We start from the raw sequence: 50,123 nt of genomic DNA, 5'->3' as shown, positions 1-50,123 counted from the left end.
GGGTGTCCGGACGTAAAGCGAAGCAGTCCGGACACCCACCCGCGCAGGCCCGTCACCGGCACCCGACAGCCCCGCGCAGCGGACCCGCCCGCCGCAGGCGCAACGGCGGGACAGCCGAAAACGGGGGCGGAGGCCAAGCGCAGCGGCCCCGCCGCGGGCGGCAACCGGCGAGCAACCCCCACGGCGGGTCAGCCGACAACGTGGGGCGCCCGCGCAAGCCGATGTGGCGCCGCCCCGAACCACACGCACGTCACCGCGAACCCGAAGGACAGGCACAGCACGCCCCCCAGCGCGTCGAGCCAGAAGTGGTTGGCCGTGGAGACGATGACCAGGAGGGTCGTCGCGGGGTAGAGCAGGCCGAGGGTCTTGGCCCAGCGGTGCCGGGCGAGGAGCGCGATGGTGATGCCGCACCACAGTGACCAGCCGATGTGCATGGACGGCATCGCGGCGTACTGGTTGGACATGGAGGCGAGGTTGCCGGAGGCGATGGAGCCCCAGGTGCCGTGGTCGATCAGGGTGTCGACGAAGCCGCCGCCGGTCATCAGCCGGGGCGGGGCCAGGGGGTAGAAGTAGTAGCCGATGAGGGCGACGCCGGTGGTGGCGAAGAGCGCCGTGCGGGCGGCGGCGTAGCGGCCGGGGTGCCAGCGGTAGAGCCAGACCAGCACGCCGATCGTGACGATGAAGTGCAGTGTGGCGTAGTAGTAGTTCATCGTGACGATCAGCCATGTCACGGAGTCCACCGCGTGGTTGACGGTCCGCTCGACGGCGATGCCGAGCGAGTGCTCGGCCTGCCAGATCCAGTCGGCGTTCCGGAGGGCCTCGGCCTTCTGTTCGGGCACCGCGTTGCGGATCATCGAGTACGTCCAGTAGCTGACGGCGATCAGCAGGACCTCGAACCAGAGGCGGGGGGTGCGGGGAGCACGCAGGCGGGCCATCCGCCTCTGGGCCGCCGGGTGGTCCGCGCGTTCCCCCTTGGGTGGCGGGGTGGTCGGCGGGCCGTCCAACGTCCTCGTTTTCGCATCACCCATAGGCAGACAGTCTGCCAGAAAGGGGCGTACCGGCGATCATCCTTCGGTCGGGTATTCGACGCCGCAAATCGGTCTTACGGGGGATGGCCGATCCCCGTACTTCTGGGGGACGGCGGCAGTCAGGGGGTCCGCAGCGGCTTCGGGATCCGGGCCGGTTTGGGGGCCGAGGCGGTCGAGCCGCGCACCACCAGCTCGGGGTGGAAGACGAACTCGCTGTGCGGAGCGGGGGTGCCGCCGATCTCCTCCAGCAGCGCGCGCACGGCCGCCTGTCCCATGGCCGTGACGGGCTGCCGGATGGTGGTCAGCGGCGGGTCGGTGAAGGCGATGAGCGGGGAGTCGTCGAAGCCGACCACGGAGATGTCGCGGGGGACGTCGAGGCCGCGCTGCCGGGCCGCGCGGATCGCGCCGAGCGCCATCATGTCGCTGGCGCAGACGAGGGCCGTGGCGCCCCGCTCGATGAGTGCGCCCGCCGCGGCCTGGCCGCCCTCCAGTGTGTAGAGGGAGTGCTGGATGAACGGCTCCGCCTCGGCCGGGCCGGTCTGCAGCCGCTCCTGCATGGCGCGCACGAAGCCCTCGATCTTGCGCTGTACGGGCACGAAGCGCTTGGGGCCGAGGGCCAGCCCGATCCGCCGGTGGCCGAGCGCGCCGAGGTGGGTGACCGCGAGGTCCACCGCGGCGCGGTCGTCGGGGGAGACGAAGGGCGCCTGGACCTTGTCGGAGAAGCCGTTGATGAGGACGAACGGCACGCCCTGGCCGCGCAGCTGCTCGTAGCGCTGCATGTCGGCGGAGGTGTCGGCGTGCAGTCCGGAGACGAAGATGATGCCGGCCACCCCGCGGTCGACCAGCATCTCGGTCAGCTCGTCCTCGGTGGAGCCGCCCGGCGTCTGGGTCGCGAGGACCGGGGTGTAGCCCTGGCGGGTCAGTGCCTGCCCGATGACCTGCGCGAAGGCCGGGAAGATCGGGTTGTCCAGCTCCGGTGTGATCAGCCCGACCAGCCCCGCGCTGCGCTGCCGCAGCCGCACCGGGCGCTCGTAGCCCAGTACGTCGAGGGCGGCGAGCACGGACTGGCGGGTGGTGGCGGAGACGCCGGGCTTACCGTTGAGAACCCGGCTGACGGTGGCCTCGCTGACACCCGCCTGTGCTGCGATATCGGAGAGCCGGGCGGTCATGGGTGGGACTGTACCGGTCTGCTGTCAGATTGCCCACCAGGTACAGCTGTCACCGGGGAGCCGGGCGGCGCTGTCCTGGACGGTCACCGGGGCGCTGGACAGCAGTGGTGTCCCGGGCGCGGGCAGTTCGACGTCGTGCCCCAGGGTGTTGACGGTGCACAGCACGCCGGGGCGGGTGAAGGCGAGCACCCCGTCGGGGGCGGGCGCCCAGCTCATCGGGCCGTCGCCCAGTCCCGGCAGCCGGCGCCGCAGCTCCAGGGCGGCGCGGTAGAGCTCCAGGGTGGAGGCGGGGTCGCCGGTCTGGGCCGCGACGGTGAGCGGTGCCCAGTCGGCGGGCTGCGGCAGCCAGCTGCCGCCGGGCCCGAAGCCGTAGGGCGGTGCCTCGCCGGACCAGGGGAGCGGCACCCGGCAGCCGTCGCGGAAGCCGTCCTGGCCGCTGGCGGCGGCGACGCCGTCGGGGGCGGCCTCGGTGTCGGTGCCGGGGCCCGCCGCGCCGGTCGCCCGGCCGCCGCGGAAGAACGCCGGGTCCTGGCGGACCTCGTCGGGCAGGTCGGTGACCTCGGGCAGGCCCAGTTCCTCGCCCTGGTAGAGGTAGGCGGAGCCGGGCAGCGCCAGCATCAGCAGGCTCGCGGCGCGGGCACGGGCCAGGCTGCCGCCGAGGCGGGTGGTGTGGCGGACGACGTCGTGGTTGGACAGCACCCAGGTGGTGGGGGCGCCGACGGAGGCGGTGGCGGCGAGCGAGGCCTCGATCACCGTGCGCAGGGCGTCGGCCTGCCACGGGGCGTTCAGGAACTGGAAGTTGAAGGCCTGGTGGAGTTCGTCGGGGCGCACGTAGAGGGCGAGGCGCTCCGGGGTGGGGGCCCAGGCCTCGGCGACGCCGATCACCTGCCGGCCGCTGCCGTCGCCGTAGCCGTCCAGCAGCCGGCGCCAGGCGCGGTGGATGGCGTGCACGCCGTCCTGGTCGAAGAACGGCAGCACCTGGGAGCCGATCAGCTGGGCCTGGGCGCCGTGGCCGATGTCCGGCAGGCCGGGCGCCTTGATCATGCCGTGGGCGACGTCGACGCGGAAGCCGTCCACCCCGAGGTCGAGCCAGAAGCGCAGGATGGCCTCGAATTCGGCGTGCACCTCCGGGTTCTCCCAGTTCAGGTCGGGCTGCTGGGGGGCGAAGAGGTGGAGGTACCAGTCGCCGCGGTCGGTGCGGGTCCAGGCCGGGCCGCCGAAGATCGACTCCCAGTCGTTGGGCGGGAGTTCGCCGTTCTCGCCCTTGCCGGGGCGGAAGAGGTAGCGCTGCCGGGCGAGCTCCGGGTCCGTGAACCACGGGTGCCGGTCGGAGGTGTGGTTGGGGACGATGTCGACGATCACCCGCAGGCCCAGGTCGTGGGCGGTGCGCAGCAGGTCGTCGGCGTCCTGGAGGGTGCCGAAGAGCGGGTCGACGGCGCGGTAGTCGGCGACGTCGTAGCCGCCGTCGGCCTGCGGCGAGGCGTAGAACGGGGTGAGCCAGACGGCGTCCACGCCCAGGTCCTTGAGGTGGGGCAGCCGTTCGCGGACGCCGCGCAGATCGCCGATGCCGTCGCCGTCGCTGTCGGCGAAGGAGCGGACGTACACCTGGTAGATGACGGCGTCGCGCCACCATCCGGGACCTCGGCCCGATCCGGGGGCCTGGGGGGCGGGGCTGGGGGAAGTGAGCTCCTGGGTCATCTGCCGTCCCTGTTGAGGTCAAGAGGCGTCGGTGCCTTCACCAAATCAACGCTCGGAGGGGCGTGGGGTGACGGTGCCGGGCGCGCCCGGAGGGTCCCGTTCCAGCCATCTCGTTGCAATTCGTTCCCATGGTCTTGCAGAAATTTGCCGCAAGGTCTTTCGGTTTGTTTTCCGCGCTGTTACGTTCCTGACCGCCATCTGAGGCATTTCCCTAAGGAGTTCACATGCGGCGTGGCATACGGGGCGCAACGGCCACCGCGCTGGTAGCGGGCCTGGCACTGGCGGCGACGGCGTGCGGCGGAGGTGACGGCGGCAGTGGCGGCGACAGCGGGGGCGAACTGTCCGGAACCGTTACCTTCTGGGACACCTCCAACGACGCCGAGAAGGCGACGTACCGCAAACTTGCCGAAGGTTTCCAGAAGGAGCACCCGAAGGTCCACGTCAAATATGTGAACGTGCCGTTCGGCGATGCCAACGCCAAGTTCAAGAACGCCGCCGGCGGCAACTCCGGCGCCCCCGACGTGATGCGCACCGAGGTCGCCTGGGTCGCCGACTTCGCCAACCTCGGCTACCTCGCGCCCCTCGACGGCACCCCCGCCCTCGACAAGACCGACGACTACCTCCCGCAGGCCGTCGGCTCCACGAAGTTCAAGGGCAAGACCTACGCCGCGCCGCAGGTCATCGACACCCTGGGCCTCTTCTACAACAAGAAGCTCCTCAAGGACGCCGGCGTCGAGGTGCCCAAGTCCTTCGCCGAGCTGGCCACCGCCGCCAAGAAGATCAAGGCGAAGACCGGCGCCACCGCCCTCTACCTGCGCGGCGACGACCCCTACTGGTTCCTGCCCTACCTCTACGGCGAGGGCGGCGACATGGTCGACGCCCGCGACAAGGTCGTGGAGATCGACGACGGCGCGGGCGTCAAGGCGTTCAAGACCATCAAGAGCCTGGTCGACTCCAAGGCCGCGGTCACCGACGCCACCGACGGCCAGGAGAACCAGCTCAAGGCCCTCAAGGACGGCACCGTCGCGATGGCCGTCGACGGCCCCTGGGACATCGAGGGCGCCCGCGCCGGCAAGGCCTTCAAGGACAAGGAGAACCTCGGCGTCGCCCCCGTGCCCGCCGGCTCCAAGGGCCAGGGCTCCCCGCAGGGCGGCTGGAACCTCTCCGTCTACGCCGGCAGCAAGAACCTCCGGGCCTCCTACGCCTTCGTCAAGTACATGAGCTCGGCCAAGGTCCAGCAGCAGACCAACGAGAAGCTCAGCCTGCTGCCCACCCGCAAGTCCGTGTACGAGGTGCCGGCCGTCAAGGACAACGAGATGGTCAAGTTCTTCAAGCCCGCCGTCGACGGCGCCGTCCAGCGCCCCTGGATCGCCGAGGGCAACTCGCTCTTCGAGCCGGTCAAGGTCCAGATGAACAAGGTGCTCACCGGCGCCTCCTCGCCCGAGCAGGCCGCCAAGGCGACCGGCGACGCCTACCGGAAGCTGCTCAAGGACTACAAGTGACCGTTGCTGTACGGGTGCGCCGGGCGCTGGGCACCCACTGGTACGCATGGACGATGGTCGCCCCGGTGGTACTCGTCATCGGGGTGATCATCGGCTATCCGCTGGTGCGCGGCGTCTTCCTCTCGCTCACGGACGCCAACGAGGCCAACGTCGAGCGGAACATCGGCGTCAACCACCTCCCCGCCACCTACAAGTTCACCGGCCTGGACAACTACCGGGCCGTGCTGTCCGACGGCGTCTTCTGGGACCGCCTGGGCTGGACCGTCGTCTGGACCGTCGGCTGCGTCTCGCTGACCTTCCTGATCGGCCTCGCCCTGGCGAACATGCTCAACCGCACGCTGCGCGGCCGCACCGTCTACCGCCTGGCGCTGATCCTGCCGTGGGCCATCCCCGCCTTCATCTCGGTCTTCACCTGGCGGATGCTCTACAACGAGAAGAACGGCATCCTCAACAAGCTGCTGGCCGGCGGCGGCATCGACGCCGTGCCCTGGCTCAACGACCCGACCTGGGCCAAGCTCTCGGTCATCGCCGTCAACGTCTGGCTGGGCGTGCCCTTCATGCTCGTCGCGCTGCTCGGCGGCCTGCAGTCCATACCCGGCGAGCTCTACGAGGCCGCCGAGATGGACGGGGCGGGCCCCTGGCAGCGGTTCCGCAACATCACCGTCCCCGGCCTGCGGGCCGTGAGCAGCACGGTGATCCTGCTCTCCACGATCTGGACCTTCAACATGTTCCCGGTGATCTTCCTGCTGACCCGGGGCGGCCCCGGCGACGCCACCGAGATCCTGGTGACCTACGCCTACCGGCTCTCCTTCATCGACAGCCCCCGCAACTTCTCCGAGTCGGCGGCCTGGGGCGTGTTGATCCTGGTCCTGCTCTCGGTCGTCGCGGTCGTCTACCGGCGGGCGCTGCGCAAGCAGGGAGAGGTGTGGTGACCATGACCCGCAAGCGCAACCAGCGTTCCCGTCCGGCCTCGGTCGCCCTGCACGCGGCCCTGCTCGTCGCCGCGGCGGTGGCCGTCTTCCCGCCGCTCTGGCTGCTGGTGACCTCCTTCAAGCCCAGGAACGACGCCTTCTCCACCAGCCTCGTCACCCACTTCACCGTCGCCAACTACACCCACGTACTGGCCGACACCGAGTTCCTGACCTGGTTCAAGAACTCCGTGATCATCGTCGGGCTGACCACCGTCCTCGGTGTCTTCATCGCCGCCACCACCGGCTACGCCGTCAGCCGGTTCCGCTTCCCCGGGATGCGGCCGCTGATGTGGCTGCTGCTGATCACCCAGATGTTCCCGGTCGCGGTGCTGATCGTGCCGCTGTACAACCTGCTGGCGAGCCTGGGCCTGCTCAACCAGCCGGCCGGCCTGGTCGTCACCTACCTGACCATCGCCGTCCCCTTCTGCGCCTGGATGATGAAGGGCTTCTTCGACACCATCCCGGTGGAGATCGACGAGTCCGGACGGGTCGACGGCCTCAACCCGTTCGGCACCTTCTGGCGCCTGGTCCTGCCGCTCGCCCGACCGGGCCTGGCCGTCACCGGCTTCTACACCTTCGTCACCGCCTGGGCCGAGGTCGCCTACGCCTCCGCCTTCATGACCGGCGAGGAGAACCTGACGCTCGCCGGCGGCCTGCAGACCTTCGTCAACCAGTACACCAACGACTGGGGTTCGATGACCGCCGCCGCCGTGATCATCGCCGTGCCGGCCGCGCTCGTCTTCGCCTTCGCCCAGCGCCACCTCGTCGCCGGACTGACCGCCGGCACCACCAAGGGTTGACATGACTTCACAGCACACCACCACTCCGGCCACCGACTGGTGGCGCCACGCGGTGATCTACCAGGTCTATCCGCGCAGCTTCGCCGACGGCAACGGCGACGGCATGGGGGACCTGGCGGGCATCCGCAGCCGGCTGCCGTACCTGCGCGACCTCGGTGTCGACGCCGTCTGGCTCAGCCCCTTCTACGCCTCGCCGCAGGCCGACGCCGGCTACGACGTCGCCGACTACCGCACCATCGACCCGATGTTCGGCACCCTGGCCGACGCCGAGGCGGTCATCGCCGACGCCCATGAGCTGGGCCTGCGCATCATCGTCGACCTGGTCCCCAACCACTGCTCCGACCAGCACGCATGGTTCCGCCGCGGACTGGCCGAGGGCCCCGGCTCGGTGCTGCGCGAGCGCTTCCACTTCCGCAAGGGACGGGGCGAGAACGGCGAGGAGCCGCCCAACGACTGGGAGTCCCTCTTCGGCGGCCCGGCCTGGACCCGGGTCCCCGACGGCGAGTGGTACCTCCACCTCTTCGCCCCCGAACAGCCCGACTTCAACTGGGACCACCCCGCCGTCCAGGACGAGTTCCGCTCCATCCTCCGCTTCTGGCTCGACCTGGGCGTGGACGGCTTCCGGGTCGATGTGGCCCACGGCCTGGTCAAGGCCCCCGGCCTGCCCGACATGGGCCACGGCGAACAGCTGAAGCTGCTCGGCAACCAGGTCCTGCCGTTCTTCGACCAGGACGGCGTCCACGACATCTACCGCTCCTGGCGCACCGTCCTCGACGAGTACCCCGGCGAGCGGATCGCGGTCGCCGAGGCCTGGACCCCCACCGCCGACCGCACCGCCCGCTACCTCCGCCCCGACGAGCTCCACCAGGCCTTCAACTTCCATTACCTGAACACGGGATGGGACGCGGCAGCCCTGCGCGAGGCGATCGACTCCTCCCTCGACGCCATGCGCCCGGTGGCGGCTCCCACCACCTGGGTGCTGTCCAACCACGACGTCGTCCGCCACACCACCCGCCTCGGCGGCAGCCTGGCCCGTGCCCGCGCCGCGAGCCTGCTGATGCTGGCGCTGCCCGGCTCCGCCTACCTCTACCAGGGCGAGGAACTGGGCCTGCCCGAGGTCACCGACCTGCCCGACGAGGTCCGCCAGGACCCCTCCTTCTTCCGGGACACCGGACAGGAGGGCCTGCGCGACGGCTGCCGGGTCCCGATCCCGTGGCGCGGCGACCGTGCCCCCTACGGCTTCGGCGACGGCGGCAGTTGGCTGCCGCAGCCCGCCGACTGGGCACCGCTCACCGTCGAGGCCCAGACCGGCGACCCCGCCTCCACCCTGGAGCTCTACCGCACCGCGCTTGCCCTGCGCCGCGCCCACCCCGGCCTCGGCGCGGGGGACGCGGTCGAGTGGCTGGCCGCCCCCGACGGCGTCCTGGTCTTCCGCCGCCCCGGCGGCCTCGTCTGCACCGTCAACACCACCGGGGCCCCCGCCCGGCTGCCCGCCCCCGGCCGGCTGCTGCTCGCCTCCCGCCCCCTGGACGACGCACAGGGGGACGTCGAGCTGCCCGCCGACACCGCCGCCTGGTGGGAGGAGTGACCCTGCCGGACCTCCATGCCACCCCCCGGCTGTCCGACATCGCCGCCCAGGCGCAGGTCAGCGAGGCGACCGTCAGCCGGGTCCTGAACGCCAGGGCGGGCGTGGCGGCGAGCACCCGGCAGCGGGTGCTCGCCGCGCTCGACGTCCTCGGCTACGAGCGCCCGGTACGGCTGCGGCGGCGCAGTGCCGGGCTCGTCGGCCTGGTCATCCCGGAACTGACCAACCCGATCTTCCCGGCCTTCGCCCAGATCATCGAACAGTCGCTGGCCGGCCACGGCTACACCCCGGTGCTGTGCACCCAGATGCCGGGCGGAGCCACCGAGGACGAACTCGTCGAGCAATTGGAGGAGCGCGACGTCACCGGCATCGTCTTCCTGTCCGGCCTGCACGCGGACACCGGCGCCGACCCGTCCCGCTACGCCCGTCTGGCGGCCCGGGGCGTCCCGTACGTCCTCATCAACGGCTGCAACGAGCGCATCGACGCGCCGTTCGTCTCGCCCGACGACGGCGCGGCGGCCCGGATGGCCGTGCGCCACCTGGCCCAGCTCGGACACGAGCGGATCGGGCTGGCCGTCGGCCCGGCCCGCTATGTGCCCTCCCGCCGCAAGGCCGAGGGCTTCGCGGCGGCGCTGGGGGAGTCGTTCGGCCTGTCGAGGGGGCAGGCCGAACGACGCGTCCGGCACACCCTGTTCAGCGTGGAGGGCGGGCATGCGGCGGCCGCCACCCTGCTCGACGACGGCTGCACCGGCATCGTCTGCGGCAGCGACCTGATGGCGCTCGGCGTGGTCCGTGCGGCCCGCCAGCGCGGCCTGGCCGTCCCGGCGGACCTCTCGGTCGTCGGCTTCGACGACTCCCAGCTCATCGCCTTCACCGACCCGCCGCTGACCACCGTCCGCCAGCCGGTCCAGGCCATGGCGACGGCGGCGGTCGGAGCCCTGATCGAGGAGATCCACGAACGGGCGGCGGGCCGCCGGGAACCGCCCCGCCGCACCGAGTTCGTCTTCCAGCCGGAACTGGTCGTACGGGGGTCGACGGGCTCGGTCCGGCCCTGACCGTGCGCCCCGGGGGCGGGGCGCACGCGGGCCCGTCGCATTGTCAGTGGGGGGTGCCATGCTGCACCCATGACCAACACCACGCAGGGACCCGCGAGTTACTTCCCGTCGATCGAGAAGAAGTACGGCCGCCCGATAGCCGAGTGGCAGAGCCTGATCACCGCCTCGCCGCTGACCCGGCACATGGAGCTGGTGTCCTGGCTCAAGGCCGAACACGGCCTGGGCCACGGCCACGCCAACGCCCTGGTCGCCCACACCCTCGCCCAGGCCGCGGGCCGGTAGTCCGCGGGGCGGGGCAGCGGCGGCGGGGCGCCCCTCCGGGCCGGGCGGCGCGGAGGGGGCTCAGAGCTTGTGGACGTCCAGGTTGGCGATCGCGATCCGGGCGACGTCACGGCCGCGGGCCGTGACGTCCCCTTTGCCCGGGTAGTCCACCCACAACCGGTACATGTCACCGGCGCGGGTCCGGTAGTAGAACGCCTTGGCCTCGCGCGGGACGTCCCCGTCGATGTCCACGCCGGACCCGCTCGTGCCGTAGGTGACGGTGTTCAGGGCCGCGTCGCGCTCCTGGTACGTGACGTTGGCGTCCGTGCTGCTGCCGGTCTTCGTGTCGGAGGACATCGACAGGCCCGCCCCGGAGAAGGAGCCGCCCTTGATCGCGTCCGAGTCCTTGAACGCCTGGGCGTCGGCGGTCCCCGAGATGTCGCTCTTCTGCCGCACGTGGTCCCACCGGGCCAGCTCGATCGTGACCGCCCCGCTGGGATCCTTGTACGTGATCACGGACGGGTCCGCGTCGTCCGGGATGCGGAGGTAGCCGGCGGGCACCGCGACGTCCGCGTCGAGCGGCCCCGCCTCCGGGTGCGTCCTCCATCCCTCGGGCAACGGCCCGGCGAACGGATCCGCGAGGACCAGATAGGCGCCCGCGGCCAGTGCCACGACTGCGGCGGCGCCCCCGGCGAGAGCCTTGCGGCCGAGGCGGACGCCCTTACCGGCCCCGGAGCCACCGGCCCGTACGACCGGGGGCGGCGGCTGCACGGCCCGTTCGAGCAGTTCGCGCACCCGCGCCGCGTTCGGCCGGTGCGCCGGATCCTTCTGCAGCAGACCCTGGACGGCCTCGGCCAGCGGACCGCCACCGGCCGCGCTCGGGGCGGCCGGCGTCGCGTTCAGCACGGCCTGCAGCGTGGCGGGGGTGTTGGTGCGGCGGAACGGCGAGACGCCTTCCGTCGCGGCGTACAGCACGACGCCGAGCGACCACAGGTCGGAGGCGCTGCCGGGCTGCTGCCCCAGCACGCGTTCGGGCGCGATGAATTCGGGGGAGCCGACGAACCCGCCGGTCTCGGTCAGCTTGGTCTCGCCCTCGATCTGCGCGATGCCGAAGTCGGTGAGGATGACGCGGTCGTGGCGGCCGAGCATGACGTTGTCCGGCTTCACGTCGCGGTGCAGGATCCCGGCGGCGTGCGCGGCCTCCAGCGCGCCCAGCACCTCCAGCCCGATCCGCGCGGCCTCGCGCGCGCCGAGCGTGCCCTCCTGGAGCGCGTCGCCGAGGGAGCGCCCCTGGACGAACTCCATGACGATCCACGGCTGTCCCTCCTCGACGGCGACGTCATGGACGTTCACCACCGCGGGATGGTCGAGGCGGGCCGCGGCCCGTGCCTCGCGCCGCATCCGTTCGAAGAGGCCGGCCCGCTCCCGCTCCGGCAGGTGGTCGGGGATCCGGGACTCCTTGACGGCGACCTCGCGGTCCATGACCTCGTCCCGGGCACGCCACACGGTGCCCATGCCGCCGTGCCCGAGCCTGCTCAGCAGCCGGTAGCGGCCCGCCACGAGCCGTCCCGCGCCCGGATCGGACGACGGCGGTGCGGCCTGTGCGGCTGCCGGAGCCTGCGGGTGCTCCGTGAGCGGAGCCCGGGTGGGCTGCGGCGGTTGCAGCCGGAAGCTCGTGGGTTCGTGCGGACGCGGTGCGGGGCCCCCGTTGTCATTCATGCGCACATCTTTATCCTCAGCGGCGTCCGGCGTGCCACCGGGGGGCAGGGACAGGTGAGCGCCGCGACAGGTCAGCCCCGCTCAGCCCGCCCGGTGGCTCCGCCGCACCGCGTACGCCACGAACTCCGCCCAGGCCGGAGCGGGCACGGCGAGCTGCGGCCCGCCCTTGTCCTTGGAGTCGCGGACGTGGACGGTGGTGGGGCAGGCGGCGATCTCGACGCAGTCGTCGCCGGAGCTGCCGCTGTAGCTGGACTTCCGCCAGGAGAGGGCGATCTCCACGCAGCTGTCGCCGGAGCTGCCGCTGTAGCTGCTCTTGAACCACGCCAGTTCGCCGCCGGTCGTCATAGCGCTCCTCGCATCCTCGTCAACAAGCCCCGGGAGTCGTCGGGGGTGAGGGCCTGTGACCGCAGTTTCGCATAGCGCATATGGAGCGTGGTGACGGTCTTCGGGTCGGCGATGAACTGGCCGCTCTCCTGCCCCTCGCAGTAGCAGAACCGCTGGTTCTCCTCGGTCTCCAGCAGTTGCATCGGTCCGTCCATGCCCGCGTGCACCTCCCGCTCCAGCGGCATCACCTGTAGCTCGACGTTCCGCAGCGCGGTCCGTTCCAGCACGTGGTCGATCAGCCCCCGAGCGGCCTCCGTGCCGCCGGTCCGGCGCTGGAAGACGTGCTCGTCGATGATGAAGCTGAAGGCGGTGTTCTGCCGCTCGGCCAGCAGCCGCTGCCGGTCCAGCCGGGCCGTGACCTGGACCTCGACCTGTTCATCGGTCAGCAGGGGCAAGCGCTGCTCGAACAGCGTCCGCGCGTACGCCTCGGTCTGTAACAGGCCGGGGACCAGGCGGCATTCGTAGGTGCTGAGACTCACCGCCTCCTTCTCCAGCTCGGCCCACATCCGGAACCAGGACGCCAGCCCGCGCTGCCGTGACAGCCGCTTGGCGGCCTTCCGCAGCACCCCGCCCGCGTCCAACGCCTCCTCCGAACGCTCGACGAACGTCTTCGACGGCAGCCGCCGGCCCTGCTCCACCGAGGCGATGTAGTGCGACGAGTACTGGATCTCCGGCGCCAGGGACTCCTGGGTGAACCCGGCCTTCTCCCGCAGTGCCTGGTACACGGCCCCGAAGATGCGCAGGCTGTCGGACGGTTCGGGTTCGCCGCCGCCGTCGTAGCGGTCGGTGAGGGTGGTGGTGATGGTGTCTTCCATGTCGGTGCTCCGCAGTCACTGGTCCGACCCCGCAAGTCACCCATCGTTACGCCCCGTTACTCGTCCCGTCCACACTCCGGACTCGTACAGTTCCCGGTGTACGAGTCGGGTACCTGGCCTGCGAGCGGGCCGACCAGCAGCGTTGCCCGCATGCACAGTCAGCTCACCCCCGGCGGCGGCGCCCGCCTCCCGGTCACCGTACGTACGTTCACCCAGCGCTTCAGCTCCACCCGGCGGGGCGCCCGTCTCGCCCGCTGCCTCGCGCTCCAGCAGCTCGACGTCTGGGGCTTCCCGTACGGCGGCGAGGTCTCCGACGCCGCCGCCCTGATCGTCGGCGAACTCGCCGCCAACGCGGCGACCCACGGCCGGGTGCCCGGCCGGGACTTCGAGCTGCGCCTGACGAGGATGCCGGGCTCGGCGCGCCCCGGCACCCTGCGGATCGAGGTCGCCGACACCCGCACCGAGAAGCGCCCGCCCGGCCCCGGCACGATCGCGCCCCCGCCACCCGACTCCGAAGCCGGCCGCGGCCTGCTCCTCGTGGCCGCGCTCGCCACCCGCTGGGAGGTCGTCGACCGGGTACCGGTGGGCAAGGTGGTCCGGGCCGAACTCGACCTGTAGCGGAGGATTCCGAGGGGATTGGTGGTGATGGGCGGTCAGTGCCCGCATCGCGCCGCTAAAGTCCTCCGTGACCGACCGGTTACCGGTGGTGGGCTCGGGGCGAAGGGGCGTGGAGTGATCGAGCTGGCCAGTGTGATCAGGGATCTGCGGGAGGAGCTGGAGCAGGCGGTTGCCGCGGCCGAGGGTGCGGAGCTGCGCTTCGAGTTGGGGACGATCGAGCTGGAGGTGTCGGTCGCTCTGGAGCGATCCGGCCACGCGGGCGCGAAGGTGCGGTTCTGGGTGGTGGAGTCCGGTGCGGACGCGACGGCCGGCGCCACCTCGACCCAGCGCATCACCCTGGCCCTGCAGCCGACCCTCACCCGGTCCGGCAACCCCCCGTTCGTCTCCGGAATCACCGGCACCAACGAGCAATGAACCCCGCGGACAGCAGGGCGTCCGAGCCGGACGGGCTCGACGCGGGGCGTGTGGTCCAGGTCCTCACCACCTGCCGGGCGGGCCCGGGGCGACGCGGGTCGGGCTACCGGGTGAACGGGCATGCGGTGCTCACGGCCGCGCATGTGGTGAGCGACGCGGTGTCGGTGCGGCTGCGGTTCTTCACCGAGGACGGCGGCACGACGGAGGTGCCCGGCGAGCCGGTCTGGGCGGACGCGGCCACGGATGTCGCGGTGCTCAGGATCGCGGGGGACGCGCGCACCGGCGGACCGGGCCCCGCCGAGATCCCGCCCGTGCGGTTCGCCGGGATCACGCAGCCCGTGGAGTGCGAAGCGCTGGGGTTCCCGAGGTTCAGGCTGCGCCCCGACACTGCGTCGACGGACCGTGACGACCCCACGTGGTACCGGGACTCCCACCATGCCCGCGGCACGACCACACCGCTGTCGTACCTGCGCGCGGGCAGCCTGGAGATCACCGTGGAGCCTCCCGAGTACGACCCCGAGCCGGGTCGTTCCCCTTGGGAGGGGATGTCGGGAGCCGCGGTGTGGAGCGGCGGGTACGTGATCGGGGTGGTCAGCGAGCATCACCGCTTCGACGGGCTCGGCAGGTTCGCGGCGAGCCAGGTCAAGCGCTGGTACCGCCTCGCCCCCGACCGGCTCGACGCACTCGGCGCTCTGATCGGCCTGCCGGCCGGTGCTGACCGCCTCACCCGGCTCCCGCTCCCGGCGCCCCCGCGGCCGCCGGACATGCCGGAGCCGGACGACGCGCCGCAGGTGCGGGAGGCGGCCGGGAAGCTCGCCCACGACGTCGACGAGCAATGGCGTCGCGAGGGGCAGCGGCGGCGGGTCGGGGAGCCGTTCCCGCTCGCCGTGCGCTTCGGGTGCACCGACCGGAACGTCTTCGATCACTGGGCCAACATCCGCCGGGCCCCGTCCGGGACGCACGCGGAGCCGCTGCCCCTGGACGGCCGGCTCGACCGGATCGTGGACGTGTACGAGTCGGTTCCGTCCCGTCGGCTGGTGGTGCTGGGGGAGGCCGGTTCCGGCAAGACGATCCTGACGCTGCGCTTCGTTCTCGACCGGCTGAGGGCCCGCGCCGCCGGCGACCGGGTACCGGTGATCTTCGGTCTGGGGTCCTGGGATCCGGTCACCACCTCACTGGACGACTGGCTGTGCGCCCAACTGGTGCGCGACCACCCGTTCCTGGCGGCTCCCGCGGACAGCGGAGGGAACCTCGCCGGTCTCCTGCTCGACGAGGACAAGATCCTTCCGGTGCTCGACGGCTTCGACGAGATCGCCGGCGGCCTGCACGCCGCGGCGCTCCGGGCGCTCCACCGCACCACCACGCCGCTGCTGCTCACCAGCCGCCCGGAGGAATTCAGCGGGGCCGTGAAGAAGAACGGCGTGCTGGGCGAAGCCGCCGTCATCGAGCTGGCGGACCTGACCGTGGACGACTACGCCGCCTACCTGCACCGGGGCAGCCGACCGGTCAGAGACGGCGGCAAGGACAGTTCCGTGTGGGAACCCGTCCTGGCCGCGCTGCGCGAGGAGCCGCGCAGCCCGGGCGCGGCGAACGTCGCCAAGGCGCTCGCGACCCCGCTGATGGTCGGCCTGGCCCGCACGGTCTACCGGGACGCCACCGAGCACGAGCCCTCGAAGCTGCTGGACACCGAGGAGTTCGCCACCCCCGAAGACGTGCAGGACCATCTCCTGTCGGCCTTCCTCCCGGCCGTCTACGACCCCACGCCGACCGGCCGCGGCACCCGTCCCCGCCGTCGCCGGTACCACCCCGAACGTGCCCGGCGCTGGCTCGGCCACCTCGCCACGCACCTGCACGACCTCGACACCCGCGACCTCGCCTGGTGGGAAATGGGCACCACCATGCGCCTTTCGTCGCGCATGCTCGCGGTCGGGTTCCTGGCCGCACTGGCCTTCGGGGTGACGACCGCGATCGGGAACGTGCCCGTGGACCTGGTGGCGACCGAGCGCGGCATCGGGTTCGCACTCGGCCGGGGACTCGTGGTCGGGCTCCTGCACGGGCTCCTCGCCGGGCTGGTCTTCGGGTTCGTGTACGGGTTGGTGTCCGGGGGCGCGCCGCGCGAGCCGTCGCGGGTCCGCATACAGATCTTCGGCGGGACCCGGCAGACGCGTGCCAAGGTCGTCCCCAGGGTCCTGCTGGGGCTCGGGTTCGGGGTCCCGGTGGCGCTCGTGCTGGTGCTCGTGGACCGGTGCGTGGTCGCTCCGCTGGGGTTCGACGACGGACTCGACGGAGGGCTCGTGGGTGCCCTCCTCTTCCCGGTCGAGGTCGGGCTCGGGGCCGGACTCGTGCTCGGCCTCATGGCCTGGCTGGAAGCTCCCGTCGAGATCGGATCCGCGGTCAGCGCCGCCGACCTGCTGAGCACGAACCGCAAGAACGTGGTCTTCCACATGCTCGTGTGGATGCTCGTGATGGGAGTCCCCGCAGGGCTCGGCTTCGGGCTCGTGCCCGGGCCCGTCGGCGGGCTCATGCCCGGCCCGGTCCGCGGGCTCCTGGCCGGGCTCGTGTTCGGGATCGAGGCGGCGTTCGGGGCCGGGCTCGGATACGGGCTGAGTTTCACCGCCTGGGGGCAGTGGGTGGCCCTGGCGCGCATGTGGCTGCCGCTGACGGGCCGGCTGCCCTGGGCGGTGATCGCGTTCCTGGACGACGCCCACCGGCGAGGCGTGTTGCGTCAGGCCGGCGCGGTCTACCAGTTCCGCCACGCCCGGCTCCAGGACCACCTGGCCCAGGTGTCCCGGGCGCACCATCACTCCCACCGAGCGGGTGCACCGGGCACGGCGGACGCGGAAGGCACCGGGAACTGCCCGCGGCCGGAAGAGCGTCCTGATTCCGGTAACACCCGCCGGACCCATACCGATGGGCCACACAGCGGAACAATTCACGGGGGTGCCACATGACAGCCAGGCGCGGGGCGGGAAAGCCGAAGGTGAGGATCGCCCTGGGGGCGGTGACGGCGTTAGGCGCCGCCGTCGCGGTCGTCGGAGTTTCCGGAGCCGGAACCGCGGCCGCACAACCGGTTTCTCGCACACTGAAATACACCTGCAAAGTCCCGGTGATCAAACACCTGCCCTTCACGGTGAAGATCGACGCGGATATCCCGCGGTCGGTCGCGGTCGGCGAAGCCAGCCGGAAATTCCCCATCGGTGCACGGACGACGGTGGACGCCGACCTCACGGCGAAACTTCGCTTCCTCGGCGTGAAGACCGTCACGGGCCGGGTGGTGGCGAAGATCGGTGTGTCCGCGCCGCACGGCGACCGGCGCATCAGGGTCCCCCTCGGCATCACCAGGACCCGCATCCCGGCGTCCGGTTCCTTCGAGGTCGCCGCGACCGGCGCCGCGCCCGCTCTCACGTTCAGCCGCCCGGGCAAGGCTCGGATCACCGTCGGCGACATCGCCCTGCACGTCGTCGGGAAGAAGGCGAGCGGCGCCGTGCTGGGGGAGGCCGACGCGGGGTGCAGGCTGAACGCCGGACAGCAGGACGTCGTGGGGTCGTTCGAGATCACGGGGGCGGCGAAGTCCACCGGCTCGACCCGGTCCGGGGCCTCGACGACGTCCGGGGCTCCGGGCGGGTCCGGCACCTCGGCCCCGTCCGGCACCTCGGGCACGAGCGCCAAGGGCCCGGCGGCCTCGGGCGCCACGCCTGAGCGGACCTCCGTCGCGACCCACGAGGCGGCGACGGGTACCACCGCGACCACCGGCCAGGCGACCAGAAACCTGGTTCTGCCGATCATCGGCACTCTTGTCGTGGCCGCCCTCGCCTTCTGCTTCGGCGCGTGGCGGAAGAACCGGCGCCGCGCCGCCGACAGCGGTTGAGGCGACCGCATCGCGGATCCCGGCACCGGGATCCTGCCTGTCCCCGGGGCGCACACGAAGCCCCCTGGCGCACCGTCACCTTCGAGGCAGCACGCGGTATCCGCGGTGCCCGCGCCCGTCCGGCGGCATGCGTTCCTCTCCCCGCCCGCTCCGCCCGAGCGGGCGGGCCGCCGCAAGCGGCCGCTGCCGCCGACCCGCAAGGTCCGTCTGCCGGGCGCCGGTCCGGCCGTCCGGGCGCGTGGACCCGCAGGGCGGGTCTCCGGTCGGCCGGACCGGCTGCCAAGGGAACGTAACACCCTTGCAATGTCTTGCGTAAGGTCTTGCAACAACCGGTTCCGGCAGCTAGAACCGTCGGCAACACCGGTGCCGCCGCCCCTCGGCGCCGTTCAACGGCCTTACGGGCACGGCGCGTTGCCGAGCAAGGTCACTCCACCCCTTCAGGAGGAACCGTGCTCCACCGGATCAGCAGCGCCGCCCGCAGACCCGCGGTTGCCGCACTCGCCCTCCTGGCGGGCGCCGCGGCCTTCCTGGCGCCACCGCCGGCCACCGCCGCCCCGCCGCCCGGCCCGGCCGAAGCCCTGGCCCAGTGGATCGACCGCGACACCGTCGTCTGGAAGGGCGCGGAACACACCGCCGCCCAGCTGGAGTCCGGGACGCACGGCACGCGCATCCGGCTCGTGCCCGGCACCCTCAGCCCGTCCGAACGACTCGCCCACCCGCACCTGGCGGGCTACCCGGCCTTCACCGTCGACCCCCGCGACCGCGGCCTCGCCCCGGCCGCCCTGCGCGGCCGACTCCTCGCCGCCCAGCGCACGGCCGACGGCCGGCGCACCACCACCGGCGTCCAGACACCCGGCGTCCTCGACGACCTCTACGGCGCCCGCGCCCGACACGCCACCCTGGGGCCGGACTTCCACCACGGCCGTCCCACCCTCGCCGTCTGGGCCCCCACCGCCCGCACCGTCGCCCTCGAACTCGACGGCCGCAGGGTCCCGATGCGGCGCGACGACACCACCGGCGTCTGGCGCGTCACCGGCCCCCGCGACTGGGCCGGGAAGCCCTACCGCTACCTCGTCACGGTCTGGGCGCCCACCGTCGGCAAGACCGTCACCAACAAGGTCACCGACCCCTACTCCACCGCCCTGACCGCCGACTCGGCCCGCAGTCTCGTCACCGACCTCGACGCCCCGGAGCTCGCCCCGTCCGGGTGGTCACGGCTCACCAAGCCCGCCGCGGTGCCGCTGCGCCGCGCCCGCATCCAGGAACTGCAGATCCGCGACTTCTCCGCCGAGGACCGCACCTCCCGCCACCCGGGCCAGTACCTCGCCTTCACCGACCGCCGCTCCGACGGAATGCGCCACCTGGCCTCCCTCGCCCGGTCCGGCACCTCCTACGTCCACCTCCTGCCGGCCTTCGACTTCGCCACCACGCCCGAGCGGCCCGCCGACCGGTCCCGCCCCGGCTGCGACCTGGCCTCGTACGCCCCCGACTCCGACCGCCAGCAGGACTGCGTCGCCAAGACGGCTGCCCGCGACGCCTACAACTGGGGCTACGACCCGCTCCACTACACCGTCCCGGAAGGGTCCTACGCCTCCGACCCGGGCGGCCCGGCCCGCACCGTCGAGTTCCGCCGCATGGTCCAGGCACTCAACGGCGCCGGACTGCGCACCGTCATGGACGTCGTCTACAACCACACCGCCGCGAGCGGCCAGGACCCGCACTCCGTCCTGGACCGCATCGTCCCCGGCTACTACCAGCGGCTCCTGGACGACGGCGGCGTCGCCACCTCCACCTGCTGCTCGGGCACGGCTCCCGAACACACCATGATGGGCAAGCTCGTCGTCGACTCCGTCGTCACCTGGGCCAAGGAGTACAAGGTCGACGGCTTCCGCTTCGACCTCATGGGCCACCACCCCAAGGCCAACATCCTGGCCGTCAGGAAGGCCCTCGACGCACTGACCCCCGCAAGGGACGGCGTCGACGGCAAGAAGATCATTCTCTACGGCGAGGGCTGGAACTTCGGCGAGGCCGCCGACGACGCCCGCTTCGTCCAGGCCACCCAGCGGAACATGGCCGGAACGGGCATCGCGACCTTCAGCGACCGGGCCCGCGACGCGGTCCGCGGCGGCAGCCCCTTCGACGCCGACCCCCGCGTCCAGGGCTTCGCCTCGGGCCTGTACACCGACCCCAACTCCTCGAAGGAGAACGGGAGCCCGGCCGAGCAGCGCGCCCGGCTCCTCCACTACCAGGACCTCATCAAGGTCGGCCTCACCGGCAACCTCGCCGACTACACCTTCACCGACAGCACCGGCCACCGCGTCAACGGCTCCGGCATCGACTACAACGGCACCCCGGCCGGCTACGCCGCCGCCCCCGGCGACGCCCTCGCCTACGCCGACGCCCACGACAACGAGACCCTCTACGACGCCCTCGCCTACAAGCTCCCGCCGCGCACCGGGGCCGCCGACCGCTCCCGCATGCAGGTGCTCGCCCTGGCCACCGCCGCCCTCTCACAGGGCCCGGCTCTCTCCCAGGCGGGCTCCGACCTGCTGCGCTCCAAGTCCCTGGACCGCAACTCCTTCGACAGCGGCGACTGGTTCAACGCCCTGCACTGGAACTGCGCCGACGGCAACGGCTTCGGCCGCGGACTGCCCCCGGCCGCCGACAACAAGGACAAGTGGCCCTACGCCCGGCCCCTCCTGGCCGACCCGGCACTCCGCCCCGGCTGCGCCGCGATCCGGCACACCGCCGCCGCCTACCGCGACCTGCTCCGCATCCACGCCACCGAACCGGCCTTCGGCCTGTCCACCGCCGCCGCGGTACAAAAGGCGCTCTCCTTCCCCCTGTCCGGGAAGGACGAGACGCCGGGCGTGATCACCATGCGCCTCGACAACCTCGTCATCGTCTTCAACGCCACGCCGCAGCGCGCGCACCAGAGCGTCCGGCCCCTCGCGGGCGAGCCCTACACCCTGCACCCCGTCCAGGCCCACGGCACCGACCGCACCACGGCCACCGCGACCTACGCCCGCTCCTCGGGCACCTTCAGCGTCCCGGCCCGCACGGTGGCGGTCTTCCGCCGCGGCTGAGGCCCGGCTCAGGCCCCCAGCGGCTTTTCGAGGAGGGTGACGGCGTACCGGTCGCCGTCGTCGCCCTCCTTGGAGCGCTGCTCCCCGACGACGGTGTAGCCGGCGCCCTCGTAATACGTGCGCAGCCGCGGATTGGACGAGACGCAGTCCAGCCGCGACCACGCCCGCCCCGCCCCCGCTATCCGCCGCTCGGCATGCGCCAGCATCGCCCGCCCGGTCCCGGCCGGGGCCCGGCCGCGGTCCACCATCAGCCGGTGCACATAGCCCGCCACGGGCGGCTGCGGCCCCCACGCGGGCTCGTCGCACCACCACAGTTCGAACGCGCCCACCGGCCGCCCGGCGGCCTCCGCCAGCCACACCTCCCCGTCCTTGCGCCGCAGCCGGAAGTGCTCCTCGTCCTTCCCGCCGGGCTTCCACTGGTCGATGCCGTTCGCCTGCATCCAACGGGCGGCGGCGTCATACAGGTCCACCAGTCGCCGCAGGTCGGCGCCGTCCCCGGCGAGGCGGAAGGTGATCTCGTCCATGACGCGATGATGGCGCACGACGCGCTGCCGCGTACGGCCGGGCCAGGTACGGGCGCGACTGGTGATCGCTCCAGGGCAGACTGACCACACGCGGACCGCGCGACGGGCGCGGTGCTCGCCGGCTCCGAGGGCCGGCGAGCGGCGGGAAGTCGACTCGGAGGGCGAGGACATGGGCACGGTGCTCGGCACGATCGAACGGATCTGGCGGTACCCCATCAAGTCCACCGGCGGCGAACTGCTGGACGAGGCCGCCGTGGACGCCCGTGGCCTGGCCGGCGACCGGCTCTACGCGGTGCGCGACGCCGCGGGCAAATTCGGCTCGGGCAAGAACACCCACCGGTTCCGGCGCATGCCGGGACTGCTGCAGCTGCGCTCCCGCTACCCCGGCGGCGCCGTCACAAAGGCACCCGAACTGCTGGCCCCGGACGGCGAGCCGGTGGCGGACCCCACTTCCTACGTGCGGCGCTACCTGGACCGGAACGACGTCGAAGTGGCCCGCGAGGGCGCCGTCTCGCACTTCGACCAGCTCCCCCTCAGCGTCCTGACCACCGCCACCCTCGACTGGGTCCGCGCGGCCGTCCCCGGCGTCCCGGTCGACGAGCGCCGCTTCCGCCCCAACCTGCTGCTGCGGACACCACCGGGCACGCCCCCCTTCGTGGAGGACGCATGGTTCGGCAGCAGCGCCCGCGTCGGCCACACCCTGCGGCTGCGTTTCGAGCGCTCCAGCGAGCGGTGCGTGATGACCAACGACGCCCAACAGGACCTCCCGCACTCCCCACGCATCCTGCGCGCCATCGCCCAGGCCCACGACATGCGCCTGGACGCGTTGGCCACGATCACCCACCCCGGCCGCGTACGCCTGGGGGACACCGTCCAACTGACGTGAGACGCCACCCGCCGGCCCGTCACCGCACCCACAGCCCCGCGCAGCGGACCCGGCCCGCCGCTGGGGGTACCTCCCACGCCCTTTAGACAGGGGGAGCGACGGCGGGCGCACCGCACAGCGGGCGAAGAACGGCGAGCAACCCCCAAGGCGGGAAGGCCAAAGACGCGGGCCGAAACCTAGGCGCAGCGAACCGGTTCGGGAAGCGACACCAACCGCCCCACCAGATCCGCGAACATCCCGTCCGCCGGCTCGTCGGCGAGGATCTGCCGCACCACCCGCGCCATCCGTTCGTCGTACGCCGCGCTCACCGCCGCCAGCGCCGCGAAGTCGTGCACCAGCTGCCGTTCCAGCTCGGCACGGGGAATCGGGCGTCCGTCCAGCCACAGCAGGGCGGTGGTCTCGGCGAGCGAGATCCAGGAGCGGACCACCAACTCCAGCCGGGGGGCGGGGTCGGGGATGCCGAGATGGGCGAGGATCTGCACGTAGGCGGCCTGCCGGACGCCGTCGATCATGGCGCTGGTGCGGGTCGAACCGATGGCGGGGCCGCCGCGCATCAGGGCCGAGAAGCCGGGGCCGTGCTCCTCGACGAAGTCGAAGAAGCGCTCCATGACCCGCAACAGCCGGGCGCCGAGCGGGCCTTCGTGGGGCTCCACGAACCGGGCCGTGAGTTCCTCGGCGGCGCGTCGCAGCGCGGCCTCGTACAGCTGCTGCTTGCCGGGGAAGTAGTGGTAGACCAGCGGGCGGGAGATGCCGGCCGCCTCGGCGATCTCGTCGATCGACACGTCCTCGGGGGAACGGTGGCTGAAGAGGTCGAGTGCGACGGCGATCAGCTGCTCACGCCGCTCCTCGACGCCCATCCTGCGGCGCGCCCCGGTGGTCATGCCGACCAGCGTAACCACCCGGGGCGCGGCACGGAATCACAGGTCAAATCACAGATCGAGCACAAGACGGCCGCCGTGTGCCCGCGAGACGCAGATCAGCAGCGAGTCGGCGCGCTCGGCGTCCGTCAGCAGGTCGTCGCGGTGGTCCACGGCCCCGGCCAGCACCCGCTGTTGGCAGGTGCCGCAGAACCCCCGCTCGCAGGAGTACGGCAGATCGGGCAGCGCCTGCGCGCGAAGGGCCCGCAGCACACTGGTGTCCGCGGGGACCGGCACCGTACGGCCGGTGCGCCGCAGCTCCACCTCGAAGGGGGCGTCGTGGCCCGCCGGCGCGGGGGCGGCCGGCGCGAACCGCTCGGTGTGCAGGGTCAGGGGCGGTTCCCCGGCCGCGGCCGGCAGCAGTGCGGCGACCGCGTCCATCAGCGGCCCGGGACCGCAGCAGTAGACGGCCGCGCCCGGCGGGGCCGCGGCGAGCACCGCCGCCAGGTCGGGCCGCCCGTCCTCGTCCTCGGCCACCACCGTCACCCGGCCGGTGCCGCTCCCCGCCAGCGCCTCGACCTCCGCCAGGAACGGCATCGAGGCCCGCGACCGCCCGCCGTACACCAGCCGCCACGGCACGCCCGCCCGCTCGGCCTGCCGCACCATCGGCAGGATCGGGGTGATGCCGATGCCGCCCGCGAGGAAGACGTAGGCGGGGGCGTCCCGGAGGGGGAAGCGGTTGCGCGGCCCGCGGACCTCCACGACCGTGCCCTCGTGCAGGTGCTCGTGCACCTCGCGCGAACCGCCCCGGCCGTCCTCGATCAGGCGGGTGGCGAGGGTGTACGAGCCGGACGCCGCGGGGTCGCCGCACAGCGAGTACTGGCGGACGGCCCCCGACGGCAGCACCAGGTCGAGGTGCGCCCCCGGCTCCCAGCCCGGAAGGTCGTCCCCCTCCAGACGCAGCCGGACCACGCCCTCGGCCTCCTCGGTGCGCTCCGCCACCCGCAGCCACCGGGCGCCGGTGCCGTCGCGGCCGCGCCCCGAGACCGGGGGGTCCAGCGCGGGCAGGGGCCACAGCGGGGACGCCTGGACGCGGCGGCGCAGTGCCCGCCGGGCGAGCAGCGCCGCCGCGGCGGCCACCAACGCGGCACGGGCACCTGGGATCCGGGCCATCTCAGGCACCTCCGGAGGTGCGGGCCCCGGCCGCGGTCGCGGCGGGGGACGCGGCGAGGTAGGCGAGGGCCTGCGCGGTGCTGCCGTGGTGGGAGGGGTGGTAGCCGCGGGAGAGGTACTGCGGAACGGACCGGGCCATGGCCCCGACGGTCGGCAGCACGCCCTCCCTCCCGCCGCGGAGGAACTCCCCGAGGCCGGCCCTGCCGTCGTCGAGCGAGGGGTCGTGGGCCAGGAAGAAGCGGACGCCGCGCTGCCACAGGAACACCAGCGCGGCGAACGCCGTGGCCCAGGTGCGGACCCGCCGCCGGTAGCCGCCGTCCAGATGCAGGAAGAGGTCGAACGCCACCGACCGGTGCTCGACCTCCTCCGCGCCGTGCCAGCGCAGCAGATCCAGCATCGTCGGATCGGCTCCCTTGGCGTCCAGCGCCGCGGCGTTGAGCACCCAGTCCCCCAGGAACGCGGTGTAGTGCTCGATGGCGGCGATCGTCGCGACCCGCTCCAGCAGCCACCAGCGGCGGGCCCTTCCCGGCGGCAGGGTGCGGTCCCCGAGCAGCTTCTCGAAGAGCCAGTCGACCTGCGCGGTGTACGGGGTCGGGTCCAGGCCCTGCGCCGTGAGGTGCGGCAGGACGCCGTCGTGCGCCTGCGAGTGCATCGCCTCCTGGCCGATGAACCCGATGACGTCCTCCCGCAGCCGGGGGTCGCGGATGTACGGCAGCACCTGCTTGTAGACGTGCACGAACCAGCGCTCGCCGGCCGGCAGCAGCAGATGCAGCACGTTGATGGTGTGGGTGCTGGACGGATCGCCGGGGATCCAGTGCAGCGGGGTGCCGCTCCAGTCGAAGGCGACGTTGCGGGCCTTCAGCGGGGTGTGCTCGGACGCGGCCGGCTGGGGCCGCAACGAGGCCGTATTAGACATGGCGTCAATGTACTGGCGGGTAAGGAGTTGTCGATACCCCTCGGGCGGCAGAAGCATCCGCGGACGCAGCGCGCCGACGCCCCGGCATGCCACGCGGCGCGGCCGAACGACCGGTGGGCCGGCCAGTCCCCGCAGCGGGTGCGGACGAAGCAGTCGAGACGGGCGTCGAGTCCGGCGGACAGCCGCGTGTGCAGGGGGCGGGCCGGGTCGAACTCCGTGTGAGACAGTCATCCTCAGGCGGAGAGAGGTGGCCGGATGATGGCCGGAGTTCTCAAGTGGCTGGTGCTGGCAATGGGGGCCGCCTGCGTGGCGATCGGGGCCTTCCACTTCGCGCTCGGCATCGGATCGGTACCGGGCGAGGGCGCGGCCGGCGCGACCGTCGACAGCCGGGAGCGGTTCTACGGGGCGGTCTTCCTCGGCTACGGCCTCGCCTGGCTCTGGGCGGCGCGGCGGTCGCCGATCCCGTCCGCCGCGGTGCGCCTGCTCGCCGGCATCTTCCTGCTCGGCGGCGTCGGCCGGCTCCTGTCGATGGCCGTCCACGGCCCGCCCCAGGGCTTCCAGACCGTCCTCGCGGTCCTCGAACTCGCCCTGCCTCCCGTGTACTTCTGGCTGGCGGCCGCCGATGAGCGGCAGGCGGCCCGGCCCGCGGGCCCCGCGGGCGCCGTACGGGCGGAGCGCGACGAGGCGCTCTAGCCCACCGCCCCGATCCCCTTGCCGTTCGCCAGCCGCCCCGTGAGCTCCGCGCGGTCGCCCGACTTCGCCGGGAGGGTCAGCAGGCGTCCGGCGGCCCGGCCGTGCACGCCGCCGGTGGTGGTGATCGAGGCGACCTGACGGCTGCCCGCCGCCAGCAGCCACCACTGCCCGGAGGAGGACTTCCACAGCACCCCGGCCAGGGCCCGCGGCGACCGGGGCCCGCAGGCCGTACCGCCCTCGGCGCGCGCCGTCACGGAGCCCGCCGCGTAGGGCCGACCGCCCGGCGCCGGGGTCTGGATCTGGGCCATCGTCCGGCTGCCCGGCCCGCGCCAGGTCTCGGCGCGGGTGCACAGCCAGGCCGCGGTGCCCGCACCCCCGGGCAGCGGCTGGCGGGCGAACTCCCAGGAGTTCACCGTGCGGACGCCCTGGCCGCGCACCGCGGCCAGCTGGCAGGCCGTGCGCGCCCAGGCCGTCCTGGCCCGCGGCCCGGTCGCCTCGCCCGGCCTGCGGGGGGTGCCGTACGTCAGCCGGGCCGGGGTCAGCTCACCGAGATCGGTGAGCAGCCGGCCGCCCATCCGCAGCGCGGGCCAGGCGGAGCACGTCCGCGCGGGCCGCGGGGTGGGCACCGGATCGGTCATGCCGCCCGCCCCGATCCGCACCCGGCTGCCCGCCGCGTCCGGCTTCACCAGATCGACCAGCCGCGCCGACTTCACCCACGGGGCGGTCAGATACCGGACGTTGCCCTGCGTTCGGCTCACGACCAGCGCGCTCGCCGACGCCGCCGCCGCGCCGTCGGTCCGTGCGAAGTCCACCGCCGCGCCCGTGCCGTCGCTCTGCCCCTCGCCGTCGGCGGCCTCCGCGTAGCGCACCACCCGCAGCCCGTCGTGGAAGAGCACCACCACGACGTGGTCCACCACGCCCGCGAACAGCAGTTGGGCCGGGCCCGACGCCGGTCCGGTCGGGGTGCCGGGCGTCGCCGAGACCGGCACCCCGGCGCCGGGCCTGGCCCACACGGCCAGCGCCCGCCGCAGCAGCGCCTTGTCGTGGATCCGGTCGCCGCGGGCGGGCCAGGCCGAGAAGTCCTGGCGGGCGGCGTTCTTCCAGGCGGTCGCGGAGGTCACCGTGAGCTTTCCGGGGTCCAGGGCCGCTTCGGCCGCCGCGTTGCGTGCGTACGGCGGGGCGGCGGCGCCGTCCGGGCCCCAGCCGTCGCCCGGCAGCCCCAGCAGCGCCCCGCACACCAGCACCGCCGCACCGGCCGTCAGCACCGCCCGGCCGTGCTGCCGCCGCCGGATCAGATCCGTCGGCCTGGCCTGCAGCGCGCACGGGTCGAACTCGGGCGACTCCAGCAGCGACCGGTCCCGGCTCCCGGCCGGCGTCGCGGCCCGCTCCGCCTCGTCCAGCGCCGCACGGGGGTGCGCCACCCCGGCGGCCTCCAGCACCCGGCGGGTCTCGGGCGCGCTCAGCCGCTCCAGATCGCGCAGCACGAACGCCGCCCGCCCCGGCCCGGACAGCGCCGACAGCGCCTGGTCCAGGGCGAGTTCATCGGCCCCGCCGGAGCGCGGGAAGAGCCGCAGGCCCCAGACCTGGGGGAGCGGGGGCGGCGGCACCGGCAGCCAGCGGCGCGAGCGGGCGGCGGCCAGGGAGGCCCGCAGGACCCGCAGCCGGACGAAGGCGTAGCCGGGGTCGATCGCCGCGTCCGTGCCGGCGCGCTGGGCGGGCAGCCCCAGACCGCGGGTGGAGCTGCGCTGGCGCGGCAGGGTCCGCTGCACGACGGCATGGGCGGCCAGCACCCGCCGGCCGCGGCTCTGGCCCGGCGGCAGGGCGAGGTAGGCCAGCCGGACCAGCCGGGGGTAGTGCTCGACCAGCGCCGCCTCGGCCTGCTCGACGTCGATGACGTCGCCGATGTCCTCGAGGCTGCCGGCGGGGGCGCGGTCCGGACGCGGGGGTGTCGCTTGCTGCTGCTTCACGTTCGGTGAAACGAGTGATTCCTGTGATGGTCACCGGCCCCGCCCGGGGCCCCGACGGGTGACCCGCACACGGCCGCGGCCACCGCGGTGCGCCGACCGCGGTGGCCGCTCCAGGACTGCCGGACCGGCCGGCTTCAGCGCTCCAGGTCGAACTCGCCGTCCCGGGCGCCGAGGACGAAGGCCCGCCACTCGGCCTCGGTGTAGCGCAGTACCACATCGGGGTCCGTGGAGTTGCGCATGGCCACCGCGCCCCGCTCCAGGAAGGCGATCTCCACGGCCTCCTCGGCGTCGCTCGGGGCGCGCTGCCAGGTGGCGTCGGAGATGTCGAGGGCGTAGAGCCACTCCTTCTCAGCTGCGGCACTCATACCGTGATCCCCTCGCTCGTGGTGCGTTCCCGGTCAGCGTACGCGGCGCTCAGGCGAGCTTCCACCGGCGGAATTCCGCCGTTCCGCGGTCCCCCGTCGCGGAGTTGGCGGCGCACTGGTGCAGGCCGGTGTCCTGCCGGGCGGCGGCGCCGGGGACGGTGGCGGTGGCGATCTCGCGCCAGGTCGCGCCGTCGTCGGTGGAGCAGGAGCCGGTGTACGTCCCCCCGGCCGCGGTGTCCTTCCCGCGGGTCAGGCGGAGCAGGACGGGCGCGGTGACGCCGGTGATCCGGCGGTAGGTGTCCAGGGTGCCGTCGCCGCTCGCGTCGTAGGACAGCACGACGCCGTTGCCGGGGGTCACCGAGAGGTTGAGGAAGCCGAGGGCGTCCGGTGCGCCCGGGTCCGGGGGCGCGGCGAGGCGGTTGCGGACGACGAGCCCGGCCCGGGCCCAGGGGCCGGTCGGGTCCTGGGAGGTCACCTCGACGGTGGCCGAGCCGCCCGCGGCGAGCGCCCCCGGCCGGTAGACCGCGCCGAACTCGGCGGTGGCCTTCCACAGGTCGGCGCCGCCGCCGTTCACGGCCAGCCGGTCGTCCAACTGGCCGAAAACCGCCGCATTGGTGGTGACGGTCCGCAGCCCCTCGTCCAGCGGCCCCGCCACGAACAGGGTGCCGTGCCGCGCCGCGCGGACCCGCGGCTCGCCCCGCGGGCCGTAGTCGACGGCGAGGTCGTAGGGGAGCGGGTGCAGGGGGGCGGTGAGCCGGCCGGCGGGGGCGGCGACCTGCCAGCGGGCCCGGCCGGTGCCGCCGGGCGGGAGCGACGGCAGCGACACCGGGCCCGACGCGGTGGCGTCGACGCCGGTCAGCGCGAAGTCCACCCGGCCCATCGCCCGCAGCCCGTTGACGTTGCGCAGCGCCGCGGTGACGGTGGCCCGGCCGCCCGGCGGCAGCGCGGGCGGATCGGCGGTGACCGTGACGGTGCCCTGGTAGGGGGCCGTGGCGAGGGTGTCGTGGACCCGCCGCGCGGTGCGGTACGCATCGGTCGTCGGGCGCAGCGGATGGCCGGTGCGCGCACGGGTCCAGGGCTCTTCCAGCGCGTACCAGTCGAAGGTCTTCGGCGGCCGGCCGGCGGCCAGCGCGTCGGCGAGTTCGTCCAAGTACGCCTGCCACTGCGGGAGATGGACCTCGCCGATCAGGCCGTGCCAGTCGCGGTTGGCGTAGTTGGCGAGGGAGCCGCCGTCGGCGGTGGCCCGGTCCGCCCAGGTGGTGATCAGCGCACGGGCACTGTGTTCCAGTCGCGCTTCCTCCTCGGCGTCGCCCGCCATGGCCCTGGCCTGGGCCAGCCACGGGCCGAGGAGGAAGCGCCGGTGCGCGCCGGTGACCTCGTCGCAAAGCCGCATCAGCCGCAGCCACAGGTCCGCCAGCGCACCGAACGCCGCCCGGTCCTTGCGCCGGTAGGCCTCCTGGAGCTGCCCGATCAGCTGCCAGGACCGGTTGGCGAGGGCCTGCCGGGCGGCGTCCGTCAGGTCGTGGCGGTAGGCGTCGCCGGCGCGCAGCGCGGGACGGACCCGCAGCAGCGCGGCGAAGGCGGTGTCGAACGCCGCCGGGTCGAAGGCCGGGGTGTGGGTGGCGTAGACCGTGCCGGAGCGGGCGGCCAGCGACGGGCGGGCGGCGAAGACCGAGTCGTGGGGCCGGCCGTCCGTGCTGGAGATCGCGTAGGCGCTGGTGCGCAGCGCGGCGTACGCGGCGCGGGCCGCCTCGTCGCGGGCGCCGTAGCGCAGGTCGGCATAGCCGTCGAACCAGGCGGCGCGGTCCACCGGGCGCTCCCGCCAGGCCAGTTCGCTGAACAGCTCGAACGCGGCCGGGTCGCGTTCGGCGGCCTCCGGCATGTACGCGGTCCCGGCGAGCCTGCTGCCCGGCTTGTCGCGCCAGGCGGTGAAGCGCTCGGCCCAGATGTGGGTCTTGGCGCCGAGGGTGGTGCGGCCGCCGAAGTTGGGGATCGAGCCGAAGGCGTACGGCACCCCGCCCCAGTCCCGCTCCCGGTCGGTGACCGTGTCCAGGTCGCTGAGGCCGTCCACGATCAGCATCCGGTCGTGGTCGACGGCGTCCAGCAGGTCGCGCCGGGGATTGCCCTGCCAGCCCAGGATCACCCAGGTGGCACCGGGGCGGGCGGTGCGCAGCGCCTTCTCGACGGCGCGCGCGGCCTCCGGCACGGGCACGTCCCCGGGGTCGCCGCCCTCGTGCAGCAGATCCATCTTGAAGTGGTCGGCGGGGCCGAGGAGTTGGTGCTGATGGCGGTAGAAGGAGGCGGCGGCCGCGGCGAAGGCGTCGGTGCGCGGATCGAGCCAGTCGGGGCGCTTGAGGCCCGACCAGGTGCCCTGCGGCACGGTGCGGGCCCCGGGGTTGCGGGCCGCGAAACCGTCCGGGACGGTGCCGAAGTAGCCCGGCAGGACGGGATGCATGCCGAGTTCGCGCAGCCGGTCGGTGATCCTGCGGCCCAGCTCGGCGCGCTTGTCGATCAGTCCGCGGCTGAGCGGGCCGCCGTAGCCGCTCATGTTCTGCAGCAGCCACCAGGGCTGGTGCGACGGCGCCGGGAGCCAGGCGCGGGCCTCGGCGTCGGAGTAGCCGGAGTCGGTGAGCAGCCGGTGGTAGACGGCCTCGGCGCCCGGGGTGACCAGCACCTCGTTCACCCCGTGCAGCGCCAGCACGTCGAGCAGCCGCTCCCAGTGCGGCCAGTCGGCGTACGGGGCGGTGTAGCCGTCGTGGGTGTCGTTGAGGGCGAAGCGGTGGCGCAGCGCGGTGGACCGCTCGACGGGCGACGCCGGGGCGGGCAGCCGGCCGGGCAGCTCCGCCTGGTCGCCGGCCCAGGACAGATGCGCCCGGCAGGTGTACTTGAGGTACCAGTGGACGCCGGTCAGCAGGACGGCGGGAGTGGTCCCGGAGACCGTGATCCGGCCCGCCCGGCCGTCCACCCGGAAGCGGTCGGCGCCGCCGTCCGGGGCGAGCGGCACCAGGTGGAACTGGTCGGCGTGCCGGGGCAGCAGCCGGGTCAGCGCGGCCCGCGCCGGTGCGGTGTCGTGGGCCGGTGCCCGCGCCGGGCGGCGGGCGGACGTCCCGGCGGCCGCGGCGCCGTCGGCGGGGGCGGCCCCGCCGAGCGCCGCCCCGGCACCGATCGCTCCGGCAGTTCCCAGCAGTGCGCGTCGTGACGGTCGGCTCACGTGTGCCCCCCAGGGCTCGGTGTCATCCACAGTCCCGTGCGGGGGCACGCTAACGGCCGGCCGGCCGCCGTCCAAGTAGGCAACGGGCCCGCACCCGGGGGCCCCAGGCCGGCACGGGCGGGCGGCCGGCCCACTCGCCCCGGCCGGGGGAGTCCGGGCCCCGGGGCGCGGCGACCAGTGTTCCGCGGACCCTCATCCGTTCGCTCCCTGGGCTTCACGCGCCCGGCCGGCGGGCCCGGGAACAGTCAGCAGCGTAGAGAAGGGCCAGGTCATCGGGCTGTGCCAGAGGGCCGCGCCGCACCCCAGGGGCGTGTCCGGCACCCCGCCGAGCAGGGCACCGGCTGCTCCGCCCGGCCCGCCGGCCCGTCGTCTCACCGCCCGTCGACCCGCACCGCCTCCCCACTCCCCACGGAGGGCTCTCATGAGCATGGCATCGACCGCGTCCGCCGCCGTTCCCCGCACCGCTCCCGTCCGCGCACCCGCTCCCGCCGCCACTCCCGCGGCCGCGCCCGCTCCCACGGCCGCCCCCGCCGACCCCGGCTACACCGCGGAGATCGCCGGCACCCGCGCCCAGATCCGCGCCGCACAGCGGCTGCGCCACCAGGTCTTCGCCGGCGAGATGGGCGCGACCCTGCACTCCCCGCTGCCCGGCCACGACATCGACGCCGTCGACGACCTCGCCGACCACCTCGTCGTCACCCACACCGCCACCGGCGACATCGTCGGCACCTACCGGCTGCTGCCGCCCGGCCGCAGCCCGCGCCTCTACTCCGACGGCGAGTTCGACCTCGGCGCGCTGGCGGACCTGCGCCCCTCCCTCATCGAGGCCGGCCGCTCCTGCGTCCACCCCGCCCACCGCAGCGGCGCCGTGATGACCCGGATGTGGGCCGCGCTCGCCCGCTACACCCTGCTCTCCGGCCACCGCTACCTCGCGGGCTGCGCCTCCGTGCCGCTCGCCGACGGCGGCACCGCCGCCGCCCACGCCTGGGGCCTGGGCCGCACCCGCTACGCCGCCCCGCCCGAGCTGCAGGTCACCCCGCACCACCCCTGGCACGCCACGGTCCCCGTCCCCGAACGCCCCGGCCTCGCCCCGCTGCCGCCGCTCCTGCGCGGCTACCTGCGCATCGGCGCGGTGATCTGCGGCGCGCCCGCCCACGACCCGGAGTTCGACGTCGCCGACTTCTTCGTCGTCCTGGACATGGAACGGCTCGACGACCGCTACCGGCGCTACTTCCTGGGGGAGCGGTGAACGGCCCCTGGGACGTGTGGTCCGACTGCACCCCGGACTGCGCCGCGCACGCCCTGCCCCGCGTGACGGCGCCCCGCGTCGCCCGGCGCGGCGCGGCCTTCGCCCGGTCCGTACGGCGGGCGCTGACGGACGGCGAGCGGATGGCCGATCCGGTACGGCTGCGGGCCCACGCCGCTTCGCTGCTCGACGCGCTCGGGGTCCGCGTCGAGGGTCCGGCCGCCCTCACCGCGGGGGACGGCCCCGGCACCCTCGTCGTCGTCAACCACATCTCCTGGCTCGACATCCTCGCCCTGCTCGCCGTCGAACCGGTCACCCTGCTCGCCAAGCGCGAGGTCGGGGCCTGGCCGGTCGTCGGGGGCCTGGCCCGCCGGGCCGGCACCCACTTCATCGACCGTACGAGCCCCCGCCGGCTGCGGCACACCGTCCAGGAGGTGTCCGAACTCCTCGGCTCCGGACGGTCGGTGGCGGTCTTCCCGCAGGCCACCACCTGGTGCACCGCCGACCGCGGCGGCTTCCGCCGGGCCACCTTCCAAGCCGCCCTCGACGCGGGGGCACCGGTCCGCCCGGTGACCCTCGACTACACCCAGCAGGGCACGCCCAGCACGGTGGCGGCCTTCTGCGGCGAGGACACCTTCGCCGCCTCGCTGCGCAGGGTGCTCGCCGCCCGCGCGCTGACCGTACGCGTCACGGCCCATCCGCTGCTGACGACCGCGGACGGCTGCCCCGACCGGCGGGAGCTGGCGCGGCGCGCGGCGCGCGCGGTGCTCGGCGGCCGGCCGGAAGCCGGGTCGGTCGAACGCCCCGGGGCGGCGGCCGTGGTACGGCGGGCGGGGACCCCCGCGCGGGCCGCGCCCCGGCCCGCCGCGGCCGTAGCGGACTCCCCGGCACCCGGCTCTCCCGTACCGGCCTCCGGCACCGCGCCGGACGCTCCCGCGCCCCCCGCCCCGGCCCATGTTTGAGCAACTCGACCAGCTCACCGAGCCGTTGCGGGGCATGCTGGGCTCGCCCTGGCTGTGGCTGATCGTCCTGCTGGTGTCGGGCCTGGACGCGCTGCTGCCCTTCATGCCGAGCGAGACCACCGTCGTCCTGGTCGCCGTGCTCATCGGTCCCGACCTGCCGCTGCTCGCCCTGCTGGCGGGGGTGGCGGCGGCCGGGGCGCTGGCCGGTGACTGCCTCGGCCATGCCGTGGGACGGTACGCGGGCCCGCGTGCGGTGGACCGGCTGGTGCGGGGCGAGCGCGGCCGGGCCCGGCACTCCAGGGCCCGGGCGCGGGTCGAACGGCATGCCGCCCTGCTCATCGTCGCCGGCCGTTTCCTGCCCGGCGGCCGGATGGTGGCCGCGCTGTCCACCGGGAGCGTCCGCTTCCCGCTGCGCCGCTTCGTCGCGCTGGACGCGGTGGGCGCCGGCGTCTGGGCCGTGGGCAGCGCGGCGCTCGGCGGCGTGGGCGGCCCGGCGCTCACCGACTCCCCGGCCGAGGGCCTGCTGCTGGTCTCCGGCACCGGGCTGGTGGTGGCCGGCTGCGTGGGCGCGCTGCACCGCCGGACCGCCCCGCAGGACGGGAGGCGGGGCGGTGCGCAGGACGCGCCGAAGCGCTGCGGGCCGCGGGCCGGCGGTGCCGTCCGGCCGGGCGGGGGAGCGCCTGCCCGCCCGGCCGCGCCCTCGCCGGGAGGGCGCCTGAGCCCGCCGTGAGACGCCCGGCCCTCAGACGCTCGGCACGTACTTGTAGCCGACCCGCCGCACCGTCACGATCGACGACCGGTGCGCGGCGCCCAGCTTGCGCCGCAGCCGGGCGACATGGACATCGACGGTCCGGCCGTCGCCGACGTGCCCGTAGCCCCACACCGTGGTCACCAGCTGGTCGCGGGTGTGCACCCGGTGCGGGTTCGCCACCAGATGCGCCAGCAGCTCGAATTCGAGGTACGTCAGGTCCAGCGGCCGGCCCTGGACCTGCGCGGTGCGGTGCTCGGGGTCGATCCGCACGATCTCGTCGCCGGTCGGCGCGCTCACCGGGGGCACGGCGGCCGGCGGCGGCGCGGTCGCGACCTCGGCGGCCGGGACGAGGACGAGGTAGCCGACCATCGGCGGGCTGCCGGGCAGTGCGGGCAGGCTGTGCTGCGGGGCGGGCAGCCAGGTGGCGCCGGCGTCCAGCAGCTCGGCGACCGAGGGGACGCCGTCGGGTGACGCGCCGCCACCCGGGGCGGGTACGGGCGCGGGACGGGCCTCGCCCGGCGCCACGGCGCGCAGCCGGTGGCGAGGAGGGCGCGGGGCGGGGTGGGCAGGGAGCGGCGTCGTCGCGGAACCGGCGGTGAGGGTACGGACGTTCGTCATGAGGAGTCAGCTCTTTCGCGCAGAGGGGCGTCGGGGACGTCGTACGCGCGGGCAGGGCAGGAAACGCCGGTCAGCGGCGTCGGTGAGGCGTGTGCGGGCCCGCGCTCAGTGCGCGCGGCAACACAGACGGTCGAAGGCGTGCGCCTGCCGGGACGGCCAGAAGGGCTCCAGGTCGCTGCGACCCGTCGCGGTGTCTGTGAGGCTGGCCATGGCCCTATTGAACCAGACGGTCGGTGATCTGTCCCTCGGGTGGCGGTCCCTGTGACGTGATTCCGCCGCGCCCCGGCCGCACAGGCGCCGGACCTGGCGCCGGCCCCGTCCCGACTCCGCGTTTCCGTAGCGGAGTTGGCGCACGCCCCACCGCGGTGAGGGGGGCCGCAATCCGCTATGCGGCACATCTCCCTGTTCCTGCACGTCTTCCCGTTCCCGCACCTCGTCCCCTTCCTGCCGGTCTCCCCGCCCCGGCCCGCATGCCCGCCCCCATCGCCACGCCGAGTGCGAGCGCCACCAGGTGGCCGGCGTCGGTGAACGTCCGCCCGCGGCGCAGTACGGGGCGTATCGCCAGCGCCAGCAGGCCGGCCGTCGCCGCCGTCCGCGCGCCGCGGTGCGGGACGGTCGCGGCGAGCGCGCCGACCGTGGCGTTGAAGCCGTAGCTGGCCCCGACGTCGATGGCCCGCGCGGTCGCGTCCGGCCCGGTCGCGCCCGGCGTGCCCTCGCCCGGCGCGGTCCGGCCCGGTGCGTCCGCGTCCCGTGCGCCCTCGCCCGTGGCCGCCACCGGGCGGGCGGGCGGCGCTCCGGCGCCGGCCGGGGGCGTGCGCCCCGCCGTCCGTGCGCGCAGGGCCGCGTAGACCAGCACACTGGCCCCCACATGACCGGCCGCGAACACCGCGGCCGTACGCCGGGCGCCCCAGCGCCACTCGGCCGCGCCGAGGGCGGCGAGCAGCCCGGCGCCGTACGCGAGGGGCAGCGGCTCCTCGACGAACGCCGCGCTGGTGACCAGCGTCTGCCACCGGCCGGCCCGCAGGTTGTCGACGTTGGTGGAGTGGGTCCGCAGCAGCTCCGTGCGCCGGTGGCCGGGCAGCCGCGCGGCGGCGTACGCGCCGAGTTGTACGGCGCCGACGTACAGCGGTGCGGCCCAGGGCACCATGCCCGGCATCTCAGGCCCCCGTCCGCGGCAGTCGCTTGCGCCAGTCCAGCGGGGCGACCTCGATGACCCGGTCGGGGTCGCCGTCCCACTGGGCCGGCAGGCCCGCCCCGGCGAACGCCGCGACCACCGCCCGCCCGATGCCGGCCCGGTCCTCCGCCGGGGCGTCGCCGCTCTGCGCGTAGGCGCCGTAGCGCACGGCCAGGCCGTGGCCCTCCGCGGCCGACTCGGTGTCCTGGCAGTGGAAGAAGACGAAGCCCCGGTCGCCCGGGGCGCGTTCGGCCGCTATCTCGCCCACGGCGCAGGTGCTGCAGCAGCTGAAGTTCATCCGGGCGGTGAGCCCCTGGGCGTCCAGCGCGGCGAAGGCCTGCGCCACCCGGTCGGCGTCGGTCACCTCGGGCCAGCCGGCCTGTTCGGCGAGCCGCTCCTCCCACAGGCCGCCGACGATCCGCCGCGCCTCGTCCAGCGAGACCGGGGCGTCCTCGGGGCCGGCGGCGTCACAGACGTCCTGCGCGACCTCGTGGAAGTCCCGGAAGCCGGTGCGGATGGCCGTGCGCGCCTGCTCCTCGGCGGCCGCGCGGGTCGCGGGGGCCAGGCCGGGCGTCGCGTACAGATCCGCCCGCTGCCACTCCAGCGCCGCACGCCAGTCCCGGCCGCCGCGCGCCCAGTCCAGGAAGACCTCCACGACCCGGGCGGCGTCGTCGCTCGTCGCGCGGAAGTGCCGCTCGGGTCCGCCGTCGCGGTGCTCGACCGTGAACGGCCCGTCGCCGTCCCGCCAGGCCTGCAGGAACACCTGGGCCTGTTCCGGGAGCCGCTCGGCGACCACGAAATGATCGTCGTCGGCGCCGATCCGCCGCAGCAGCCCGGCGAGTTCGCCCGCGGACGGGCGGGCGCGGTCCGGCCCGGACGCGGTCTTGACGCTGATCTCAAGCATGCCCCCAGCGTGCCAGCAGCCACTGACAACCGGGCCCCGGACGGCCCGCCCGGCGACCCCGGGCGCAGCCGGAGGGGCCGGGCCGCACCGGCCCGGCCCCTCCGGCGTGATCGCGAGGCGGTCAGATCTGCTCGCGCCGCGCCAGCTCCGTGCAGCAGGTGTCCACGATCAGCCGGGTGACCACGTACGGGTCGACGTTGGCGTTGGGGCGCCGGTCCTCGATGTAGCCCTTCTTCTCGACCTCGACCTGCCAGGGGATGCGCACCGAGGCGCCGCGGTCGGAGGCGCCGTAGGAGTACGCGTCCCAGGGGGCGGTCTCGTGCGCGCCGGTCAGCCGGTCCTCGATGCCGGTGCCGTACTGCCGCACGTGCTCCAGCGGCTTGTCGTCCTGGCCCAGCGCCTCGCAGGCGGTGATGATCGCGTCGTAGCCCTCGCGCATCGCCCGGGTGGAGAAGTTGGTGTGCGCGCCCGCGCCGTTCCAGTCGCCCTTGGCCGGCTTGGCGTCCAGCGACGCGGTGACGCCGAACTCCTCCGCCACGCGGTGCAGCAGCCAGCGCGCCACCCACATGTGGTCGGAGACCTCCAGCGCGGGCAGGGCGCCCACCTGGAACTCCCACTGGCCGGGCATGACCTCGGCGTTGATGCCGGACAGGCCGAGGCCCGCCGCCAGGCAGAGGTCGAGGTGCTTCTCGACGATCTCCCGGCCGAAGATCGCGTCGGCGCCCACGCCGCAGTAGTAGTCGGCCTGCGGTGCCGGGTAGCCGCCGCCCTCGGGGAAGCCGAGCGGACGGTCGCCCTTGAGGAAGGTGTACTCCTGCTCGATGCCGAAGATGGCTTCCTGGTCGGCGAACCGCTCGGCGACCGGGCGCAGCAGCGCACGGGTGTTGGAGGAGTGCGGGGTGAGGTCGGTGTGGAGCACCTCGCACAGCACCAGCAGGTGGTCGCCGCCGCGGATCGGGTCCGGGCAGCTGAACACCGGCTCCAGCACGAGGTCCGAGGCGTGGCCTTCGGCCTGGTTGGTGCTGGAACCGTCGAAGCCCCACCGCGGAAGCCGGCTGCCGTCGGACAGGATCCGGGTCTTGGAGCGGAGCTTGGCGGTCGGCTGGGTGCCGTCGATCCAGATGTACTCGGCCTTGATGGTCACGGGGTGGTCCTCTTCACGGTCGGTGCGGGTACGGTGCGGGCGTACCGCGGCACTCTCGCAACGCGCCATTTCTCGTCCGTTGCCCGTTTGTGAACCACAGGTTACCGAGCCGGACATCCCGCCGTTCCTAAGGATTTCCACCCCAAGAACCTGGGATTCCATGCATCAATGTGCCCGTCTTCACATCATTCCGATGTGACCCAGACCTCAGGAACGCGCCTTCAGCAGCCCCTCGAACCCCAGCTGCCCCATCCGGCGCGTCAGTTCCGCACCGCTGATCCCCATCGCCTCGGCGGTGCGTGCGGGGTGCCAGTCGTGCGTCGCCAGCCGGTGCAGCACATGGCCGCGCCGTACCTGCTTGTCGGTGAGCCGGAACGACTTGAGGTAGGCGACCCGTCCCTTCGCATCGGTGATCGTCTCGCCGATGTGCTGGACGCGGTGGAGCGCGAACGGCGGCAGGAAGCGGGACAGCCGGAACCCTCCCATCCGGTGCACCTCCCGCACGTCGTAGGACTCGTCGAGCAGCTCGGCCGCCATCAGGCCGGAGTGCTGGGACTCCCACTCCCGCTGCCGCCGCGCGGCGGCAGCGCGCAGGTCCGCGAGCGAGGTGATGTACTCCGCGGCGATGCGGACCCCGAACTCCGGTACCGGCCCGCCGTAGAGCCCGTACTGGTACATCAGCTCGCCGTACAGGTCCTGCAGCAGCGAGGCGTGCAGCGCCCGGTAGTCGTCCGGGTGCGGCACCACGAAGGCGGCGGCGAGGGCGTCGGCGACGTACACCATCACCCCGCACTGCCCCGGATGGATCTCGAACACCCGCAGGGCGTCCTCCAGGCCGGGCACCGACTCGCCCCGGTAGGCCCGCTCCGCGCGCGGCGAGAGGCCGTCGCGCACCGCCCGCCGGGTCCACTCCTCCCACACGATCGGCGGCCCGCCGAAGTGCAGCGACAGATAGCCGTCGAGCGCCAGGTGGAGCGGCAGGAACCGCAGCCCGCCCGAGGTGCCGCCGACCGGCCGGGACCGCCACCCGCGCTTCTGGACGAGCTTGCGGGGGAAATGCAGCGGCGCGCAGACCACCGGCCCGCGCTCCGCGCTCAACTGCGAGCCGTACGAGGCGGCCGGGGTGCCGTCGCTCGTCCAGTTCGCCACGTAGCCGTGCGGAATGTACGAGGTGTAGGACGTGCGCCGGCCGGACCGGACCGTCCCCGGCCCGTCACGGTAGAGCTCGCGGTGCAGCCGCAGATCGCAGATCGGCTCCGCGCGCACCAGCGGCACCAGCCGCACCGCGCCCCAACACTGCGCCGGCCGGGCGCCGAGCCCGTCCAGATCCAGCCGGCTCACCCGGTGCCCCCTTCCCCGTCGTCCGGCGCCTTCGCCGGCTCGTGCGCGGCCAGGAACCGCCGCACGCTGTCGTCCAGATGGGACCGCAGCTCGGCCGGTCCCGTGCGCCCCTCGGCGAACCGTGCGAGCTGCACCAGCGCCGGCAGGTCCTCGGCATCACGGACCCCCGCGGTCGGCACCGAAGGGGTCAGCCTGCGGACGTCGAAGCCCTCCGCGTCGTACACCGGGTTGAGGTGCACCACGGAGGTACGGCGCTGCGGGTCGAGCCGGGTCCGCCACACCCGGAGCACCTCCCCGGCCAGGCCGGGCGGCGCGTTGTCGAAGCCGTCCGAGACGATCACCAGCCGCTCCGGCGCGGGCTCCAGCGCGTCCAGCACCCGCATGCCCAGCGGCGTCGCCCCGTACGGATAGGCCAGCAGCGCGTCCTGCCGCCCCGACGTCCACAGCGGACGGTACGACCCGGCGAGCGCCTCCAGGAGGAAGTGGCAGGCCAGCGCGGTCACCAGCGGCCGGCGGCGCTTCTGCCCCGAGCCGGTGGTGGAGAAGCTGTCGTCCAGTACGGCGGCCACCCGGCCCCAGGTCCCGGCCCGGGCGCCCGCCGTGCGCCGCGCCGCGGCCCGCAGGGCGCCGGTCAGCTCGCCGCGGCGGGCGATCCGGTCCTCCAGCGGCAGCCCGAGGACGTACCCGGCCAGCCGGGTCAGCGGCATCCGGGAGAGGTCGGCGGCCACGTCGGCGCCCCGGCCGCGCGCCGACTCCTGGACCCGCAGCCGCTCCAGCCGCGTCATCTGCGGCGCGATGCGCTCCAGGAAGACGCGGCGGTCGATGCGGTGCGCGGCGGCGAACCCCTCGGCGACGGTGAACGGCAGCTCGTACAGGGCCTTTTGCTGGTAGTGCGCCCGCCGCCAGGAGTCCAGCAGCGGGGTGGCGTACTGCTTGCGCCGGCCGGGCGCGAACAGGAAGTCGCCCAGCTCGCCGTCGCCTCCGCGCCCGCCGGGCGGCGGCAGGTGCGCATGGCGCAGCGCGCAGGTGAGGCCGGACCGGTACTTCACCGCGTCCAGTGCGGGATCCGGGCGCGCGGCGAGCCAGTCGCGGATGAGGGCGCGGGTGCGGCGGTTGTTGACCCGGGCGGCGCGCAGCGCACGGATCAGGCGGTAGACGCGCGGCGCCGGCAGCCGCGCCAGCCGGGCCGCGATCAGCCGCCCCTCGGTGCGCCGCTCCTGCGCCGTCGCCTCGCGCGCCGTCTCCAGGAGCCGGAGCACGATCAGCGCCGCGTTGTGGTCGTTGATGTCCAGCGCGAGCGAAGCGGCGTACAGCGGGCGGTAGTTGACGCGTACGTAGTCGTGCAGGAAGTCCAGCGACATCCGCTGGGCGTAGTCGCCGGAGTGGAACTCGCGCTGCCCGGTGGAGGTGATCGCGGCGTTCACGAACAGCAGGACGTCCTCGGCCGCCACCAGATCCGCGGAACTGTCCACGCCCTCTTCCCCCCGGATCGTCGGATGCCGGCCGGGGAATGGGGGCACGAACAGCGAATCGTTGCTTTGCAGAGCAGGTCCGGAAGTCGCACCGGAGTCCCGCGGCCGGCCGGTGCAACGTAACACCGGCCGGCCGGGCGGGGCACACCGATTACGGGGGGTGGGGACGGCTCTCCGGGACGGGGCGGCTCCCCGGCAGGCGGCGGCTCCCTGTCCGGGGCGCGGGCGACGAGGCCGCCCCTCGGCTCGCGACGCCACCGGACGGCCAATCGACGCCCCCGCCCGCCCTCCGCGAGACACTGGCCGCATGACGACCCCGCGCATCGGACTCCTCGGCACCGGACCCTGGGCGCGGCGCGTCCACGCCCCCGCCCTCGCCGCCCACCCCGGCGTCGAGTTCGCCGGCATCTGGGGGCGCAGGGCGGAGGCCGCCGCCGCGCTGGCCCAGGTCCACGACACCCGCCCGTACGAGAGCCCGGACGAGTTGTTCGAGGTGTGCGACGCCGTCGCGATCGCGCTGCCGCCGTCCGTGCAGGCCGCGTTGGCCCTTCGTGCCGCGGCGGCCGGCTGTCATCTCCTCCTGGACAAGCCGGTGGCCACCGCCGTGCCCGAGGCCCGTGCGCTCGCCGCGGCCGCCGACCGGGCGGGCGTCGCCTCGGTGGTGTTCTTCACGGCGCGCTTCGGGGAGCAGGAGGGGGAGTGGATCGCCGCCCAGGCCGCGGCCGGCGGCTGGTTCAGCGCCCATGCGGACTGGCTCGGTTCGGTCTTCGCCGAGGACAGCTCCAGTCCGTACGCCCACTCGCCCTGGCGCCGTGAGAAGGGCGGGCTGTGGGACGTCGGCCCGCATGCGCTGTCGGTGCTGCTGCCGGTGCTCGGCGATGCGGAAGCGGTCACCGCGACCCGCGGCCCGGGCGATGCCGTGCTGCTGACGCTGCGGCACAGCAGCGGGGCGGCCAGTTCGGCGACGCTCGGGCTGACCGCGCCCGCCGCGGCGGCCGGTGTCGAGGTCACCCTCCGCGGCACCGCGGGCACCACCTCCCTGCCCCGGCGCCAGGACGGTCCCGAAGTGGCCTACGGCCATGCGGTCGACGCCCTGCTGGCCGCCGTGGAGACCGGTCTGCCCAACGCCTGCGACCTCCACTTCGGCCTCCGGGTCACCGAGATCCTGGCGGCCGCGGAGGAGACGCTTCCGCCGCTCATGCCTCAGGAGTCATCACCACATGGCGCATTTGGTCGTGGAGAGCATCAGTAGGCGTCCGTAGCGTCGGTGCCGTGACCGCTTCGTCACGCACCCTGCCACCGGACCGAGGGACCTGCCATGCCACCCGCCACCGGCTTCACCAGTTACGCCGACGCCCTCCTCGCCGCCCTCGCCCGTGACCCGTCCCGCACCGCGGTGATCGTGGGGGAGAGCGGCGAGGAGGTCACCGCAGGCGCCCTGCACGCCACCGTCCACCGCATGGCGGCGGTCCTCGACGGCCAGGGCATCGGCCGCGACCGGACCGTCTGCCTCCTCAGCGGCAACCGCCCCGAGGCGCTCGCCGCCCGCTACGCCGCGAGCCTCCTCGGCGCCCGGGTGGTCTTCCTCTACGACGGCATGGCCGCCGAGACCCTGGCCCGGATCGCCGGCAGCGTGGAGACCGCCCTGCTCCTGGCCGACCCGGCCCTGCACACCACCGCACGCGAGCTGCTCCGGCACATCCGGGGCCCGCGCCCCGCGGTCATGACGCTGGGCGAGGGCGCCGCCGGTCTCGGCCCCGACCTGCTCGCCGCCGCTGCCGCGCTGCCCGCCACCCCCGAGGTGCCGAGCGCCGCGCGCCCCGGGGACGACTGGTGCATCCGGCACACCGGAGGCACCACCGGCATCCCCAAGGGCGTCCGGATGCGGCACGCCCCGTATGCCGCGATGGTGCTCCACCACCACATGGCAGCCGCCGGCGATCCGCCCCGCTTCCTGGCCTGCACCCCGCTCGCCCACCTCGCGGGCATCCTGGCCGACGCCACGCTCGCGGCCGGCGGCACCGTCGTGCTGCACCGCGCCTTCGACCCCGCCGCCGTGCTCGCCGCCGTCGCCCGCCACCGCATCACCCATCTCTGGCTGCTGCCCCCGCTCCTCTACCGGCTCCTCGACGACCCCGCCCTGCCCACCACCGACCTCGGCTCCCTCACCCGCATCTCCTACGGCGGCTGCGCGGCCTCCCCGGCACGGCTGGCGCGGGCCGCCGAGGTCTTCGGACCGGTCCTGTTCGGGATGTACGGCCAGGCCGAGGCGATGTCGATCACCGAGGCCCGCCCGGAGGACCACCTCCGCACCGGCCCCGGCGGACGGATCACCGCCGGCCGCGCGCTGCCCGGCGTGACGCTGGCCGTGCGCGACGCGGACGGGCGGGACCTGCCGGCGGGGGAGCGGGGCGAGGTCCACGTCCGCTCCGCCGCGGTGATGAACGGCTACTGGAAGCAGCCCGGGGAGACCGCGCAGGTGCTGGCCGCCGACGGCTGGCTGCGCACCGGCGACGTCGGGGTGCTGGACGACGAGGGGCGGCTCTACCTCGTCGACCGGATCAAGGACGTGATCATCGTCGTGGGCGGGCATGTGCACCCCGCGGAGGTCGAGGACCTGCTGCACACCCATCCGGCGGTCGCCCACTGCGCGGTGTACGGGGTGCGCGGGGCGGACGAGACGGAGGAGGTGCACGCCGCGGTCGTCCCCGCCCCGGGCCGGACGGTGGACGCCGCCGGCCTCCGTGCTTTCGTCACGGAGCACAAGGGCGCCCTGTACGCCCCGGCCGCCGTCCGCGTCCTCGACGCCATCCCCCTCACCCCGGTGGGCAAACCGGACCGGACGCTGCTGCGCGCGACGGCCGCGACGGCCGCGACGGGGCGTGGGAAAGACCGTCCGTAGGTCCCCTCTCCGGGGCGTCAAATCCCCTCTGGCCAGGGGCTTTTGTCAGTGCCCGGCAGTAGAATGGGAACCAGTCAGTGAGGGTTCATCCACGCTCCAGGAGGTCGCCGATGGCCGCTGCCACACTCATGACGAAGCCTCTTCCGGCCCACCCGCTGCCCAGGAAGCCGCTGCCCGCCGGATGGCCGCGCGAACGGTACGAATCGCACAACCGCCGCCTGAAGGCCATGCGGCTCGCCATAGCCCTGCTCGACACCGGCGTCTACCGCCCCGAGCAGGCCCACAACCGCAAGATCCGCAGCACCGCGGCCGAGATCGGGGTCCACGCCCCGTCCGACACCACCTGCCGCATGGTGCGCGCCCTCCTCTACGACCACTGCTGACGCGACCGGCACACCAACAGGGCGGCCGGCCCCGGGACTTCCCGGGGCCGGCCGCCCCTTGCCGTGCGGGTCCGGCTCACCCGGCCGGGCCGTCGCCCGGACCCGCCGGCCCGTCCTCCGCGGCGGCGTCCAGGTCCGTCACCTCCGCCAGCGCCTCCGCCAGCCACTCCACCCAGAACGTCTCCAGCCCGATCCCGGCCCGCAGCACCAGCCGCCGCAACCGGTCCTCCGGATCCGCCGCGGCCCCGAAATCGCGGTCCTCGATCTCCTGGTACTCCGCCAACTGCCGCCGGTGCAGCGTCAGATGCCGCCGCAGCTCCTCGTCGAGCCCGGCCCGCCCCACCACCGCCGACGCGCGCAGCCGCAGCAGCAGCGCGTCCCGGATGGGCTTGGAGTCCTGCTCGCCGCCGGCCCAGCGGGTCAGCTCGCGCCGGCCCGCGGGCAGCACCTCGAACTCCTTCTTCTGCCCGCGGGACGGCTGCGCGCTCGGCAGCGCCCGGATGAACCCGGCCTGCTCCAGCTTTCCCAGCTCGCGATAGATCTGCTGGTGGGTGGCCGACCAGAAGTAGCCGATCGACCGGTCGAACCTGCGGGTCAGCGCCAGCCCCGACGACGGCTTCTCCAGCAGGGCGGTGAGGATGGCGTGCGGGAGTGACATACGGCAATCCTAGGCAGCCGGCGGCAGGTCACAGGGCCGCCGCCAGCTCCGTCCCCTGCTTGATGGCGCGCTTGGCGTCCAGCTCGGCGGCGACGTCCGCACCGCCGATCAGGTGCACGGCACGTCCCTCGGCCCGCAGCTCCTCGTACAGGTCCCGGCGCGGCTCCTGCCCGGTGCACAGCACGACGGTGTCCACGGGCAGCGTGCCGGCCGCGCCGTCGACGGTGACGTGCAGGCCCTCGTCGTCGATCCGGTCGTACGTCGCCCCGGCGACCATCGTCACGCCGCGGTGCCGCAGTTCCGCACGGTGGATCCAGCCGGTGGTCTTGCCGAGGCCGGCGCCGACCTTCGACGTCTTGCGCTGCAGCAGGTGCACCTGGCGCGGCGGCTTGGGACGCTCGGGTGCCCGCAGCCCGCCGCGCTCGCCGTAGGCCGTGTCGACGCCCCAGGAGCGGAAGTAGGTCTCCGGGTCCTGGCTCGCCGCGTCACCGGCGTCGGTCAGGAACTCCGCGACATCGAAGCCGATGCCGCCCGCCCCGAGGATCGCCACCCGCTCGCCGACCGGCGCGCCGCCGCGCAGCACATCGAGGTAGCTGACCACGCTCGGGTGGTCGACGCCCTCGATCTCCGGGGTGCGCGGGGTGACACCGGTGGCCACCACCACCTCGTCGTACCCGCCGAGGTCCCCGGCCGCCACGGGGGTGTTCAGCCGGACGTCGACGCCCTGCCGCGCGAGCTGCGTACGGAAGTAGCGCAGCGTCTCCTCGAACTCCTCCTTGCCCGGCACCCGCTTGGCGAGGTTCAGCTGCCCGCCGATCTCGTCCGCGGCGTCGAACAGCGTGACCTCATGGCCGCGCTCGGCGGCGGACACGGCGCAGGCCAGTCCGGCGGGCCCGGCACCGACCACCGCGAGCCGCTTGCGGCGCCGGGTGGGGGACAGGACCAGCTCGGTCTCGTGGCACGCCCGCGGGTTGACCAGGCAGGACGTGATCTTCCCGCTGAAGGTGTGGTCGAGACAGGCCTGGTTGCAGCCGATGCAGGTGTTGATCTCGTCGGACCGGCCGTCCTCCGCCTTGCTGACGAAGTCCGGGTCGGCCAGGAAGGGCCGGGCCAGCGACACCATGTCGGCGCGCCCGTCGGCGAGCAGCTCCTCGGCCACCTCGGGGGTGTTGATGCGGTTGCTGGTCACCAGGGGGATGGTGACCGAACCCATCAGCCGCTTGGTCACCCAGGTGTAGGCGCCGCGCGGCACCGACGTCACGATGGTGGGGATGCGGGCCTCGTGCCAGCCGATACCGGTGTTGATGATCGTGGCGCCGGCCGCCTCGATCTCCTTGGCGAGCGCCACCACCTCCTCCAGCGTCGAACCGCCCGGGACGAGGTCCAGCATCGAGAGCCGGTAGATCAGGATGAAGTCCGTGCCGACGCGCTCCCGGGTCCGGCGGACGATCTCCAGCGGGAAGCGCACCCGGTTCTCGTACGAGCCGCCCCACCGGTCCGTGCGCTGGTTGGTGGCGCCGACGATGAACTCGTTGATCAGGTAGCCCTCGGAGCCCATGATCTCGACGCCGTCGTAGCCCGCGGACTTGGCCAGCTCCGCCGCCCGCACATAGTCCTCGACGGTCTGCTCGACCTCGTCGTCGGTGAGCGCGTTCGGGACGAAGGGGCTGATGGGCGCCTGGATCGCGCTGGGGGCGACCAGATCGGCGTGGTACGCGTACCGCCCGAAGTGCAGGATCTGCATCGCGATCTTGCCGCCCGCGGCGTGCACCGCCTCGGTCACGGTCCGGTGCTGCGCGGCCTCCTCCTCGGTGGTGAGCTTGGCCCCGCCGTCGTAGGGCCGTCCCGCCTCGTTCGGCGCGATGCCGCCGGTCACCATCAGGCCGACGCCGCCGCGCGCACGGGCCGCGTAGAAGGCGGCCATCCGCGCGAAGCCGTTCTCCGCCTCCTCCAGGCCGATGTGCATCGACCCCATCAGCACCCGGTTGGGAAGGGTCGTGAACCCGAGGTCGAGCGGGCTCATCAGGTGCGGGTACTGGGTCATGGGGCCCTCCTGGCGCGGTGGTGGTGACAGCAGTTGTAGACCAGCCGGAGAGCCTTATGCAACAAGTTGCAAAAAACGTGACGCAGGCGACGCGCGCGACGCCCGGCACGCCCCCGGGCGTCCCTTGGCGCCGCGCCCCTCACCGCGTGCACCCGCCGGGTCGGCGCAGTGTGACGTATCACAGACAACGCGGCGGGGCTGTGGGAACTTCAACTGTGCTACTCCTCAATGGAGTTGCCGAAGAGCCGAGGGTGCGGGCCGGACGGCACGCGGACCGCACGGATCGCCTGGTGGGGGCGGCCGGGGCGAGGCCGCGGGCCGGTGGCGGGCATCCGGCTCGGGCCGGTCTGCCCGTACGTGGAGAGGGTCGCATGAGCACTGTGCAAGCCATCACGCTCGACCAGGTGGTCGACACCGCCCGGTACCCCCTGTCGCAGCTCGACAGTGCCGAAGGGCGGGCCGTGATGTCCCGCGCCCGGCGCGAACTCTCGGCCCTCGGCTGCACCGTGCTGCCGGACTTCATCCGTCCGTCGCTCCGCGAGACGCTGGAGGACGAGTGCGCGGCCATCGCCCCCCAGGCGCACTACGACGTCGAGACCGTCAACGTCTACAACATCGCGGTGGACTCGGACCTGCCCGAGGAGCACCCCGGGCGGCGGACCTTCCAGCGGGGCAACGCGTTCGTCGCACGGGACCGCATCCCCGCCGGGTCCGTCATCAGCCGGCTCTACTCCCACCCCGCCTTCCAGGACTTCATCGCCCGCTGCTTCGGGCTGCCGCACCTCCACGAGCTGGCGGATCCGCTCTCCGGACTGGTCCTCAACGTCGTCGCGCCGGGCATGGAGCACCCCTGGCACTTCGACACCAACGAGTTCACCGTGAGCCTGCTGACCCGCGGGGCCCAGGACGGCGGGGTCTTCGAGTACTGCCCGAACATCCGGTCCGCCGCGGACGAGAACTTCGACGACGTCCGCGACGTCCTGGACGGCCGGGGCGAGCCGCTGACCCGGCGCCTGTCCCTGCACCCCGGTGACCTGCAACTGTTCAAGGGGCGCTACTCACTGCACCGGGTGAGCCCGGTGCGCGGCGAGCTCGCGCGCCACTCCGCGATCTTCGCCTACAGCGAGCGCCCCGGTGTCATCGGGAGCGTGGCCCGCACCCGGCAGCTCTTCGGCCGGGTCCTGCCCGAGCACGTGGCGGCCGAGGGCCGGGCCGTACGGGGCGACCGGCTGCTGGACTAGCGGCGCGCGGACACGCCGCCGCCACGGGCCCGTGCTCCCGGCACGGCCGGACACGGTCGGTGACGGCGCGACCATGGACGAGTGACATCACGGCCCACAGGCCCCACGACCGGAAGTGAGAGAGCAGAATTGAATACCCGTCAGGAAAGGGCAGCAGCCATGACGACCTTCGCCCACGAGGAGCGCCTGCCACGGGTGCCCCTGCCCACGCCGGAGGCCAGCTGTGAGCGGTTCCTCGCCTGGTGCGCGCCGCTGCTGACCGCCGACGAGCTGGCCGCGACCGAGGCGGAGGTGACCGCCTTCCTCCGGCCCGGCGGCCCCGGCCGGACGCTGCACGCGGCACTGGAGGAGTACGACGCCACCGAGGGCGTCCACAGCTGGCTCGACACCTTCTGGCCCTACCGCTACCTGGGCCGACGCGACCGGATCGCGCTCAACGCCAACTTCTTCTTCCTCTTCCAGGACCCCCCGCCGCAGCAGCCCCGCACCCAGGTGGAGCGGGCCGCCGGGCTCATCGCCGGGGCCGTCGCCTACAAGCGGCAGCTCGACCAGGAGCTCCTCCCCCCGGTGGTGCAGCGCGGCGTGCCCCAGTCGATGGTCCAGAACAAGTACCTGTTCTCCGCCACCCGCATCCCCGGCGCCCAGCAGGACTCCGTCCGCAGCCCCTACACCGACGCCTGGCCGGGCCCCTCCGACGCCCGGCACATCGTGGTGTTCCACCGCGGCAACATGTTCCGGATGGACGTGCTCGGCCCGGACGGCGTCCCGCACAGCCTCGACGACCTCGAAGCGGGCCTGCGCGCCGTACAGAAGGCCGGCGCCGAACCGGCACCCGCCCACACCTCGGTGGGCCACCTCACCACCATGGCCCGCGCCGAATGGGCCGCCGCCCGGGAGTCCCTGCGCGCCTGCCACCCCCGCAACGCGGACGCCCTGGAGGACATCGAGACCGCGCTGTTCTGCGTCTGCCTGGAGGACTTCGCCCCCGCCGGCATCCAGGAGGCCTGCGACGAGCTGCTGTACGGCGACCGCGGCAACCGCTGGTTCGACAAGGCCGTCTCCCTGATCGTCTTCGCGGACGGCCGGGCGGGCATCAACGTCGAGCACTGCGAGCTGGACGGCACCACCATCCTCGCCTTCACCGACGCCCTGCTCGACACTCCCGCCGAGGAACACTCCCGCCGCTCCGGAGCCCGCGCCCAGGGCCTCCCCGCCGTCGAACCCGTCGCCTTCGAGCTGGACGACACCCTCCGCTCCCAGGTGCGCTCCGCCGCCGAGGCGTTCGCGGCGTACGGGGAGAACACCGCCACCCGCACCGTCTCCTTCGACGACTTCGGCAGCAACACCGCCAAGGCCCTCGGCTCCTCGCCCGACGCGTTCGTCCAGCTCGCCTACCAGCTGGCCCACCAGCGCGCCAAGGGCCGCCTGGGCGCCACCTACGAGTCGATCGCCACCCGCCAGTGGCGGCACGGCCGCACCGAGGCGATGCGCGTGGTCACCCCGGAGATCCAGGAGTTCGTCGCCGCGATGGAGGACCCGGCGACGGACGCGGAGACCCGCCGGGCCGCGTTCCGGGCCGCCGCCGCGCAGCACGTCGCCCGCGCCAAGGAGTGCCAGGCCGGCGACGCGCCCGAGCAGCACCTGTGGGAGCTGGAACTGATCCAGCGCCGCCGCGGAACCGAACTCGGCGTGACCGAGCAGCCCGCCCTCTACCGGAC

The 50,123-nt window shown here is 73.9% G+C and carries 41 protein-coding genes and 1 pseudogene (1 of these 42 running past the window's edge); 21 read left to right on the top strand and 21 right to left on the bottom strand.

Annotated elements, in window-relative coordinates:
* Nucleotides 1–188 precede the first annotated feature (188 nt).
* The 3 genes from AB0411_RS31705 to AB0411_RS31695 all read right to left on the bottom strand — a co-directional run bounded on the left by AB0411_RS31705 (nucleotide 189) and on the right by AB0411_RS31695 (nucleotide 3,895).
* Nucleotides 189–1,028, bottom strand: coding sequence for a phosphatase PAP2 family protein (locus AB0411_RS31705; RefSeq protein ID WP_366420715.1), 840 nt, complete (start codon nucleotides 1,026–1,028; stop codon nucleotides 189–191).
* A 119-nt stretch (nucleotides 1,029–1,147) separates the two neighbouring features.
* Nucleotides 1,148–2,197: a LacI family DNA-binding transcriptional regulator gene (locus tag AB0411_RS31700; RefSeq protein WP_366420714.1), complete on the bottom strand. Its 1,050-nt coding sequence runs from the start codon at nucleotides 2,195–2,197 to the stop codon at nucleotides 1,148–1,150.
* A 24-nt stretch (nucleotides 2,198–2,221) separates the two neighbouring features.
* Nucleotides 2,222–3,895 (bottom strand): glycoside hydrolase family 13 protein, encoded by a 1,674-nt coding sequence (locus AB0411_RS31695; RefSeq protein WP_366420713.1) that lies wholly within the window; start codon nucleotides 3,893–3,895, stop codon nucleotides 2,222–2,224.
* Between the two features lie 224 nt (nucleotides 3,896–4,119).
* Here AB0411_RS31695 and AB0411_RS31690 point away from each other — a divergent pair, with 224 nt between their 5' ends.
* From AB0411_RS31690 to AB0411_RS31665, 6 genes are all read left to right on the top strand, one after another.
* A complete protein-coding gene (locus AB0411_RS31690; RefSeq protein WP_366420712.1) occupies nucleotides 4,120–5,397 on the top strand; it encodes an extracellular solute-binding protein in 1,278 nt (425 codons plus the stop codon).
* A 53-nt stretch (nucleotides 5,398–5,450) separates the two neighbouring features.
* The gene (locus AB0411_RS31685; protein WP_403151978.1) at nucleotides 5,451–6,329 is read left to right on the top strand and encodes a carbohydrate ABC transporter permease; all 879 of its coding nucleotides are present in this window, start codon (nucleotides 5,451–5,453) and stop codon (nucleotides 6,327–6,329) included.
* A 2-nt stretch (nucleotides 6,330–6,331) separates the two neighbouring features.
* The gene (locus AB0411_RS31680) at nucleotides 6,332–7,168 is read left to right on the top strand and encodes a sugar ABC transporter permease (protein ID WP_366420710.1); all 837 of its coding nucleotides are present in this window, start codon (nucleotides 6,332–6,334) and stop codon (nucleotides 7,166–7,168) included.
* A 1-nt stretch (nucleotide 7,169) separates the two neighbouring features.
* The gene (locus AB0411_RS31675; protein ID WP_366420709.1) at nucleotides 7,170–8,756 is read left to right on the top strand and encodes a glycoside hydrolase family 13 protein; all 1,587 of its coding nucleotides are present in this window, start codon (nucleotides 7,170–7,172) and stop codon (nucleotides 8,754–8,756) included.
* Nucleotides 8,741–9,808, top strand: coding sequence for a LacI family DNA-binding transcriptional regulator (locus tag AB0411_RS31670; RefSeq protein WP_403151980.1), 1,068 nt, complete (start codon nucleotides 8,741–8,743; stop codon nucleotides 9,806–9,808). Before AB0411_RS31675 ends, AB0411_RS31670 begins: the two co-directional genes overlap by 16 nt.
* 69 nt (nucleotides 9,809–9,877) lie before the next feature.
* A complete protein-coding gene (locus tag AB0411_RS31665; RefSeq protein ID WP_366420707.1) occupies nucleotides 9,878–10,090 on the top strand; it encodes a DUF4287 domain-containing protein in 213 nt (70 codons plus the stop codon).
* Nucleotides 10,091–10,150: 60 nt separating this feature from the next.
* On the opposite strand, the gene AB0411_RS31660 is transcribed toward AB0411_RS31665, so the two are convergent.
* The 3 genes from AB0411_RS31660 to AB0411_RS31650 all read right to left on the bottom strand — a co-directional run bounded on the left by AB0411_RS31660 (nucleotide 10,151) and on the right by AB0411_RS31650 (nucleotide 12,987).
* Nucleotides 10,151–11,788, bottom strand: coding sequence for a serine/threonine-protein kinase (locus AB0411_RS31660; protein ID WP_366420706.1), 1,638 nt, complete (start codon nucleotides 11,786–11,788; stop codon nucleotides 10,151–10,153).
* Between the two features lie 81 nt (nucleotides 11,789–11,869).
* Nucleotides 11,870–12,133 carry a DUF397 domain-containing protein gene (locus AB0411_RS31655; protein WP_366420705.1) on the bottom strand — a complete coding sequence of 88 codons (264 nt, stop codon included), beginning with the start codon at nucleotides 12,131–12,133 and terminating at the stop codon, nucleotides 11,870–11,872.
* Nucleotides 12,130–12,987 carry a helix-turn-helix domain-containing protein gene (locus AB0411_RS31650; protein ID WP_366420704.1) on the bottom strand — a complete coding sequence of 286 codons (858 nt, stop codon included), beginning with the start codon at nucleotides 12,985–12,987 and terminating at the stop codon, nucleotides 12,130–12,132. Before AB0411_RS31650 ends, AB0411_RS31655 begins: the two co-directional genes overlap by 4 nt.
* Nucleotides 12,988–13,137: 150 nt before the next feature.
* Here AB0411_RS31650 and AB0411_RS31645 point away from each other — a divergent pair, with 150 nt between their 5' ends.
* From AB0411_RS31645 to pulA, 5 genes and pseudogenes are all read left to right on the top strand, one after another.
* Complete coding sequence (locus tag AB0411_RS31645; RefSeq protein WP_366420703.1) at nucleotides 13,138–13,605, top strand: ATP-binding protein; 468 nt, start codon at nucleotides 13,138–13,140, stop codon at nucleotides 13,603–13,605.
* 114 nt (nucleotides 13,606–13,719) lie between these two features.
* On the top strand, nucleotides 13,720–14,019 hold the full coding sequence (locus AB0411_RS31640; RefSeq protein ID WP_366420702.1) for a trypco2 family protein: 300 nt from the start codon (nucleotides 13,720–13,722) through the stop codon (nucleotides 14,017–14,019).
* Nucleotides 14,016–16,970 (top strand): NACHT domain-containing protein, encoded by a 2,955-nt coding sequence (locus AB0411_RS31635; RefSeq protein ID WP_366420701.1) that lies wholly within the window; start codon nucleotides 14,016–14,018, stop codon nucleotides 16,968–16,970. The genes AB0411_RS31640 and AB0411_RS31635 overlap by 4 nt, the downstream gene beginning before the upstream one ends.
* Nucleotides 16,967–17,887: a DUF6801 domain-containing protein gene (locus tag AB0411_RS31630; RefSeq protein WP_366420700.1), complete on the top strand. Its 921-nt coding sequence runs from the start codon at nucleotides 16,967–16,969 to the stop codon at nucleotides 17,885–17,887. Before AB0411_RS31635 ends, AB0411_RS31630 begins: the two co-directional genes overlap by 4 nt.
* Nucleotides 17,888–18,390: 503 nt before the next feature.
* A pseudogene (gene pulA / locus AB0411_RS31625) lies at nucleotides 18,391–20,973 on the top strand (pullulanase-type alpha-1,6-glucosidase); the annotation flags it as partial.
* Nucleotides 20,974–20,981: 8 nt separating this feature from the next.
* Here the strand turns inward: pulA and AB0411_RS31620 are convergent.
* On the bottom strand, nucleotides 20,982–21,497 hold the full coding sequence (locus AB0411_RS31620; protein ID WP_366420699.1) for a GNAT family N-acetyltransferase: 516 nt from the start codon (nucleotides 21,495–21,497) through the stop codon (nucleotides 20,982–20,984).
* Nucleotides 21,498–21,666: 169 nt separating this feature from the next.
* Here AB0411_RS31620 and AB0411_RS31615 point away from each other — a divergent pair, with 169 nt between their 5' ends.
* Entirely contained in the window at nucleotides 21,667–22,383 is a 717-nt protein-coding gene (locus AB0411_RS31615) for an MOSC domain-containing protein (protein WP_366420698.1), read from the top strand.
* Nucleotides 22,384–22,559: 176 nt separating this feature from the next.
* On the opposite strand, the gene AB0411_RS31610 is transcribed toward AB0411_RS31615, so the two are convergent.
* The 3 genes from AB0411_RS31610 to AB0411_RS31600 are packed head-to-tail and all read right to left on the bottom strand — an operon-like array spanning nucleotide 22,560 to nucleotide 25,329.
* Nucleotides 22,560–23,264: a TetR/AcrR family transcriptional regulator gene (locus AB0411_RS31610; protein ID WP_366420697.1), complete on the bottom strand. Its 705-nt coding sequence runs from the start codon at nucleotides 23,262–23,264 to the stop codon at nucleotides 22,560–22,562.
* A 48-nt stretch (nucleotides 23,265–23,312) separates the two neighbouring features.
* On the bottom strand, nucleotides 23,313–24,413 hold the full coding sequence (locus AB0411_RS31605; RefSeq protein ID WP_366420696.1) for a PDR/VanB family oxidoreductase: 1,101 nt from the start codon (nucleotides 24,411–24,413) through the stop codon (nucleotides 23,313–23,315).
* A gap of 1 nt (nucleotide 24,414) precedes the next feature.
* Nucleotides 24,415–25,329 carry a metal-dependent hydrolase gene (locus AB0411_RS31600; RefSeq protein WP_366420695.1) on the bottom strand — a complete coding sequence of 305 codons (915 nt, stop codon included), beginning with the start codon at nucleotides 25,327–25,329 and terminating at the stop codon, nucleotides 24,415–24,417.
* Between the two features lie 258 nt (nucleotides 25,330–25,587).
* Here AB0411_RS31600 and AB0411_RS31595 point away from each other — a divergent pair, with 258 nt between their 5' ends.
* On the top strand, nucleotides 25,588–26,022 hold the full coding sequence (locus tag AB0411_RS31595; RefSeq protein ID WP_366420694.1) for a DUF4345 domain-containing protein: 435 nt from the start codon (nucleotides 25,588–25,590) through the stop codon (nucleotides 26,020–26,022).
* Here AB0411_RS31595 and AB0411_RS31590 read toward each other — a convergent pair.
* The 3 genes from AB0411_RS31590 to AB0411_RS31580 form a co-directional block, all read right to left on the bottom strand.
* Nucleotides 26,019–27,989, bottom strand: coding sequence for a hypothetical protein (locus AB0411_RS31590; protein ID WP_366420693.1), 1,971 nt, complete (start codon nucleotides 27,987–27,989; stop codon nucleotides 26,019–26,021). The two genes, AB0411_RS31595 and AB0411_RS31590, sit on opposite strands and share 4 nt — an antisense overlap.
* A gap of 134 nt (nucleotides 27,990–28,123) precedes the next feature.
* A complete protein-coding gene (locus AB0411_RS31585) occupies nucleotides 28,124–28,354 on the bottom strand; it encodes a DUF397 domain-containing protein (RefSeq protein WP_366420692.1) in 231 nt (76 codons plus the stop codon).
* A gap of 49 nt (nucleotides 28,355–28,403) precedes the next feature.
* On the bottom strand, nucleotides 28,404–31,565 hold the full coding sequence (locus AB0411_RS31580; RefSeq protein ID WP_366420691.1) for an alpha-N-acetylglucosaminidase: 3,162 nt from the start codon (nucleotides 31,563–31,565) through the stop codon (nucleotides 28,404–28,406).
* 421 nt (nucleotides 31,566–31,986) lie between these two features.
* Here AB0411_RS31580 and AB0411_RS31575 point away from each other — a divergent pair, with 421 nt between their 5' ends.
* Genes AB0411_RS31575 through AB0411_RS31565 form a run of 3 tightly spaced genes read left to right on the top strand, consistent with a single transcriptional unit; the run spans nucleotide 31,987 to nucleotide 34,503 of the window.
* Nucleotides 31,987–32,814, top strand: a complete 828-nt coding sequence (locus AB0411_RS31575; RefSeq protein WP_366420690.1) for a GNAT family N-acetyltransferase — start codon at nucleotides 31,987–31,989, stop codon at nucleotides 32,812–32,814.
* On the top strand, nucleotides 32,811–33,773 hold the full coding sequence (locus AB0411_RS31570) for a lysophospholipid acyltransferase family protein (protein ID WP_366420689.1): 963 nt from the start codon (nucleotides 32,811–32,813) through the stop codon (nucleotides 33,771–33,773). The genes AB0411_RS31575 and AB0411_RS31570 overlap by 4 nt, the downstream gene beginning before the upstream one ends.
* On the top strand, nucleotides 33,766–34,503 hold the full coding sequence (locus AB0411_RS31565) for a DedA family protein (protein WP_366420688.1): 738 nt from the start codon (nucleotides 33,766–33,768) through the stop codon (nucleotides 34,501–34,503). The genes AB0411_RS31570 and AB0411_RS31565 overlap by 8 nt, the downstream gene beginning before the upstream one ends.
* Before the next feature lie 12 nt (nucleotides 34,504–34,515).
* On the opposite strand, the gene AB0411_RS31560 is transcribed toward AB0411_RS31565, so the two are convergent.
* The 6 genes from AB0411_RS31560 to AB0411_RS31535 form a co-directional block, all read right to left on the bottom strand.
* Nucleotides 34,516–35,142: a winged helix-turn-helix domain-containing protein gene (locus tag AB0411_RS31560; RefSeq protein WP_366420687.1), complete on the bottom strand. Its 627-nt coding sequence runs from the start codon at nucleotides 35,140–35,142 to the stop codon at nucleotides 34,516–34,518.
* Nucleotides 35,143–35,527: 385 nt separating this feature from the next.
* The gene (locus tag AB0411_RS31555; RefSeq protein WP_366420686.1) at nucleotides 35,528–36,289 is read right to left on the bottom strand and encodes a rhomboid-like protein; all 762 of its coding nucleotides are present in this window, start codon (nucleotides 36,287–36,289) and stop codon (nucleotides 35,528–35,530) included.
* 10 nt (nucleotides 36,290–36,299) lie between these two features.
* Nucleotides 36,300–37,220, bottom strand: a complete 921-nt coding sequence (locus AB0411_RS31550; protein ID WP_366420685.1) for a DUF6891 domain-containing protein — start codon at nucleotides 37,218–37,220, stop codon at nucleotides 36,300–36,302.
* 121 nt (nucleotides 37,221–37,341) lie between these two features.
* Nucleotides 37,342–38,364, bottom strand: a complete 1,023-nt coding sequence (gene glnII, locus AB0411_RS31545; RefSeq protein ID WP_366420684.1) for a glutamine synthetase — start codon at nucleotides 38,362–38,364, stop codon at nucleotides 37,342–37,344.
* A gap of 207 nt (nucleotides 38,365–38,571) precedes the next feature.
* The gene (locus tag AB0411_RS31540) at nucleotides 38,572–39,705 is read right to left on the bottom strand and encodes an ARPP-2 domain-containing protein (RefSeq protein WP_366420683.1); all 1,134 of its coding nucleotides are present in this window, start codon (nucleotides 39,703–39,705) and stop codon (nucleotides 38,572–38,574) included.
* The gene (locus tag AB0411_RS31535; protein WP_366420682.1) at nucleotides 39,702–41,177 is read right to left on the bottom strand and encodes a hypothetical protein; all 1,476 of its coding nucleotides are present in this window, start codon (nucleotides 41,175–41,177) and stop codon (nucleotides 39,702–39,704) included. The genes AB0411_RS31540 and AB0411_RS31535 overlap by 4 nt, the downstream gene beginning before the upstream one ends.
* A 307-nt stretch (nucleotides 41,178–41,484) precedes the next feature.
* Between AB0411_RS31535 and AB0411_RS31530 the strand changes: the two genes are divergently transcribed.
* From AB0411_RS31530 to AB0411_RS31520, 3 genes are all read left to right on the top strand, one after another.
* Nucleotides 41,485–42,429 (top strand): Gfo/Idh/MocA family protein, encoded by a 945-nt coding sequence (locus tag AB0411_RS31530; protein ID WP_366420681.1) that lies wholly within the window; start codon nucleotides 41,485–41,487, stop codon nucleotides 42,427–42,429.
* Nucleotides 42,430–42,495: 66 nt separating this feature from the next.
* Nucleotides 42,496–44,079: an AMP-binding protein gene (locus tag AB0411_RS31525; RefSeq protein WP_366420680.1), complete on the top strand. Its 1,584-nt coding sequence runs from the start codon at nucleotides 42,496–42,498 to the stop codon at nucleotides 44,077–44,079.
* Nucleotides 44,080–44,189: 110 nt separating this feature from the next.
* Nucleotides 44,190–44,462: a hypothetical protein gene (locus tag AB0411_RS31520; RefSeq protein WP_366420679.1), complete on the top strand. Its 273-nt coding sequence runs from the start codon at nucleotides 44,190–44,192 to the stop codon at nucleotides 44,460–44,462.
* 76 nt (nucleotides 44,463–44,538) lie between these two features.
* On the opposite strand, the gene AB0411_RS31515 is transcribed toward AB0411_RS31520, so the two are convergent.
* Both AB0411_RS31515 and AB0411_RS31510 read right to left on the bottom strand, forming a co-directional pair.
* Nucleotides 44,539–45,120: a PadR family transcriptional regulator gene (locus AB0411_RS31515; protein ID WP_366420678.1), complete on the bottom strand. Its 582-nt coding sequence runs from the start codon at nucleotides 45,118–45,120 to the stop codon at nucleotides 44,539–44,541.
* 28 nt (nucleotides 45,121–45,148) lie between these two features.
* Nucleotides 45,149–47,164, bottom strand: coding sequence for an NADPH-dependent 2,4-dienoyl-CoA reductase (locus AB0411_RS31510; protein WP_366420677.1), 2,016 nt, complete (start codon nucleotides 47,162–47,164; stop codon nucleotides 45,149–45,151).
* A 371-nt stretch (nucleotides 47,165–47,535) separates the two neighbouring features.
* Here AB0411_RS31510 and AB0411_RS31505 point away from each other — a divergent pair, with 371 nt between their 5' ends.
* On the top strand, nucleotides 47,536–48,405 hold the full coding sequence (locus tag AB0411_RS31505; RefSeq protein ID WP_366420676.1) for a HalD/BesD family halogenase: 870 nt from the start codon (nucleotides 47,536–47,538) through the stop codon (nucleotides 48,403–48,405).
* Nucleotides 48,406–48,564: 159 nt separating this feature from the next.
* Nucleotides 48,565–50,123 carry the 5' portion of a choline/carnitine O-acyltransferase gene (locus AB0411_RS31500; RefSeq protein ID WP_366420675.1) on the top strand. The gene runs 256 nt beyond the window's last position, so only the first 1,559 of its 1,815 coding nucleotides appear in the window; the start codon lies at nucleotides 48,565–48,567; the stop codon falls past the right edge of the window.

Origin of the sequence: Streptomyces angustmyceticus, from assembly GCF_040701845.1 — a bacterium.
Lineage (GTDB): Bacteria > Actinomycetota > Actinomycetes > Streptomycetales > Streptomycetaceae > Streptomyces > Streptomyces angustmyceticus_A.
Note: the sequence above shows the minus strand (reverse complement) of the source record. Positions and strands in the feature narration are given on the sequence as shown.

What these genes read in the sequence shown, in the direction of transcription:
- AB0411_RS31520 (WP_366420679.1), top strand. Translation starts at nt 44,190, where the DNA reads ATGGCCGCTGCCACACTCATGACGAAGCCTCTTCCGGCCCACCCGCTG.
- AB0411_RS31675 (WP_366420709.1), top strand. Translation starts at nt 7,170, where the DNA reads ATGACTTCACAGCACACCACCACTCCGGCCACCGACTGGTGGCGCCAC.
- AB0411_RS31685 (WP_403151978.1), top strand. Translation starts at nt 5,451, where the DNA reads ATGGTCGCCCCGGTGGTACTCGTCATCGGGGTGATCATCGGCTATCCG.
- AB0411_RS31525 (WP_366420680.1), top strand. Translation starts at nt 42,496, where the DNA reads ATGCCACCCGCCACCGGCTTCACCAGTTACGCCGACGCCCTCCTCGCC.
- AB0411_RS31515 (WP_366420678.1), bottom strand. Translation starts at nt 45,120, where the DNA reads ATGTCACTCCCGCACGCCATCCTCACCGCCCTGCTGGAGAAGCCGTCG.
- AB0411_RS31680 (WP_366420710.1), top strand. Translation starts at nt 6,332, where the DNA reads ATGACCCGCAAGCGCAACCAGCGTTCCCGTCCGGCCTCGGTCGCCCTG.
- AB0411_RS31505 (WP_366420676.1), top strand. Translation starts at nt 47,536, where the DNA reads ATGAGCACTGTGCAAGCCATCACGCTCGACCAGGTGGTCGACACCGCC.
- AB0411_RS31630 (WP_366420700.1), top strand. Translation starts at nt 16,967, where the DNA reads ATGACAGCCAGGCGCGGGGCGGGAAAGCCGAAGGTGAGGATCGCCCTG.
- AB0411_RS31620 (WP_366420699.1), bottom strand. Translation starts at nt 21,497, where the DNA reads ATGGACGAGATCACCTTCCGCCTCGCCGGGGACGGCGCCGACCTGCGG.
- AB0411_RS31555 (WP_366420686.1), bottom strand. Translation starts at nt 36,289, where the DNA reads ATGGTGCCCTGGGCCGCACCGCTGTACGTCGGCGCCGTACAACTCGGC.
- AB0411_RS31700 (WP_366420714.1), bottom strand. Translation starts at nt 2,197, where the DNA reads ATGACCGCCCGGCTCTCCGATATCGCAGCACAGGCGGGTGTCAGCGAG.
- AB0411_RS31530 (WP_366420681.1), top strand. Translation starts at nt 41,485, where the DNA reads ATGACGACCCCGCGCATCGGACTCCTCGGCACCGGACCCTGGGCGCGG.
- AB0411_RS31575 (WP_366420690.1), top strand. Translation starts at nt 31,987, where the DNA reads ATGAGCATGGCATCGACCGCGTCCGCCGCCGTTCCCCGCACCGCTCCC.
- AB0411_RS31695 (WP_366420713.1), bottom strand. Translation starts at nt 3,895, where the DNA reads ATGACCCAGGAGCTCACTTCCCCCAGCCCCGCCCCCCAGGCCCCCGGA.
- AB0411_RS31635 (WP_366420701.1), top strand. Translation starts at nt 14,016, where the DNA reads ATGAACCCCGCGGACAGCAGGGCGTCCGAGCCGGACGGGCTCGACGCG.
- AB0411_RS31595 (WP_366420694.1), top strand. Translation starts at nt 25,588, where the DNA reads ATGGCCGGAGTTCTCAAGTGGCTGGTGCTGGCAATGGGGGCCGCCTGC.
- AB0411_RS31610 (WP_366420697.1), bottom strand. Translation starts at nt 23,264, where the DNA reads ATGACCACCGGGGCGCGCCGCAGGATGGGCGTCGAGGAGCGGCGTGAG.
- AB0411_RS31645 (WP_366420703.1), top strand. Translation starts at nt 13,138, where the DNA reads ATGCACAGTCAGCTCACCCCCGGCGGCGGCGCCCGCCTCCCGGTCACC.
- AB0411_RS31615 (WP_366420698.1), top strand. Translation starts at nt 21,667, where the DNA reads ATGGGCACGGTGCTCGGCACGATCGAACGGATCTGGCGGTACCCCATC.
- AB0411_RS31705 (WP_366420715.1), bottom strand. Translation starts at nt 1,028, where the DNA reads ATGGGTGATGCGAAAACGAGGACGTTGGACGGCCCGCCGACCACCCCG.
- AB0411_RS31605 (WP_366420696.1), bottom strand. Translation starts at nt 24,413, where the DNA reads ATGGCCCGGATCCCAGGTGCCCGTGCCGCGTTGGTGGCCGCCGCGGCG.
- AB0411_RS31565 (WP_366420688.1), top strand. Translation starts at nt 33,766, where the DNA reads ATGTTTGAGCAACTCGACCAGCTCACCGAGCCGTTGCGGGGCATGCTG.
- AB0411_RS31660 (WP_366420706.1), bottom strand. Translation starts at nt 11,788, where the DNA reads ATGAATGACAACGGGGGCCCCGCACCGCGTCCGCACGAACCCACGAGC.
- AB0411_RS31690 (WP_366420712.1), top strand. Translation starts at nt 4,120, where the DNA reads ATGCGGCGTGGCATACGGGGCGCAACGGCCACCGCGCTGGTAGCGGGC.
- AB0411_RS31585 (WP_366420692.1), bottom strand. Translation starts at nt 28,354, where the DNA reads ATGAGTGCCGCAGCTGAGAAGGAGTGGCTCTACGCCCTCGACATCTCC.
- AB0411_RS31665 (WP_366420707.1), top strand. Translation starts at nt 9,878, where the DNA reads ATGACCAACACCACGCAGGGACCCGCGAGTTACTTCCCGTCGATCGAG.
- AB0411_RS31650 (WP_366420704.1), bottom strand. Translation starts at nt 12,987, where the DNA reads ATGGAAGACACCATCACCACCACCCTCACCGACCGCTACGACGGCGGC.
- AB0411_RS31600 (WP_366420695.1), bottom strand. Translation starts at nt 25,329, where the DNA reads ATGTCTAATACGGCCTCGTTGCGGCCCCAGCCGGCCGCGTCCGAGCAC.
- AB0411_RS31560 (WP_366420687.1), bottom strand. Translation starts at nt 35,142, where the DNA reads ATGACGAACGTCCGTACCCTCACCGCCGGTTCCGCGACGACGCCGCTC.
- AB0411_RS31655 (WP_366420705.1), bottom strand. Translation starts at nt 12,133, where the DNA reads ATGACGACCGGCGGCGAACTGGCGTGGTTCAAGAGCAGCTACAGCGGC.
- AB0411_RS31550 (WP_366420685.1), bottom strand. Translation starts at nt 37,220, where the DNA reads ATGCTTGAGATCAGCGTCAAGACCGCGTCCGGGCCGGACCGCGCCCGC.
- AB0411_RS31510 (WP_366420677.1), bottom strand. Translation starts at nt 47,164, where the DNA reads ATGACCCAGTACCCGCACCTGATGAGCCCGCTCGACCTCGGGTTCACG.